The organism is Flavobacterium supellecticarium (assembly GCF_004801375.1).
Classification (GTDB): domain Bacteria; phylum Bacteroidota; class Bacteroidia; order Flavobacteriales; family Flavobacteriaceae; genus Flavobacterium; species Flavobacterium supellecticarium.
On record NZ_SSNZ01000003.1, the window covers coordinates 1 to 57,671 of the forward strand.

46 protein-coding genes and 2 tRNA genes (1 of these 48 running past the window's edge) are annotated in these 57,671 nt (G+C 40.0%); 27 read left to right on the forward strand and 21 right to left on the reverse strand.

Annotated features, from left to right (window positions below):
* Positions 1–513 precede the first annotated feature (513 nt).
* Positions 514–816, forward strand: coding sequence for a hypothetical protein (locus E6C50_RS09200; protein ID WP_136402944.1), 303 nt, complete (start codon positions 514–516; stop codon positions 814–816).
* Between the two features lie 141 nt (positions 817–957).
* Positions 958–2,334 (forward strand): sigma-54-dependent transcriptional regulator, encoded by a 1,377-nt coding sequence (locus E6C50_RS09205; RefSeq protein ID WP_136402945.1) that lies wholly within the window; start codon positions 958–960, stop codon positions 2,332–2,334.
* Here E6C50_RS09205 and E6C50_RS09210 read toward each other — a convergent pair.
* Both E6C50_RS09210 and E6C50_RS09215 read right to left on the reverse strand, forming a co-directional pair.
* Positions 2,331–4,742 (reverse strand): hybrid sensor histidine kinase/response regulator, encoded by a 2,412-nt coding sequence (locus E6C50_RS09210; protein WP_136402946.1) that lies wholly within the window; start codon positions 4,740–4,742, stop codon positions 2,331–2,333. The genes E6C50_RS09205 and E6C50_RS09210 overlap by 4 nt on opposite strands.
* Before the next feature lie 84 nt (positions 4,743–4,826).
* On the reverse strand, positions 4,827–5,966 hold the full coding sequence (locus E6C50_RS09215) for an acyl-CoA dehydrogenase (protein WP_136402947.1): 1,140 nt from the start codon (positions 5,964–5,966) through the stop codon (positions 4,827–4,829).
* 96 nt (positions 5,967–6,062) lie between these two features.
* Between E6C50_RS09215 and E6C50_RS09220 the strand changes: the two genes are divergently transcribed.
* The 17 genes from E6C50_RS09220 to E6C50_RS09300 all read left to right on the forward strand — a co-directional run bounded on the left by E6C50_RS09220 (position 6,063) and on the right by E6C50_RS09300 (position 28,817).
* Positions 6,063–7,133 (forward strand): anhydro-N-acetylmuramic acid kinase, encoded by a 1,071-nt coding sequence (locus E6C50_RS09220; protein ID WP_136402948.1) that lies wholly within the window; start codon positions 6,063–6,065, stop codon positions 7,131–7,133.
* A gap of 77 nt (positions 7,134–7,210) precedes the next feature.
* On the forward strand, positions 7,211–8,437 hold the full coding sequence (locus tag E6C50_RS09225; protein WP_136402949.1) for a Glu/Leu/Phe/Val dehydrogenase dimerization domain-containing protein: 1,227 nt from the start codon (positions 7,211–7,213) through the stop codon (positions 8,435–8,437).
* 127 nt (positions 8,438–8,564) lie between these two features.
* Positions 8,565–9,455, forward strand: a complete 891-nt coding sequence (locus E6C50_RS09230) for an energy transducer TonB family protein (RefSeq protein WP_136402950.1) — start codon at positions 8,565–8,567, stop codon at positions 9,453–9,455.
* A 32-nt stretch (positions 9,456–9,487) separates the two neighbouring features.
* Complete coding sequence (locus E6C50_RS09235) at positions 9,488–10,702, forward strand: bifunctional folylpolyglutamate synthase/dihydrofolate synthase (RefSeq protein WP_136402951.1); 1,215 nt, start codon at positions 9,488–9,490, stop codon at positions 10,700–10,702.
* Positions 10,703–10,792: 90 nt separating this feature from the next.
* Positions 10,793–10,867 (forward strand) — tRNA-Val (locus E6C50_RS09240).
* Between the two features lie 57 nt (positions 10,868–10,924).
* Complete coding sequence (locus E6C50_RS09245) at positions 10,925–11,176, forward strand: GIY-YIG nuclease family protein (RefSeq protein ID WP_136402952.1); 252 nt, start codon at positions 10,925–10,927, stop codon at positions 11,174–11,176.
* Positions 11,171–11,242 (forward strand) — tRNA-Glu (locus tag E6C50_RS09250). The genes E6C50_RS09245 and E6C50_RS09250 overlap by 6 nt, the downstream gene beginning before the upstream one ends.
* 669 nt (positions 11,243–11,911) lie before the next feature.
* Positions 11,912–13,375 carry an ATP-binding protein gene (locus tag E6C50_RS09255; RefSeq protein ID WP_211089532.1) on the forward strand — a complete coding sequence of 488 codons (1,464 nt, stop codon included), beginning with the start codon at positions 11,912–11,914 and terminating at the stop codon, positions 13,373–13,375.
* 52 nt (positions 13,376–13,427) lie between these two features.
* Complete coding sequence (locus E6C50_RS09260) at positions 13,428–17,096, forward strand: peptidoglycan-binding domain-containing protein (protein ID WP_136402954.1); 3,669 nt, start codon at positions 13,428–13,430, stop codon at positions 17,094–17,096.
* A 6-nt stretch (positions 17,097–17,102) separates the two neighbouring features.
* Positions 17,103–17,729: a hypothetical protein gene (locus E6C50_RS09265; protein WP_136402955.1), complete on the forward strand. Its 627-nt coding sequence runs from the start codon at positions 17,103–17,105 to the stop codon at positions 17,727–17,729.
* Positions 17,730–18,063: 334 nt separating this feature from the next.
* The gene (locus tag E6C50_RS09270) at positions 18,064–19,503 is read left to right on the forward strand and encodes a hypothetical protein (RefSeq protein ID WP_136402956.1); all 1,440 of its coding nucleotides are present in this window, start codon (positions 18,064–18,066) and stop codon (positions 19,501–19,503) included.
* 52 nt (positions 19,504–19,555) lie between these two features.
* Positions 19,556–21,142, forward strand: a complete 1,587-nt coding sequence (locus E6C50_RS09275; protein ID WP_136402957.1) for a hypothetical protein — start codon at positions 19,556–19,558, stop codon at positions 21,140–21,142.
* A 6-nt stretch (positions 21,143–21,148) separates the two neighbouring features.
* A complete protein-coding gene (locus E6C50_RS09280) occupies positions 21,149–22,744 on the forward strand; it encodes a hypothetical protein (protein WP_136402958.1) in 1,596 nt (531 codons plus the stop codon).
* Between the two features lie 6 nt (positions 22,745–22,750).
* The gene (locus tag E6C50_RS09285; RefSeq protein WP_136402959.1) at positions 22,751–24,334 is read left to right on the forward strand and encodes a hypothetical protein; all 1,584 of its coding nucleotides are present in this window, start codon (positions 22,751–22,753) and stop codon (positions 24,332–24,334) included.
* A 101-nt stretch (positions 24,335–24,435) separates the two neighbouring features.
* Positions 24,436–26,874, forward strand: a complete 2,439-nt coding sequence (locus tag E6C50_RS09290; protein WP_136402960.1) for an ankyrin repeat domain-containing protein — start codon at positions 24,436–24,438, stop codon at positions 26,872–26,874.
* Between the two features lie 17 nt (positions 26,875–26,891).
* Positions 26,892–28,424, forward strand: a complete 1,533-nt coding sequence (locus E6C50_RS09295) for a hypothetical protein (RefSeq protein ID WP_136402961.1) — start codon at positions 26,892–26,894, stop codon at positions 28,422–28,424.
* Positions 28,425–28,427: 3 nt separating this feature from the next.
* On the forward strand, positions 28,428–28,817 hold the full coding sequence (locus E6C50_RS09300) for a hypothetical protein (protein WP_136402962.1): 390 nt from the start codon (positions 28,428–28,430) through the stop codon (positions 28,815–28,817).
* Between the two features lie 68 nt (positions 28,818–28,885).
* On the opposite strand, the gene E6C50_RS09305 is transcribed toward E6C50_RS09300, so the two are convergent.
* The 5 genes from E6C50_RS09305 to E6C50_RS09325 form a co-directional block, all read right to left on the reverse strand.
* Positions 28,886–29,656 (reverse strand): T9SS type A sorting domain-containing protein, encoded by a 771-nt coding sequence (locus tag E6C50_RS09305; protein ID WP_136402963.1) that lies wholly within the window; start codon positions 29,654–29,656, stop codon positions 28,886–28,888.
* Between the two features lie 15 nt (positions 29,657–29,671).
* Positions 29,672–30,838 (reverse strand): hypothetical protein, encoded by a 1,167-nt coding sequence (locus E6C50_RS09310; RefSeq protein WP_136402964.1) that lies wholly within the window; start codon positions 30,836–30,838, stop codon positions 29,672–29,674.
* A gap of 118 nt (positions 30,839–30,956) precedes the next feature.
* Positions 30,957–32,102: a hypothetical protein gene (locus tag E6C50_RS09315; RefSeq protein WP_136402965.1), complete on the reverse strand. Its 1,146-nt coding sequence runs from the start codon at positions 32,100–32,102 to the stop codon at positions 30,957–30,959.
* A gap of 151 nt (positions 32,103–32,253) precedes the next feature.
* Entirely contained in the window at positions 32,254–33,009 is a 756-nt protein-coding gene (locus E6C50_RS09320; protein WP_136402966.1) for a LytR/AlgR family response regulator transcription factor, read from the reverse strand.
* 6 nt (positions 33,010–33,015) lie between these two features.
* Positions 33,016–35,163, reverse strand: a complete 2,148-nt coding sequence (locus E6C50_RS09325) for a tetratricopeptide repeat-containing sensor histidine kinase (protein ID WP_136402967.1) — start codon at positions 35,161–35,163, stop codon at positions 33,016–33,018.
* A 338-nt stretch (positions 35,164–35,501) separates the two neighbouring features.
* On the opposite strand from E6C50_RS09325, the gene E6C50_RS09330 reads away from it, so the two are divergent.
* Positions 35,502–36,935, forward strand: a complete 1,434-nt coding sequence (locus E6C50_RS09330) for a hypothetical protein (protein WP_136402968.1) — start codon at positions 35,502–35,504, stop codon at positions 36,933–36,935.
* 42 nt (positions 36,936–36,977) lie between these two features.
* Positions 36,978–37,214, forward strand: coding sequence for a hypothetical protein (locus E6C50_RS09335; protein WP_136402969.1), 237 nt, complete (start codon positions 36,978–36,980; stop codon positions 37,212–37,214).
* A 68-nt stretch (positions 37,215–37,282) separates the two neighbouring features.
* Here the strand turns inward: E6C50_RS09335 and E6C50_RS09340 are convergent, their stop codons facing one another.
* From E6C50_RS09340 to E6C50_RS09365, 6 genes are all read right to left on the reverse strand, one after another.
* A complete protein-coding gene (locus tag E6C50_RS09340) occupies positions 37,283–38,215 on the reverse strand; it encodes a hypothetical protein (RefSeq protein WP_136402970.1) in 933 nt (310 codons plus the stop codon).
* 522 nt (positions 38,216–38,737) lie between these two features.
* Positions 38,738–40,507 (reverse strand): tetratricopeptide repeat-containing sensor histidine kinase, encoded by a 1,770-nt coding sequence (locus tag E6C50_RS09345; protein WP_136402971.1) that lies wholly within the window; start codon positions 40,505–40,507, stop codon positions 38,738–38,740.
* Entirely contained in the window at positions 40,504–42,273 is a 1,770-nt protein-coding gene (locus E6C50_RS09350) for a tetratricopeptide repeat-containing sensor histidine kinase (protein WP_136402972.1), read from the reverse strand. Before E6C50_RS09350 ends, E6C50_RS09345 begins: the two co-directional genes overlap by 4 nt.
* 128 nt (positions 42,274–42,401) lie before the next feature.
* Positions 42,402–43,220, reverse strand: a complete 819-nt coding sequence (locus E6C50_RS09355) for a WGR domain-containing protein (protein WP_136402973.1) — start codon at positions 43,218–43,220, stop codon at positions 42,402–42,404.
* Between the two features lie 97 nt (positions 43,221–43,317).
* Entirely contained in the window at positions 43,318–43,971 is a 654-nt protein-coding gene (locus E6C50_RS09360) for a tetratricopeptide repeat protein (protein WP_136402974.1), read from the reverse strand.
* 18 nt (positions 43,972–43,989) lie between these two features.
* A complete protein-coding gene (locus E6C50_RS09365; protein WP_136402975.1) occupies positions 43,990–44,847 on the reverse strand; it encodes a tetratricopeptide repeat protein in 858 nt (285 codons plus the stop codon).
* A gap of 340 nt (positions 44,848–45,187) precedes the next feature.
* Between E6C50_RS09365 and E6C50_RS09370 the strand changes: the two genes are divergently transcribed.
* On the forward strand, positions 45,188–46,342 hold the full coding sequence (locus E6C50_RS09370) for a pepsin/retropepsin-like aspartic protease family protein (protein WP_136402976.1): 1,155 nt from the start codon (positions 45,188–45,190) through the stop codon (positions 46,340–46,342).
* A gap of 46 nt (positions 46,343–46,388) precedes the next feature.
* Here the strand turns inward: E6C50_RS09370 and E6C50_RS09375 are convergent, their stop codons facing one another.
* Entirely contained in the window at positions 46,389–47,867 is a 1,479-nt protein-coding gene (locus E6C50_RS09375) for an aminotransferase-like domain-containing protein (protein WP_136402977.1), read from the reverse strand.
* 70 nt (positions 47,868–47,937) lie between these two features.
* On the opposite strand from E6C50_RS09375, the gene E6C50_RS09380 reads away from it, so the two are divergent.
* From E6C50_RS09380 to E6C50_RS09390, 3 genes are all read left to right on the forward strand, one after another.
* The gene (locus E6C50_RS09380; RefSeq protein WP_136402978.1) at positions 47,938–48,387 is read left to right on the forward strand and encodes a GNAT family N-acetyltransferase; all 450 of its coding nucleotides are present in this window, start codon (positions 47,938–47,940) and stop codon (positions 48,385–48,387) included.
* Between the two features lie 18 nt (positions 48,388–48,405).
* Positions 48,406–48,927 carry a GNAT family N-acetyltransferase gene (locus tag E6C50_RS09385; protein WP_136402979.1) on the forward strand — a complete coding sequence of 174 codons (522 nt, stop codon included), beginning with the start codon at positions 48,406–48,408 and terminating at the stop codon, positions 48,925–48,927.
* A gap of 304 nt (positions 48,928–49,231) precedes the next feature.
* Positions 49,232–49,573: a zinc ribbon domain-containing protein YjdM gene (locus E6C50_RS09390; protein ID WP_136402980.1), complete on the forward strand. Its 342-nt coding sequence runs from the start codon at positions 49,232–49,234 to the stop codon at positions 49,571–49,573.
* Positions 49,574–49,630: 57 nt separating this feature from the next.
* On the opposite strand, the gene E6C50_RS09395 is transcribed toward E6C50_RS09390, so the two are convergent.
* The 4 genes from E6C50_RS09395 to E6C50_RS09410 all read right to left on the reverse strand — a co-directional run bounded on the left by E6C50_RS09395 (position 49,631) and on the right by E6C50_RS09410 (position 53,396).
* A complete protein-coding gene (locus tag E6C50_RS09395; protein WP_136402981.1) occupies positions 49,631–50,044 on the reverse strand; it encodes an SRPBCC family protein in 414 nt (137 codons plus the stop codon).
* Between the two features lies 1 nt (position 50,045).
* On the reverse strand, positions 50,046–50,549 hold the full coding sequence (locus tag E6C50_RS09400; protein ID WP_136402982.1) for an SRPBCC family protein: 504 nt from the start codon (positions 50,547–50,549) through the stop codon (positions 50,046–50,048).
* A complete protein-coding gene (locus tag E6C50_RS09405) occupies positions 50,546–50,866 on the reverse strand; it encodes an ArsR/SmtB family transcription factor (protein WP_136402983.1) in 321 nt (106 codons plus the stop codon). The genes E6C50_RS09400 and E6C50_RS09405 overlap by 4 nt, the downstream gene beginning before the upstream one ends.
* 157 nt (positions 50,867–51,023) lie before the next feature.
* Positions 51,024–53,396 (reverse strand): outer membrane beta-barrel family protein, encoded by a 2,373-nt coding sequence (locus E6C50_RS09410; RefSeq protein WP_136402984.1) that lies wholly within the window; start codon positions 53,394–53,396, stop codon positions 51,024–51,026.
* Positions 53,397–53,488: 92 nt separating this feature from the next.
* Between E6C50_RS09410 and E6C50_RS09415 the strand changes: the two genes are divergently transcribed.
* The gene (locus E6C50_RS09415; protein WP_136402985.1) at positions 53,489–54,625 is read left to right on the forward strand and encodes a sensor histidine kinase; all 1,137 of its coding nucleotides are present in this window, start codon (positions 53,489–53,491) and stop codon (positions 54,623–54,625) included.
* On the forward strand, positions 54,622–55,347 hold the full coding sequence (locus tag E6C50_RS09420; protein ID WP_230978989.1) for a LytR/AlgR family response regulator transcription factor: 726 nt from the start codon (positions 54,622–54,624) through the stop codon (positions 55,345–55,347). Before E6C50_RS09415 ends, E6C50_RS09420 begins: the two co-directional genes overlap by 4 nt.
* Before the next feature lie 20 nt (positions 55,348–55,367).
* Here the strand turns inward: E6C50_RS09420 and E6C50_RS09425 are convergent, their stop codons facing one another.
* The 3 genes from E6C50_RS09425 to E6C50_RS09435 form a co-directional block, all read right to left on the reverse strand.
* Positions 55,368–56,594: a serine hydrolase domain-containing protein gene (locus E6C50_RS09425; RefSeq protein WP_136402986.1), complete on the reverse strand. Its 1,227-nt coding sequence runs from the start codon at positions 56,592–56,594 to the stop codon at positions 55,368–55,370.
* Positions 56,595–56,689: 95 nt separating this feature from the next.
* Positions 56,690–57,283 (reverse strand): hypothetical protein, encoded by a 594-nt coding sequence (locus tag E6C50_RS09430; RefSeq protein ID WP_136402987.1) that lies wholly within the window; start codon positions 57,281–57,283, stop codon positions 56,690–56,692.
* On the reverse strand, positions 57,270–57,671 hold the 3' portion of the coding sequence (locus E6C50_RS09435) for an RNA polymerase sigma factor (RefSeq protein WP_230978990.1). Its footprint extends 105 nt past the window's final position; the window shows 402 of its 507 coding nt (coding positions 106–507); its start codon lies beyond the right edge, outside the window; it ends in the stop codon at positions 57,270–57,272. The genes E6C50_RS09430 and E6C50_RS09435 overlap by 14 nt, the downstream gene beginning before the upstream one ends.

Here is a 57,671-nt window from a genome sequence, read left to right on the forward strand (position 1 = left end):
GAGTATGTCGCCGCCTTTCTTTTGAATCCCCATCATTATTGATGGGGATTTTTTTTGTTATAGGTATGGCGTGTCGCTTTGCTCGATCCGCCGCCTTTCTTTTGAAAACCCTATCCAAACGGATAGGGTTTTTGTTTTGTTAAACCCCGGATTCCCGGGGTTTTGTTTTTTCCTGACCATAGATGTCACACCTGACAGGTTTACAAAACCTGTCAGGTGTAGCAGATGTTCCAAACAAAACATAAAAAAACCGGAACTTTTCCGGTTTTTATATTTTATAACATCAGGAAAACTTCTAATGCCACACTTTTTGTGTTTCGTAATTGTAGAATTATTCTACACTTTGAAATGGTTTCTACACTTATTTTAAACTGCTAAAAAAAAGTTTTTCTTATTTTAAGTGGTTGTTTTTTAGTGTTTTATATGGGTTTTGTGCTGCTTTTTCGCTTTTGGTATGTTTTTTTCATATAAGCTAAGTGTAACAAAAATTAATAACATATAAAATTTAGTCTTATGAAAAATTTACTTTTATCAACAGCTTTAGTTTTAGGATTAGGAACAACTGCATTCGCAACTAACGTTTCCATTACAGATGTTCAATCTATCGATATCTTTCAACAAAAAGAATACAAAGAAATCAAACCGTCTGAAGTAAATGCAGATGCCTTGAAAAAAATCGGTGAAAAATATGCAGGTTACACTTTAACCGGTGCTGCAGTTGCCGCTGACGGAGAATACAAATTAACATTGCAAAAAGACGGGTCAACTGTAGTTGCTTTGTTCACTTCTGCTGGTGAATTCATCAAAGAAGCTTAATATTTGAAATGTAGTAAGGTGAATAAGTAGATTTTTTCTACTCGGTAAGAGGAGGCATTGGCCTCCTTTTATTGTTTATAGACTTAACACTAATTAACAACCAAAAATGTTAAATTTGTATCGTATCAAATTTAATTGTAAATGAGTTCAAAAATTTTGGTTGTAGACGACGATATTTCTTTTTGCGTAATGGTAAAGACTTTCCTGGAAAAAAAAGGATTTACAGTACACAATGTTTTTTCGGCTAAAGAGGCCGAAGGTATATTAGAAAACGAAACGTTCGACGTTGTATTGACCGATATCCGATTACCGGATAAAGATGGTATTGAGCTATTGCAGTTAATAAAGGCAAAGTCATTTCCCACTCAGGTTATTTTGATGACCGGTTATACCGAAATCAAAACAGCGGTTAATGCCATTAAAATGGGGGCTTTCGATTATGTAGGAAAACCGATTAATCCGGATGAGATTTTGCATACAATTAACCAGTCTTTAAAGAAAAAGGCCAGTCCGATTATAGAAGAAACTATTGATGCAGAAGCCAAGACTTCAACTAAAACAAAGACTTCTTCACAAAATAACACCTTTCCGTTTGTAAAAGGAATTAGTGATCATTCAAATCAGCTACACGATTATATCGAATTGGTGGCACCTACTAATATGTCGGTATTGATCATTGGTGATAGCGGAACCGGTAAAGAATATATTGCCCATAGTATACACGTGCAAAGCAAGCGTAATGACAAACCGTTTATCGCGGTCGATTGTGGTGCGATTCCTAAAGAGTTGGCTTCAAGTGAGTTTTTTGGACATTTAAAAGGTTCTTTTACTGGAGCGTTTAACGACAAAACCGGACATTTTGAAGCAGCGAATGGCGGAACTTTATTCTTGGATGAAGTCGGAAATCTGTCGTATGAAGTACAGATACAGTTATTGCGTGCCTTACAGGAGCGTAAAATCAAGCCGGTTGGAAGTAATAATGAAATAGGGGTTGATATACGTGTGATTGCTGCAACTAATGAGGATTTACAAGAGGCGGTCAAAAAAGGCGATTTCCGGGAAGATTTATACCATCGTCTGAATGAATTCAGTATTAAAGCACCACGACTATCCGAAAGAAAAAATGATATCCTGATTTTTGCCAATCATTTTCTGGAAATGGCCAATCACGATCTTGAAAAAGAGGTACAAGGCTTTTCCCAGCCGGTAACCGATTTGTTTTTAACTTACGATTGGCCTGGGAATCTACGGGAAATGAAAAACATTATCAAACGTTCGGTGTTGCTGACTAAAGGGGATATGGTGCTGAAAGAAGTGCTGCCTCAGGAAATGTTCGACACTCCGTATCAGGAAAAAACAGAAAGCGAGTTCCAGTTGTATTCATCTAAAGATGAAGAAAAGGCGATTCTCGATGCGTTGGAACGGGCGCGTTTTAATAAAACCAAGGCGGCTCAGTTGTTAGGAATCGACCGGAAAACCTTATACAATAAAATCAAACTTTATAATATCGAGCTTTAACGGATTTCAAATTTTAGTTTCTCGATTAATACTTCCAGTTGATCAATGATCGATTGTACATATTCCTTTTGATTGACCTTTTGGAAGTCAAGCGTTTTGTCTTCCAAAGGGATTAAAAGGGCCACAATAGATTGCACTTCCATTTGTTTGAGCATCGGGATTAGTTTATGAGCCAATTGGGCAATTGCTTCCTGATCCTTATTTGCGACGGCTGTTTTTAATCCTTCGATGTTGTCGCTGCAACTGTTGATAAAGGCTGTTATGATGCCTTCTAACGCTTTACGGTCGTTTTGCGTAAACTGATTCAGACTGCTAAGATTGTACAGTTGGAGGTTGCGATGTTGGCTCTGATCGTATTTGATTTCACGAACCACGCGTCCTTCAAAAATAGCTTGTAATTGACTCAATAAGTCTTTTAATTGTATCGGTTTGGGGTGAAATGTCTCAAATCCTTTTTTGATAAAATCTTCAAATACCAAATCACGTTTTCCGGTTAACGCAATAATGGGTAACGAAGCCAGATTTGGGTTACTTTTAATCGCTTCAACCAGTTCAAAACCATCCATTTTAGGCATTTGAATATCGGTGATGATCAGATCAAACGGAGTTTTTAGTAGCATGGTGACTACTTTTGTAGCATCCGGTGTGGTGGTTACCTTAACCGAATAGGCAGCCAAAATTTCTTCCATTAATTTTAATTGCATAACATCATCGTCTACAATCAGGATCTTTTTGTCCTTTAGAAAATCGTATGCCGTGGTGTCATTTTCGGAAGAAGGATGTAAAACCGATTGTTCGGCAGGGATATTCGGAATCCGAACGGTAAATGTCGAGCCCTTGTTTTCTTCGCTTTCCAGTGTAATGGTTCCGCCTAAAAGTTCGATAATCCGTTTAGCAATCGTAAGGCCAAGTCCGGTTCCGCCATATTTTTTTTCAATTCCGGAATGCGCCTGCGTAAATTCTTTAAAAACGTCTTTTTGTTTGTTTTTCGGAATTCCAATACCGGTATCGCTCACTTTAATCGAGATCCAGTCTGAATCGAGTCCGGCGGCTACAACTACTTGTCCTTCGGGTGTAAATTTGATGGCATTCGTCACCAGGTTGGTCAACACTTGTTTGATACGGTACGGATCGGAAACAAAAAGGCCGTCTAGTTCCTTTTGAATGTTCCACTGCAATTGAATCCCTTTATTCGTAGCATTCGGAACCAAAGGCTGACAACTGTTTTCGATCAGGTCTTTAAAATTAAAGTTGATTTTCTCGATTTTAATTTTGTTGTTTTCCAGTTTCGAAAAATCGATCAGGTCGTTAACCAACTTGAGGATATAATGGGACGAATGTTTGATATTGTCCAGGTATTGTAGCTGTTTTGGGGAAACGGGCGTATTTTTTAGCAGGTCGGAAAAGCCGATAACACTTCCCAATGGCGTCTGGATATCGTGCGTAACGGTAGCCAAAAGCATGGTTTTGCTTCGGAGAAGATCTTCTTTTTCTGAATTAAGCCGTTCCAATTGCATCCTGTATTTTTGATTCTTCTGTAAATCACGAACAATAATTAAGCCAAAAAGAATCACGAGTAAAAGTGCAACTGCTCCAATCCACGCAATATTTTTGGTGGTTTTGCTAATGGCAAATTTTGATTCGTTGATGGTTTGATAGGATTTCTGTAGGATTTCTTTTTCAACGGATATTAGTACATTCCGAAGCTGATCGGAAATAACGCGGTTTTCGTCCAGTAATTTTTGTTCTCTTTTAAATAGCTGACTTTTAATTCGGTTTTCTTTGGTTACGACATCCGAAATAATTTTTTCGAAAGCCAGAACCAGTGAATCGTTCGACACCGGAAGTACACTTAACGAATCACGTTGGTGTGGATTGAGGACATTATCGAGGAATTTTCGAATCTGCGAATTGTTGCGCGCCCGACTAACCGGCTGGAAGTTTAAAACCAACGAGTCTTTAACATTATAAATCTTGGTTATGGCTTTGTCCAGGTTGTTTTCGTGACTGTATTTTTTTCGGAAGTCAAGAATCTCGCGAATACTTTTCCGCTTCTTTTTTAAAAGCATCTGTATGGAGTCGAATTTTACAAGCTGATTGTCGTCGGCACCTTCCTTGATCGTTTCAATTTCAGAATTGATACTGTCCAGTAAGCGGTAATATTCGTTGATGGTGGTTTTGTTTTCGGTGAGCATCGCCGATCGGCCGATGGCTTCCGATGTATAGAGATTGGTTACGACATTACTGATCCTCAGGATTTTTTTGTTTTCTTCCGATGTCGTCTCTTTTGGAGTAGCAAGTTTTAGAATTTCGGAATAGATATACCAAACCGAAATCACCGCGATAACAATCAGGAAAATATATCCCAGAACAACTTTAAATTGTAATGATTTGGCTCTTTTATCCATTTTATAAAGATACTCGATCTGCTTTTGTAATCAAAAAAAAAGTCCAACGCAATGTTGGACTCCTTTATTGTGAAGGGTTTGAAATTAAGAAACCAAACCTCTTGAAATTACAATTCTCTGGATTTCGGAAGTTCCTTCGTAAATCTGAGTGATCTTAGCATCACGCATCATACGCTCTACATGATACTCTCTTACATATCCGTTACCACCGTGAATCTGAACCGCCTCGATAGTCGTATCCATTGCTACCTGTGATGCATATAATTTTGCCATCGCTCCGGAGTGTGAAATATCCTGTCCGGCATCTTTTTCGCAAGCGGCTTTAAAACACAACATTCTGGCAGCAGTGATTTGTGTTGCCATATCGGCCAATTTAAAAGCAATTGCCTGGTGTTTGAAGATTTCTTTTCCGAAAGCTTTACGCTCCTGTGAGTATTTTAACGCCAATTCGTAAGCTCCGGAAGCAATTCCCAATGCCTGAGAAGCAATTCCGATACGACCACCGTTTAATACACCCATTGCAAAGTTAAATCCGAATCCGTCGGCACCAATTCTGTTTTCTTTTGGTACTTTAACGTCGGTAAACATTAACGAATGTGTGTCGGATCCGCGGATTCCCATTTTTTGTTCTTTTGGACCGATTTCAAAACCTGCCCATCCTCTTTCAACGATAAAAGCATTGATTCCTTTGTGTCCTTTTTCTACATCAGTCTGTGCAATTACAATATAAGTAGAAGCAGTATTACCGTTGGTAATCCAGTTTTTAGTTCCGTTTAACAAATAATGATCCCCCATATCGATGGCAGTCGTTTTTTGTGATGTAGCATCCGATCCGGCTTCTGGCTCTGATAAACAGAACGCGCCGATAACTTCACCTTTAGCTAGTGGTACTAAATATTTTTCTTTTTGTTCTTCGTTACAGTATTTTTCAAGACCGGCACATACTAACGAGTTGTTAACTGACATAACTACGGCAGCAGAAGCATCCACTTTAGCGATTTCTTCCATAGCCAATACGTAAGAAACACTGTCCAATCCAGCTCCACCATATTTAGGGTCAACCATCATTCCCAAAAATCCTAATTCGGCCATCTTTTTAACCTGTTCTTCAGGGAATTTCTGGTGTTCATCTCTTTCAATTACGCCTGGTAGTAATTCGGTTTGAGCAAAATCACGAGCAGCCTGCTGTATCATCAAATGCTCTTCAGTCAGTTTAAAATCCATTTCTTATAAGTTATTTTGTTTGAATGTTCTTTAAAAAAGTTCCCAAATATAGCGTATAAATGTCATACTTTCAACTGGATTGCCTAATTTTAACCCATGCAAAATAGTGTCTATAACGTTATCGGAGTCATGTCCGGAACTTCCCTGGACGGGATTGATCTGGCAGCTATAACTTTTACGCTGGAAAACCAACAGTGGCAATTTCAAATCCAACAATGTGAAACGGTTCCGTATTCGGAAGAATGGATCGGATGGCTTCGTGAAGCCGTCGGTTATACACCGTTACAACTGGAAATGTTAAACGAGAATTATACCGTTTTACTGGCTGACGTAATCCGTGATTTTATCCAAAAAAATGATATTCAGAAATTGGACGCAGTATGTTCGCATGGACATACCATCTTGCACCAACCGCAAAACGGACTGACACTGCAGATCGGAAACCTGCCGAAAATTGCTAAACTGATCGGACAAAAAGTAGTCTGTGATTTCCGGGTAGATGACGTGGCCCTTGGTGGACAAGGTGCGCCATTGGTTCCTATTGGCGATCGGTTATTGTTTGCCGATTATGCCTATTGCCTGAATCTGGGCGGCTTTTCCAATGTTTCGTTTGAAGAAAACAACAACCGGATTGCTTTTGATATTTCGCCGGTCAATACCGTGCTGAATTGTTATGCGGAAAAATTGGGCTATGCCTATGACGACCGTGGAAAACTGGCAGCAAAAGGTAAGGTGTCGGAAAAACTGTTGGAAGAACTGAATGCGTTGCCGTTTTATCAGGCCAGACATCCCAAATCGCTTGGATTTGAATTTGTAAAAGAAACCGTTTTTCCATTGATTGATCAGCATGAATTGCCGGAATCGGATGTGTTGGCTACGTTTACAAAACATATTGCGTTTCAGATAGGCCGGGCGTTACCGTTACCCAAAGGTAATTTATTGATTACCGGCGGTGGTGCCTATAATCATTTTCTTATTGAGTTGATCAAGGAGAATTTGCCCGAAATGAAAGTTGCTGTTCCCGATACCAAAACAATCGAATTTAAAGAAGCGCTGATCTTTGGTTTGCTAGGTGTTTTAAAGCTTCGCAACGAAATAAATGTACTGGCCAGCGTTACCGGAGCCCGTCATAATCACAGTTCCGGAAGAATTTATGATATAGCGTAAAAACTTTGAGATTTTAAGAGTTTCAGGCTATATTTGTGCGACTTAAAAAACAACAATACAATAAATAATTACATAAAATGAAAGATTTATTAAAGAAATTCGAAAATAAAGAACCGGAAGTAGTATTCCATTGGAAAGATGCGGAAACGGAAGCGGAAGGATGGACAGTGATCAACTCATTAAGAGGAGGTGCTGCCGGAGGTGGAACCCGTATGCGTAAGGGATTGGATATGAATGAGGTGTTGTCACTTGCCAAAACAATGGAAGTGAAGTTTTCGGTTTCGGGACCTGCAATTGGCGGTGCAAAATCTGGAATTAATTTTGATCCGAACGATCCACGAAAAAAAGGCGTTTTACAACGCTGGTATAAAGCAGTTTCCCCATTGTTGAAAAGCTATTACGGAACCGGTGGCGATTTAAACGTGGACGAAATCCACGAAGTAATCCCGATGACAGAAGAATGTGGGGTTTGGCATCCGCAGGAAGGGGTTTTTAACGGACATTTTAAACCGACTGAAGCTGACAAAATTAACCGTATCGGACAATTGCGTCAGGGTGTGGTTAAAGTAATCGAAAACACAACGTTCTCTCCGGATATCAACAGAAAATATACGGTTGCTGATATGATCACCGGATATGGTGTGGCACAGGCAGTTCGTCATTTCTACGCTATTTATGGTGGAAGCGTACAAGGTAAAAAAGCCATCGTACAAGGTTTTGGTAACGTAGGTTCGGCTGCGGCGTTCTACTTAGCTGAAATGGGTGCGAAGGTTGTTGGAATTATCGATAGAGACGGAGGGTTGATCAAAGAAGAAGGATTCTCGTTCGAAGAGATCAGAACTTTATTCTTAAACAAAGACGGAAACAAACTGGTTGCCGATAACATGATTCCTTTCGAAGAAATCAATGCTAAAATCTGGAATTTGGGCGCGGAAATCTTTACTCCGTGTGCGGCGTCAAGATTGGTAACCAAAGAACAGGTGGATAATATGATCGCATCCGGATTGGAAGTGATTTCATGTGGGGCGAATGTTCCGTTTGCGGATAAAGAGATTTTCTTCGGTCCGATTATGGAGGAAACCGATAGTAAAGTGAGTTTAATTCCGGACTTTATTTCCAACTGTGGAATGGCTCGTGTGTTTGCTTATTTTATGGAGAAAAAAGTTCAAATGACAGATGAGTCGATCTTTAACGATACATCGGATATCATTCGTACAGCGATCGAAAAAGTTCACGCATTGAATTCAGATAAGAAAAACATTAGTGCAACAGCTTTTGAAATAGCACTAAAACAACTTTTATAATAGCCAAAACGTCCAACAATTTGTTGGACGTTTTTTTTTAATAATAATTATTTACCTTTATTGCCGTTATAAAGAAAAAAGGAATGCTATTTGCTAGTCCTTTTGGTACAGTTTATTTAGCGAAATAATGAAAGGATTCGAAACAGAACAGGAAAAGAAATCATTTGTGATCACCACGGTATTATGCGGGGTGATTATCGCATTGCTGTTTCTTTTAAAATTTTCGTCCACATTGGATATTATGCAGCTTGAAGGTGGTGGAGGCGGAGGAATCGCTGTGAATTTTGGTGACAGTGATGTCGGTTCCGGAAAAAATTTACAGAGCGAAGTACTCAATGTATCCAATCATACGAAAGCGACTCCGGCTACTCCGGCGCCACAAGAGGAAATCATCGGTCAGGATTATGACGATGCTCCGGTAGTGGCGACGACCAAAAAAGTGGAGAAAACAAAAGTAACCCCAAAACCGGTGGATAAACCCGTGCCGACTCCGGAAAAACCAAAACCATCCAAATCGACAACCGATGCGCTGGCAAATTTGATGAACGGTTCAAAATCCGGTGGTGATGGCGACGATAATGCCAGTGGTAACAAAGGGAAACTAAACGGCGATAAAAATGCTTCCGGCTATTATGGCGGAGGTGGTTCCGGAAATGGAAAAGGATCGGGTAATGGTGATGGCGAAGGACCGGGTTCCGGTAACGGAAAAGGTGGCGGTTATGGAAACGGAAACGGTACCGGAGTTGGAAACTACCAATTGGCCGGGCGTAAAGCGATTTCAAAACCAAACCCAGATTATACTTGTAATGAAGAAGGTCGTGTAGTCGTTGAAATAGAAGTAGACAAAAACGGAAAAGTAATTGGTGCCGAAGCTGGCGCTAGAGGAACGACCAATATAGCCAAATGTCTGTTGGATCAGGCGCGAAAGGCAGCCATGCTAACCAAATTCGACCCGAATCCAAGCGCACCGGACAAACAGGTGGGAAAAATTATATATAACTTCAAGTTGACAGAGTAAAGATTTCTTTACTCTTTTTTCTTTTATAGCAGATGAATTATCAGGAAACGTTAGACTGGATGTTTGCACAATTGCCAATGTTTCAGCAGCAAGGCGCCTCAGCCTATAAAAAAGATTTGACCAATACGGTTTTACTGTGTAAAGAATTGGGAAATCCGGAAACTAAAATCAAAACGATACATATTGCCGGAACCAACGGAAAAGGATCGACGTCCTCGATGGTCGCTTCGGTTTTACAGGAAGCGGGTTATAGGGTAGGATTGTATACGTCGCCGCATTTAAAGGACTTTCGGGAGCGGATTAAAATTAACGGTGTCGAAATACCGGAAGTTTTTGTATGTGATTTTATCGCCCAACATAAGACGTTTTTCGAAAGCAATCAGTTGAGTTTTTTTGAAATGACCGTTGGTTTGGCCTTCGATTATTTTGAAAAGGAAAAAGTAGATGTTGCCGTTATTGAGGTCGGTATGGGCGGCCGATTGGATTCGACGAATGTGATCACGCCTTTGGTGTCGGTCATCACGAATATAGGTTTTGATCATACACAGTTTTTAGGAACGACCTATCGTAAGATTGCGTTCGAAAAAGCCGGAATCATCAAGCCGGGTATTCCTGTCGTGATAGGAGAATATAACGAAGAAACCCAGCCGGTTTTTATCGGGAAAGCAACGGAATGCGGTTCGGAACTTTATTTTGCATCCGATTTGATCACTCGGGATTATTCCGGGGCTTTATTGGGCGATTACCAATTCCATAATAAAAAGACGGTAGTACAGACGGTGGAAATCTTAAAGCGTTTCTTTACGATTACCGAACAAAACCTCGAAAACGGCCTGCTGAATGTGGTAAAAAATACCCAACTCCGCGGTCGGTGGGAGCAAATTCATTCCAATCCAAAGGTGATTTGCGACACGGCGCATAACAGTCACGGGTTAAAAATTGTCTTAAATCAGATACAAAAAGAAAAATTTGACCACTTATATTTTGTTTTAGGAGTGGTAAACGACAAAGATCTGGATTCAATTTTGCCGTTATTTCCAAAAAATGCGCGTTATTTTTTCTGTAAGCCCAATGTGCCAAGAGGATTAGCGGCTACGGTTTTACAACAAAAAGCAAACGAATTCGGACTTATGGGGTCGGCATTTGGTTCTGTGTCAGAAGCTTATGCAGAAGCCTTGCGGATAGCAGGCTCAGCCGATTTTATCTATGTTGGTGGCAGTACTTTTGTTGTAGCGGAAATTTTATAATTTTTTCCGGTTTTTGTTTGCAGATCTAAAAAACTGTCCTATATTTGCACTCGTAATCAGGAACACAATTGCTGACTACAAAAAACATAAGGGCGATTAGCTCAGCTGGTTCAGAGCACCTCGTTTACACCGAGGGGGTCGGGGGTTCGAACCCCTCATCGCCCACAAATTTTAAAAACTCCAAATTCGCAAGATTTTGGAGTTTTTTGTTTTTCTGTTGTTATGAATTTTGTTGTATACATTTTATTTAGTGAAAGTAAAAATAGATTCTATATTGGATTTACGTCTAATTTGGAAGAACGGCTTATTCGGCATAATCAAAAAAGCAAGGGGTTTACCGGAAATGTAAACGATTGGAAAGTTGTTTACACAGAAAATTATGAAACCAAAGAGCTTGCTCACAATAGGGAATTACAAATTAAATCATGGAAAAGCAGAATTAAAATTCAAGAATTAATTAAAAATAAAGATTAGTTCAGCTGGTTCAGAGCATTCCGATTTCATCGGAAGTGGTCGGGGGTTCGAACCCCTCATCGCCCACAGAATTTAAAACTCCAAAATCGTTTGACTTTGGAGTTTTTTGTTTTATACTTTTTGCGATTAGCGCAACTGGTTTGGAGCATTCCGATTTTATCGGAAGTGGTCGGGGGCGAACCTCTATTGTCCACAACTTTACAAAAAAGTCCTGATTTTTAAAATCCTGACTTTTTATCTCTCTCTTTTGGCTCTAAATTATAAAGCAATAGTTGTACATGTTTCATTGATGATTGGAGGAAACACTTTATGCTTTACAATAACTACAAAAATATTCTTCGAATAGCCAACTTATGTTGGTCAATGCCTTATAAATCTCATATGGTACATCTTTATTATTAAGGTAGCTTTCTATCCCGCGTTTAGTGTTTGTATAATTATTTATGTTTCCATTGTTACCCATCGCGGGGTCCGATTCTAAAATACATTCTACTGCAAAGACGGAATCCAATAGCCTTATAAATAGTCAAATAACATTACTTCTGATAATTTTGAACCTTGAAAATATAAATTTTAAAGTTCGTTTTAGAGCAATATAACGACGTTGAAAAAGACCGTGCCAAAGAGCTGTTTTCTTTTTCAAAAGTGTGTAAGTCGGAGGTGGTATCGATCCCTTTTATAGGTGTCGAATGCTATCCGATGACAGGTTGCTCTAAAAGTTACAATCAAAAAAGTATGAGCCATTTGACCCTTCCAGCTGAAAGTATTCAGAGAGAATATATAGAAAAAGAGGTACTCATTACTAAAAATAGTGAGCATACTAAAACAAAAAAAGAACATGTAAACCATCATTCTCTGAATAAAGAAATGGAATGGTTGGAAGCGCTCATAGCGATGCGTTGTAAGGAACTGTTTTTAAAAGGGAAAACAACGGATGAAACCTTTGAGAAAATTCCGGAATTACCAGTGGTTGATCATACCTCACCCTATGGTACGATCATCAATACGTATAACCTCCAGGAGATGGATCGGGTTTTACTGGTGCTAGGCGTTGCATCGGCACATTATCCATCGTTATTTAAGTCGTTTATACAAATAGAAGAAACGAATAATGCATTGGCAATCGATGTGGGAGGCGAATATAACCGAGCCAGTCGGACGTTTAAACCAACTTTCCAAACAGCTCTTTTTTTACTCGCCGGGAAGGATTTATCGTTATGGTCCCGTTATAATGCACAACTCCTTGACGGAAGTGTTGTATTGCAAAATGACATTATTTACAATCGTAGCACTACCGATTTTATTCATGGGCAAATTGAATTGGATACGGCTTATTCCGGATATTTTTTATCCGGTAAAAAACCACGACTGGATCATGGAAATTACTTCCCGGGAAGTCTATACGAGTCGGATCTGACATTAGATGATATTGTTTTAGAACCAATGGTACGCGAACAAATAAAACCGATCGGGCAGTATATCAAAGCCTTGGAAAGTGGTTTTTTTAAAAGTGACAACCACCATTTTAAATCCGGATTTATGGCCTTGTTTTATGGTCCGCCGGGAACCGGAAAAACAATGTTGGCCGGAATACTTGCAAATACGTATGGTATTGATATGTACCACGTTGACCTTTCTCAGGTGGTGAGTAAATACATTGGAGAGACGGAAAAAAATCTTGAAATGCTTTTTAACCGACTACAAGGTAAAAACTGCATGCTTTTCTTTGATGAAGCCGATTCGTTATTTGGTAAGCGTTCCGATGTAAAGGATGCCCACGATCGGTATGCGAATCAGGAAGTATCGTATTTGCTGCAACGAATCGAAAAATTTGACGGACTTACGATTTTGGCTTCCAACTTTGAAAATAACATGGACGATGCTTTTAAACGCCGTATCGATTTGTCTATAAATGTAATCCGGCCAACAGAAGCAACCCGGGAAGCACTTTGGAAGCAATATTTACCTAAAAATGTAACATTCGAAAGCGAACCGTTTTTAAAACACCTGTCTAAAGAATATTCCTATACGGGTGCCAATATTAAGAACATTATGAAAAATGTCGCCATAGCGTTACATAGCTCGGGCGGGACGATTATTACGCACGATTTGATCAGCCCGTTTTTAGCCATAGAAAGCGAAAAAGCTTTCGGGAAAAATCAGGCCCGGGTACACCCATTTATACGAAAAACCGAATAGAACCTACCTAAAATCTTTTATAACGATACTGTTATACACCAATTAGCAAGATATGACCAGAAAAAAAACATTTGCGCCCAGGACAAAAAAGAAGGAGGAGCAATCAAGCGCGTATTCACAAGCTGGCAACAAAACAAAAGTGAAAATCACGGATCAGGATGCCGCCATACGAATAAAAGAAAATGAAGTTACCGGACTGACCTACGACGGGTTTAAGAACCAGGCTTTTAATAAAATTGAAAAAGGCTTTTCCACTTTGGAGTTTTCTGAAAGTGGACTTGCGGTTTTGGAAATTAACAAAGCACTACATCAGTTAGGCTACACTACATCCGAAAAACAAACCGTTTTTTTAGAAAATACACAAAATGCGCTCATCGCTTTTCAGAAGGATCATGGAATTACGCCTTCGGGTATTTTTGATAAGAGCACTTTATTCATAATGAATCAGGTGCTAAGTGCCACACAGGAAAATGAAAGTGAGGATGAAGGCCTTTCTATTCCGGAACGGGCAAAAATGTTATACGAAGGATTTACCTATAGAACGCTATATATTTTTGGAGGTACGGACGAAGACAAAATATTTAGCGCTTTAGAGAAACTTTCGTCAGCTAATAGAATAGAGCTTATTGCCTATTACGATAAAGAGTACCGTTCCAAAAGGAAGAAAGGATTGGTGGAAGAACTATACGACGAATTAGGCAACAGTGATCTTTATAAAGCGATAAATTTATTGTATGCCAATTACGAAAAACCGCAGAAAGAAGAACCGCAGGAGGAGCAAAAGGAAAAAACAACGACCAATGAAATGGGCGATCTGGAGTTTGGGGTAACGAATCTGGAGACAGTTCATGTTATTTCGAAACATCCTTGGATTAATGCTAAAACAAAGTATACCATTGAAGGCTCTAAAATTGAGTTTGATTGTGTCTTCGATTACCCAACGGGATCATTTCGCTCGTTGGATGAAAAACTCGTATTGCCACGAGTAGTCCGCAAAGTACTGGTTCAAAAAAATAATAGGGTTTACGATCTTTTTGCGACGCCCTATTTTCGTGCCGCTAATAATACTTATCAGGATGGAAGGGTGATTAATAGCTTTTCGATAGGTGCCTACGATCCGGGTGTCTATACCTTTATGTTCATTATAGAAGATACAAAGAAAAAAGAATACAGCGCCTATACAACTACACATGAGGTTAAAACCCTTGCCGATGCGGCTACAGATGAGTTGTCTTCAAATGAAACGCAAAGTTATAATGACTTCAGACAACAAGTAGCCTTTGTTGAGCAGAATCTGTCGAAAAGTGCCGATAAAGACCAGAAAACCGATCCGAATTTTTATATACAAGCGAAAAGTTTTACCGAGAATCCGGCAAGAATGGCAAGTGAAAGTGGAAGTTATGTTCCGCAATTATATTATTCTTTACAAGGAAAAGTGAACACCAAAGACAACCATTATTTTTGGTTTGCAGAAATTACAACGCCAAAAGAAATGGCTAGTGGTGCGAGTGCATTGTTAGGAGTGGATTATGCTAGGGATGCCGTTGTACATGGTTATCAAAGAGGGGAATACTACGGTAAAGATGGCTGGAAAATGAATTCGTCACAACCAGCTGCTACGTTTTTAGGAACGATGACCGGGGTTTTTGTGATTCATTGTGTGGAATTGGATAAAGACAACAAACCAACCGAGCGTTATGCGTCCTACCGACAAGTTGTGTTGCCAAGTGAGGATTATGAAACCCTTCAAAAATTTAAAAAATATAAAGCAGCTATTGATACCAGTTTTAATGCAATTAAACCGGGAACAGCGGTAGAAGTAAATGCGATTGCCATAGAAACCAAAACCACTAAAACGATAGCACTTAATTTATTTTTAGGAAAAAGCAAAAACAATCCGGGGAATTATGTTTTATCCGACCTTACACCGGGAGTCGAACATAAACGTACATACGAAGGAAAAAGTATAAAAGAATTATTTGAAAGTTTTGATAGCAAAAATACCTATCCGGATGGTATGCTGGCCTACGAAATCCCGGCAAACGATTTTGGCTACCCTACTTTAAAAGGGAATTTCACTACAAATGGGGCCTCGTTCTTTGAAACGGTTTCTTCGGGAGCTGGTTGGGCGTCGTTAGGATTGGCAGTAGCCGGAATAGTAGCTTCGTTTACCCCGGCAGCACCAATTGCACCGTTCTTGTTTGTGGCCTCCGGAGCAACTGGAGCTACTTCCGGAGCGGCTAGTATTATGGATAAAATGGAAAAAGGAACCCTTACATCCGAAACCTTAGCCCTAGATACCATCATGATTGCTTCTAGCTTTTTGGCCATTGGAGGTGCCATGTCCCGAATCGCTTATAAAGGAGTGCCAATTGTTAAAATATCGGCAACGGGATTGCGCTATATTGTGATAACCGACTTTGCCTTAAATGGTACGGCGGGTATTATGATTACTGTCGACGGTCTGGAGAGCATAAAAGCGATCAATGCTAATGATCAACTAACGACATCCGAAAAAATAGATGCCACGGTTAGGATCGTAGCGCAATTAACCTTAACTACGGGCTTGTTGGTGTTGAGTAGTAAAAACTTAAAAGGAGCAGAAATAGAACAGCTTCCGGTTGAAAAAAAGAAAACAGTAACAACAAAACAAAAATTCAACCCGGAACAACACGCTGAATTTATTGATACTCCGGAAAATTTACCAAGAGGAAAAGCTCCAAAACCGACGGAAAATAAAATAACCGAAACGGAAGCACCGAAAAAGAAACCGGCTACAACCAAACCACAAATCGAAACGGTTCCGACTAAAAAATATTTGGCAGAAACGGAGTTGCAAAATTTTGAAAAAGCCTTAGAGTCGGCAGATCCTAATGTTCGCGCCGAGATCAATAAAATGAATACGGAAGAGTTTGATAACCTTAAAAGAGGTTATAAAGATAATCCGAAAGCCTTTACCGAAGCTTTAAAAAGTTATGACAGCTTCTTTGGCGATACTGGATGGCATAAATTTTGGAAAAATACACCCGACATCATAAATTCGCTAGATGATATTGATAAATTAAAACGTGGAAATAAACTATTACCAACCGGTGATGCGACCGATATTGAACTGGCTTCGGTTCACGCTTTTACGGTCGATGGAGGATTTATAAACACACCATCTCGTTTTATGCCTTCCTGGTGGGGCGAATACAACAGTCAGGTATATAAAAATTTAAAAAGTGCTCTGGACAAACTGAGAAAAGTTAAAGAACGAAATATGAGCGGGAAAATAGTATTTAGTGGACGTACGGAAAAGTTAGAGTATTTTGAGTCAACGCTAAAAAATGGAAAAGGGACAGAAGTTGCTTTTACAGGGATGGTATCCGGTTCATTAGATAGAAAAGTGGCCGAAGGATTTATCGAGCTTTCTGCTAAAAATGCAGGAAGAGCAAAAGGACAAACAGCAGGAACAGCAGAAGTAGTAGAAAAAGTAGCCATTATTAGAAAAATTGAAACCGTAGAAGGTGTTTATATTGATGACTTGTCCGATTGGGGGAAAAATTTTGGTAAAATAAGACACGCCGATGCGAATCCGCCGTCTACAATGATACAGGAGGAAGTACTTATGAACGAAGGGTATTTCCGTCAAATGACGGAACCCAAGTATACCGAGACCATTAATGGTATAAAACATTATGAGATCGAATACAAAGAATTAGTAAAACCATTAAAATAAAGAAATATGATTTTTGCCATAGACGATTTTACACCTTTTAAAAACGAATTGCCCGAGTTTAATTTAAGATTATTATTAAATATCGAAGATTTAAATAATGCTATTTTTGAGGAAGTGTTTGCGGTACTTACACCACCACAGCAAGAACAGTATCGTATTTATAAAACGTCTGAAGAAGCTCAAAAATACAGAGAAGAGCGAAACGCGGAACTACCTTATATCGATTTTAGTAGTTTGCCCGAGACTTTTGACGAGGATTTATTACAAAAAATTAGTGTATATCAAAATGAAGGAGAAGTAAGAAGAGCAATATTTGATTCGCTATCCGAAGATCACATAGGTCAGATGGCGCGATTTAACGCAAAAATACGGGAAGAAGAAAAAGCCCGAAGTCGCGCCTTAATGTCGGACGAGGAAAAAAGAAAAGAAAAGGAATGGTGGGATAATTATAATGCCGATCCAACACCACGCTTTTTCGGGAATATGGGGGAACCGGATACCGTAACCGGCTATATTTTAAAATATGGTTTTAATCCCATAACACGCGAACCGGAAACTATTGAAAGTTTTAATCAAAAGTATACCATCGATCCCAAAACAGGCGATCCTATTCCAAAAGAAAACCAGGAATAGTACCTGTACCTATTGCTTATAGTTGAACACCAGTAATAAATTGTAAAAACCACAACACAAAAAGTTGTGGTTTTTGTTTTTTTATAACTTTTGTTAGGTTTAAAACATGAAAGTCCATAAATGATAATATTACGGCTGTAATTTTAAGATACAAAATAGATTGTATTTAAAAACTTTGAGTATTTTTATGACATTCAAAATAGCGGTAAATACTTACAAACCGCAAGCGATGATTAAAGAGTCTAAATGAGCTTTAAGGAATAACTCTTTAAAATGTAATGGAATTAATTCCGGAGCAATTTTACAATAATTACAGTCAACCAAATATCTAAATATGGATTTTCAACAAGAACTCAATGCAATTTTTGAGCTTATAAAAGACACGCTTCCCGCCGGTGTCACGTTCACCCGCTATAGCATTCCTTCCTATTCTGGTCGCGGAACAACCGGTAAGTCCTATTTTGCGCTTATCGATGGAAAGGTAAATCGCGAAGCAATTCCCGATGCGTTAAATCACGACCGTGAACATCGCAATAATGAGATCAACCAACGGATCAGAAAAGTCGAATTCGATATTGCCGTTGCCCAGGAACCGGGACGTTTTGTGCTCTTTTCCATTTCAAAAGAAAATGGCTATACCTATAAAATCGCTACACCGGAAGAATTGCTTTTCCATACCAAATTAGACCTGATGCAAAATGTTGATCACGGAACGAAAAAGGAAAGTTTTGCCGAAGTGGCTCCGGATAAAAAAAACGGAGAACCGGATGTGGTCGGCCGACAAAAAATCTACTACGAAAATGGAGAGGTCAAGGAATATAGTGGCACACCAGTCTCCGATTTCGCAAGAGCGGCTTTCCACGCGCTCGATGGAAAACTGAAGTTCGTGTATGCCATGGCTTCCAAAACGGAGGTCATCATCAAAACGACACCTGCAATTCCGGGTATTACGGAATTATATGAATTCAACGAAGACCTGACATTGGATGCCTCCAAGATTGAGAATATTTATGAATTCCTGGAGTCGTTTAGCGAAGCCAAAATCGAAAAAGGGATCGAAGCACTTCAGGCAAATCCAGAGTTCAAAGCAAAAGCCGAAAAACGCTATGGTCAGTTGATCAAAACCAGAGTGGGGCAAGACGCGGGTATCGAAAGTTTCGAAAAAGCCGCCTTGTCGCGTAAGGAAATCGAACTGTTTAGCGACTGGCATTTTGCCGAAAATGTGATTTCGCTCGGGCGTATGGATGAAGACGAATGCCGTACTGTTGTCGATTTTATCGGAAGTCTGGTGATGAGTCATCTGGATATTCACGAGTTTAAAGCACAAATGGAAGCGACTGAAAACGAAATGGAGCTGCGGGAGGTATATTATTCCGCTTCCCAAAAAGTCAAAGCGGGAATGTTGGCCGAAGCGCTTGTGTATGGTGGTAGTTGGTTCGGACAAATAAGTACACTGCTGGCGAATCATAAGGTCGAAAAATTAATGTTCGAAAAAACACATTTCAAAATCGAAAGCAGCGATGCACTTAAGGCATTTATGTTCTATCTGGATCTTAATAACCGTGTCAGTATGTATTTCGACATCTACCAATCGTATCTCTATGACCTTACGGAATTCTTCTGGTTTTTACCGGCTTTACCGAGAACGGCCTGGGGCGAAACCGACTTTGTGTTACCGGAATTCACCCTAAAATTTAGACGAAAAGCCTATTACAGAATCAACGATGACGGCGAATGGCTTCGAAAAAGCCCGAAACCGGCAGGCGTTGCATAAGCTATAAAACCTATTTCCGAATTTTTCGGAGCCCTTAACCAACCAAACGACAATGGCTACACAAATGTATGAGGTACAGTGGAACGACGCTGTATTAGAAAAACCAATAGTAACCAAACAAGAAATAATCGACTATTGCCGTCATTTCGGGCAGGCGACACCCGAACTTCACGAATTCCTGACGCGTTTCGATTTCGACGAATGGAAATGCATGCTGATTGCTTTCGATTATGTTTACGGAAAACATTCCGACAAAAACGGAGGCGTGGGGAGTGATGCCGTGGCCTATCTCGGGCTTATTGCCACGACCTTTCTGTCGCGCGAAGGCGAAGCACAACTACAGGAATATGTTGGTAAGGAGCGCTTTACATATCCCGAAAACAATCGTACATCGTTCCAGGTTTTCGACGATTGTCCGCTTTGGATTATCCAGGTCGTAAAAAAGGAACAACACTATGCCGACTGTCTGTTTTTTATGCCTGCCGTTTTCTGGAAAGACGCACAAATGCGCGACGATTCCTATGGTTATGAGAAATACACCGTTAGTGATCATAACAAATGGTACGGTGACTTTACCAAAAACGAGCGCCCAATTCAGTACTGGCGCAGACGAATCGGTTCGTATGCACCGAATTTTATCGATCGCGAAGGAACCAAAATTGAATTTGGATTGGGACTTCCCATTTTCGACAAATGGCAAAACCGCATCGTGTATTACGATATCAGAGCGTCCGAAAACATGTATTTCCACGATCTTGCCAATCCGGAAATCCGACACGAAGCAAAAGGTTTCCTGGTGGATTCGCATAATGGCTATTTTTTGAGCACATCGGAAGGATACCATTTTGGACAAAAAGGAAGTTTACTGATCACCGACAAGCAATTCAAAAAAATTTCCAAGACCAAAACCAACGTCTATAATTCGTTTGAAAACGATTTCTGGAATGTTTTTCTCGATACAAAAGGGATCGTGATGACGAATAAAGAGACGAACGAAGAAAGACAGTTTAAATACAAAGAAGTCAATTTAACCAACAATATTGGTGGGAATAATAGCACGGAACTTTCGATTTGGGCAACAGACGATAACACCGTTTGTTTTTTCGAAGGGCGTAATTTTATTACGATCGATAAAGACTTTAACGTCAATGTCGTTTCACCGCGTAAGGAATTCAAAAAAGAAATCCCGGCCTATTTTTATGATTGTTTTATTCGAAACAAATCGCTCGAGCTTGCCAAAAACCGCCGACTGTTCTTTACGAGCGAAGGAGTCTGGATGGTAAATGCCAACGGAAAACTCGACTATTTTAATCCGAAGCTTACTGAAATCACCGGGGAAGCGGTTTTTTACAACGGCATCCAAGACGAAACCTTAGGCGGAATCTGGTTTGTCACAACCAATGACCGACTGGTTTTTACGGATGAAAATTTCGAAAAAGGCTACGTGTTTAACTTTACCGAACAATTCTCCGATCCGCTTCGAAGCGATAATTATTACGCACAACTCTATTTCGATAACGAACAAAATTTATGGACTTCGTTCTATCGCAATACACTTTATAAAATCAACCGAAAAGAATTGGAAAACAAGCTGAAAACGGCGGTCGCCTATGCTCCAAAACAACTTCAAACGCTCTAAAAAATAATGGCAACACAAATTTACGAACTGGATTGGGACGATACGCCCGCGGGAAAATTCAGATTATCCAAACCGGAAATTGTCGCGTATGTTCGGCATTTCGGACAAGACACCAACGAACTGCACGAATTCCTGACGCGCTTCGACTTTGAAGAATGGGTTTGCATGGAACTTTTTGTCGACTACATATACGGAAAATCGACTAAAAGCGGTGAAGTGGGAAGTGATGCCGTGCAGTATCTAAATATCGTTTCGGGTACTTTTTTTACCGAAGAAGCCGAACTCGCGCTTCATAATTATATCGGATACAACAACAATAGATTTGAATACAATTACGATGGATCACCACCATTCGCGACCTTTCCGGATTGTCCGCTTTGGGTGATCCAGATTACGAATCAGGAAAAACAGGCGTCGAGTGCGATTTTTTTCATGCCGGCAATTTGGTGGAAAGATGCGAATATGACCAGCGAATCGTATGTCGACAGTCATTTTACCGTGAATTCGAAATGGAACCAATGGTATAATGACCCTTTCGGGAAAAACCAGCATCAGAATAGGTATTGGAGAAACCGAATCGGAAGTTATTCTCCGAATTTTATCGCGCGCGAAAGCGGCTCGACAATTTTATTTAATAATTATAAAATCCATTTCGACGCTTTTAGAAATCGATTGCTGATACAGGAATCGCAATTGGAAGCCATGTCTTATTACAATTTGTCGGATTTTAAAACCGAACATAAAACGCAGAATTTCCTTAAAGATAGCGCAAACGGATTTATCGAAAGTTCGGCTGATGGCTATCGTTTTTATACCGAAACAAAACTATTGGTCACTGATGCCGATTTTAACGTGATTTCAGAATCGGCTTCCAAAGTGGTCAATGTTTACGAAGATGATTTCTGGAAAGTCGTGCTTGATAACAAAGGTGTTTTGATGACGAAAAAGGAATCGGGAGACGAAAAACGTTTTAAATATAGCGAACTTAAACTGACGACTTCGGCTTTTTCGAACAACCCGGATAGCTTGACGATTTATGTGAATGCGAACCGTTCGGTGATTTTCTTCGGAAGTCAGCTTTCGATTGTTGATACGTCGTTTACGGTTACGAACCTGAATTTGGACAGTTTGTTTAAAAAAGAAATTGCTCCGTATTATTACGATAACGGCCAAAAAAGACAGCTTGTTGCACTTTCTGCCGAAAGACAATTACTACTAACTAATAACGGTGTTTTCGAATTGGGAAGCGACGAAAAACCAAAATTGATCAACCAAAAGCTAAAGGAAATCACGGGCGAAGTTTTGTTTTATAGTGCGGTAAAAGACGACGCTTTAAACGGAATCTGGTTTGTGGCTGGTATCGATCGTTTGGTTTTTACCGATGTGAATTTCGAAAAAGGCTATGTGTTTAATTTCACCGAACAAGACCTTACGGATAAGTACTTCAATGATTACCGTTGGAGTGAGCTCTTTTTAGATCGGGATGGGAATTTATGGTACTCGCTTTTTGGACCGGAACTTAAAAAAATCGCCAGAAAGGAACTCGAATCGAAAGTAAAAACAGCAGTTGCCTACGCTCCAAAACAACATAAAACGCACTAAAAAAGAATGGCTACACAAATTTACGAACTCGGGTGGAACGATACGCCCGCGGGAAAATTTAGGTTATCCACACCGGAAATTGTCGACTATGTTCGGCATTTCGGACAAGATACCAAAGAACTGCACGAATTCCTGACGCGCTTTGACTTTGAAGAATGGGTTTGCATGGAACTTTTTGTAGATTATGTTTACGGACGAGTAGACAAAAGCGGTGAAGTTGGAAGTGATGCCGTGCAATATCTAAGTATCGTTTCGGGGACTTTTTTTACCGAAGAAGCCGAACTCGCGCTACATAATTATGTGGGATTCAACAAAAATAAATTTGAATACAACTACACCGGATCGCCACCATTCGCGCCGTTTCCGGATTGTCCGCTTTGGATTATCCAGATTACGAGTCAGAAGAAACAGGCGTCGAGTGCGATTTTTTTCATGCCGGCAATTTGGTGGAAAGATGCGAATATGACCAGCGAATCGTATGCCGACAGTCATTTTACAGTAGATTGGAGAGGAAACAAGTGGTATAATGGCTCGTTCGATAAAAACCAGGATCGGTGTACCTATTGGCGAAATCGAATCGGGAGTTATGCGCCGAATTTTATCGCGCGCGAAAGTGGTGCGATAATTCCGTTCGTTTACCGTGATATTCATTTAGATACCTTTAGAAATCGGGTTTTTATACCGGACTCACGATCGGAAGAGATGCGTTATTACGATTTGTCGGATTTTAAAACCGAGCATAAAACGCAGAATTTCCTTAAAAATAGTGAGCTCGGATTTATCGAAAGTTCGGCCGAAGGGTATCGCTTTTATACCGATACAAAACTATTGATCACCGATGCGGACTTTAACATGATTTCAGAATCGGCTTCCAAAATTGTTAATAGTTACGAAGACGATTTCTGGAAAGTAGTGCTCGATAACAAAGGCGTTTGGATGACGAAAAAGGAATCGGCAGAGGAAAAACGTTTTAAATATAGTGAGCTTAAACTAACAACTTCGATCTATTCGAATAATCCGAATAGTTTGACAATTTATGTGAATGCGAACCGTTCGGTGATTTTCTTTGGAACCCAAAATCTGCTTTCCATTGTCGACACTACATTTACGGTTACGAACATGAGTCTGGATCGTCTGTTTAAAAAAGAAATCGCCCCGTATTATTATAATAACCGCCAGGTAAGAAAGTTTTTTGCGCTTTCTGCCGAAAGACAATTACTACTAACCGATACCGGCGTTTTCGAATTGGGAAGCGACGAAAAACCAAAATTGATCAGCCAAAAGCTAAAGGAAATCACAGGCGAAGTTTTGTTTTACAGTGCGGTAAAAGACGACGCTTTAAACGGAATCTGGTTTGTGGCCGGTATGGATCGTTTGGTTTTTACCGACGTGAATTTCGAAAAAGGCTATGTGTTTAATTTCACCGAACAAGACCTTTCGGACGAACACGTCAATTCGTACCGTTGGAGCCAGCTCTTTTGGGATCAGGATGGGGATTTATGGTATTCGCTTTTTGGACAGACACTTAAAAAAATCGCAAGAAAGGAATTGGAATCGAAATTAAAAACGGCTATCGCTTTCGGAAAATAAAATATATGGAGACACAGGAATTACCACAGGCTTTTCAAAAAGGACTTTGCTGATACTATTACCAGATTTTATACAATCCGACCAACCAAAGACAAAATATTATGGGAAAAATGACGCTTAAAGAAGCCCAATCCATTCTTAAAAAACACAATCTCGAAGCCGACGGAAAACACCTTTTTGATGCTTTTAACAATTTTGAATTATTGGAAGCGTTACTGGTGGCGGGAGCAGACGCAAACTACGTTGAGACCCAGTTCAACGTTCCGGTACTTTCACTGGCCTATAGCCGACAAGAATATACAAATTTCGGATTGCTTCTGGAATATGGTGCGAATCCCGATGTGCCTTCAAGCGTGTTTACGAATCGCGAACCAATTATTTTCGAAATTGCGAGTCCACAAACAGGGGTTGACGGCTTTCTTTATCTTATGATCAAAGCTGGAATCGACTTGAATCAAATGCATCCGGAATCGGGATATACCTTGTTACAACACGCTGCAAGCCGCTATTATGTGTCGCTTGAAAACCTTGAACATCTGATCGAAAAAGGTGCTGATCCAAATCTGCCAAACCGGGATGGACAAACGCTTTACGACTTGATCGACAGCGAAAAGATCAAACTTGATAAACCGGTTTTGCTTGCCTTAAAGAAACACCAAAAAGGTTATGTCGAACGTCCGATAGCATTTCAGATAGTTGCACCACCCCAAAAACCGGAATGGGACACTTATTTTTCGTGTCCCCGTGGTTCGTTCCGGGGTGTAAAAGTGCTCGATAAAACGGAAGATACCCTTACTGTTAGGATGTTTCGTACCGAGCGACACGACATCGATTTCCCGAGAACACATACTGATTCGTTGAGCATCATTTTTGGACTTCTGGAACATTCGAAAACGCCATCGGAATGGAAAGATGTGGTTTCGGTGTTCCATTTCGCGGGTAATCATGCTGCTTTGGCACGCCATTATATCCAATCGCATATCGTATCGGATTTCAATCTGACGATCCACGCCGACCTTTGGGAAGAGAAAAATTATAAACCTTTCGACGATATGTCTGAAGAAACGCGTGAAAAATTACAGCAAGCTACAATGACGATTACCGTAACCGAACCGGAAATGCTCAAAACGATCGAAGTAGGAAGCTGGGCTAAAATCCCGGGATTCAACGTTGCACCGCTTTGGTATCTCGAAAACAAGACGACTGCACAGTATTACTTTTTTTATATCAGTGGTGGTGGCAGATGGATCGCAAAAGAAGGCGAAATCGGTACGGAAGCGAAAGGAAAAGTCATCGGTGGCATTGCCAGCGGCGGGTATTATAAAGAAGAATATATTCGGGCAGAAGCGTTCGTTTCAAAGAAATTTGAGGAAGGATTTGAACTCGTCTATAAAAATTTTGATACGGCTTACAACCTTGAAGAAGAGATTGAGAAGGCAGCAAGGGAAGCGAAAATAAACGAAAATAAAAATCAGGATTACAGTGAAGCAGCATTTGAAGCGTTAAATCAAAAAGATGTTGAAAAACTGGCCGAAATACTCAAAACCGGGGTTCATCCGGATACACTAAAAGACAATTATGGAAACAGCATGCTTGAAGCTACCGGAGGGGCCTACTATCCGGAAGCGTTTCATCTCGAAATGCTCAAGCTTTTGCTGGCTTCCGGAGCGAATCCTAATATGGCCAATTATAATATACCGCTTATCCATAAAATAGCCATACGTTCCAAGAACGAAATTACCGATGAAATGGTGCGACGTCTTGTGGAAGCCGGTGCCGATGTAAACGTTATTTCATCGAGAGAAGCGCAATCGACATTACAGTGCGCCTGTCGCGGAGGAATGCTTTGGTTTGTACAATACTTGCTCGAAAACGGAGCCGATCCGAATTATAAAGATAATGACGAAGAAAGATCCGCGTTGCATTATGCTTTGGAGGCACAAAGAAATGCTACTGCAATAATCGATTTGTTGCTTCAGTACGGAGCCGACAAGAATTCGCTTTATACATTTTATCGTTACGACAACGCATTTGAAAGAGCTGGAACCCTGGAAGCCGTTGAAAAACTGATCGAAATGGGATTCGATATCAATATGCTGAATGGTCACAAATACCCGGCACTATTTAAAATCGCCGAATACGGTTCGGTGAAAATGTTTGAGGCTTTCCTAAAACGGGGTGCAACTTTCGAACTGCATCAGATTTTGTATAATATCACAGTACGATTCAGGATGAATGATAAAGCGGTCATCGAAAACCAGATTCAAAAACTGCGTATTCTGTATGACCTGGGATACGCGTTGATTTCGATTACGGACAACAATCCGCTCCAAACACTGGTTGAAGATAATCTTATCCGACGCAAAAAAATTGCTAAATGGGAAGAACAAGCTTTGCTTGATCTTTGGGAAATGGATTGCGCACCAAGACGTTTGCACAAACTCAACGAACTGAACGAATATCTAACGAAAGTGAATAGCAAGCCAATGATGGAGAAATGCCAACAGTACATCGCCGAGATTCAAGCGGCCTTAAACTAATACGAGAAACGATTCAAATGGAAAACTATTACGCTAAAGTCGTCGACATATTCGAGAGGCAATTTGATATCCCAGTTACCGAAGACGGTACGGTTCAGATATCGAGTGCGCTTAAAATAAAAGCACTGGAAACAAATGCGCTTAAGGTTTTTTGTCGCAATAACGAACTACAGACGCTTATTGCGCCCAATGCGATTTCGGTTGGATGTAATAAAAATAAACTGACATCGCTACATCTCGAAAATGCCGAAAGTGTGCATTGCGGTGAAAACAAAATCACGGAATTGTATGCGCCAAAAGCTACGGTCGTGAAATGTTATATCAACCAATTGACGGAATTACGGCTTGACAGTGCAGTCGAAATCGAATGTTACGGAAACAATGATTTGACCGTTATTTACGCTCCGAATTTACGCAAGATTGATAAATTTGAAAATCTGGTGCAAACGGAGAATTTTGCTTCGCGGAAAGAAATCGACATCACGCTTAAAAATCATTTCGATCGCAGAAATCCGGAAGGCTATACAACGGAAACCTTTGATCTTGAGGTTGCACTCGATCTAAACAAACCCAGAACAATCGATACGGTTAAATTCGTCATATCAATTTACGATCCGGCGGTGCAATTTGAGGTTTTCCTGATGGAATTAAAGGATCAATTCGGTCAGCAGGATAGTATTGCAAAACAAATCGAACTTCCTTTTGAAGTAATTCAACCGATGCATTTTACCTTTTCCGTTCCTATTCGTTCCTGCGATACGGGTACGAAAAACCTGCTGGACATTATTCGGGAAACACCTGAAAGTGAGTGTTTGTATGAAAGGGAATTCCATATTGATGTGACGTGTTATCTCGAATCCCAAAACACACAGGATAAAATTTTTACCAAGACGTTTGTAATTGATAATCCGTTTTATGGTCGTTACCAATGGGAATCGGATACATTTTCCGAACCGGCAAAAATTTTGCAAGACGAGAAATACCTACCGGAAGCACTGATAAACGTTTCGGACGATCTCGAAGAAGGGTTACTGGAACTTTTCGAATTACACAAAGGCGCTATTGCGGAAATCGCCGGATCGGTGGATGGGATTTCATACGATATCCTGCCACACGAACGCTATGCGGCTGTCTCCTTCAGGACTACTGAAGACGAGGAAAAATACAGTCCGGCCGATTGGGAAAATTATAGTTTGTTGGAGTATAGAAACTGTAGGTCGGAGAAATTCAAGGTATTTTCGAAAAGCTTATTTCAATTGTTTTTTGAAATCCAGTCGAGTTCGGATGATTTTGAAGACATAGAAGCGCGCATTAACGATTTGTTACTAACAGCAATTGCCAAAGCGGTTTTGCGTCCGTCGGTTGCTGAAAAATTACGCGATTGCGGGATTTCCAACGCACCAATACTTACGGACACTTTTGATACAACCGTGGAATACATTGTTTCCGTTTCCGAATATGGAGACGATCCGTTTAATTACTGTGAATCGGTAATTTCGAATACCGATACAAAACCTGCGGACAAACGTATCCGCCTTGATAAATTTTAAGATATGAAACAACTCAGAACCCGCGAACTGCTTTACGATGGAATGGAAGGCGAATCGCTTTACAACGAAGGCCACGATTTTTTCGGTCGTAGTTTTACGATAACGGAAATCATACGAAATCCATTCGCCAGACTCAGAAGAAAAATCGAAAATGAGGCCTATGAACAAATTATTTCGGATGCCGGATTTACAAGTGTACGCTCGTTTTTTAAGCATTTGGAAGAAACGGGAGAAGTACAGTATCGTTCCCAAAACGGATTGTCGTTGTATTATGTGACGCACCTGCATATGCTATTTGTTTTTTCGTTTGGCGAAATCCAGCCGGCACGCTATCAGCTGTATTGCGAAGGCGTTTGGGAAATGTATATGAATCGTTACGAAGATACACCCTAAGTTGTGATACAGAAAAAGCCTGTAAGTACTACTTTACAGGCTTTTATTTGACGTAATGTTTCGAGTTGTTATCGCTTAATCATTTTTTTGGTAAAGGAAATACCATCAGGAGTCGTTATTTTTAAAATGTAAGTTCCAGCAGCGAGATCAGCAATGTTTAGCAAATTGCTTTGGCTGGAGGTTCCAACAAATCGCCCATTTAGGTCAAATATATCTACTTGTTTTATTTCTTTATCGAAATGTACCGTTGAGGTAGCCGGGTTCGGGTAGAAGTTAAAATTGGAAGCCGTTGCCGGATTGTTAAGGCTTAAAACGTTTTCTACACTCACTACATTTTTAAAAGTCGAGCCCCAAAGTCCCTGACTGTCTTTTAAACGGATATTAAAAACATACAGCCCAACGGTACTTGGAACCGGTACACCATTGGAAAGGAATTTTTCATAGGCACTGTTGAAATTTCCGTCAACGGCTACAATAGGTGTTCCGTTGCCATAACCGGGATCGGTTCCCCAGAAATATTCCCCTTGTACAATTTCAACAAGTCCTTCGGTTACCGAAGCTTCAACATTAACAACACTAGAAAAAGTGGATCCCCATAAATTTTGGTTGTCTTTAAAACGGATGTTAAATTTGTGTAGACCAACACCCGGCAGGTTGATGCCCGAAGCGGCAATTTTTTCGAATGCACTGTTAAAGTTGCCATCGGCGGCTGCAATTGCAATACCGTTGCCTTGTCCCGGATCGGTATCCCAAAAATATTCGGCTTGCGATATAGCTACTTGTCCCTGAACAAAGTTGGCTACAAAAAAAGCGATTACTATATAAAGTCGTTTTTTCATTTTTTTACCTGTACATTATTTAGAAAAACCAGAACCTGAAACATTTAATGGCGTACCGGTTGTGATTTTTCTCGGTACGTTTAAATAATTTATTTGCGCTCTGTTACCTGCGTCTGCTGGCCAGTAATTACTCCAACTGTTGGAACCGCCTCCGTTTCCGGCATCATTTCGGGTCAAATCCAAATCGGTGTATTCTACTGCCGGTGAACCTGCATTTACATTGGCACCGCTAACACTTTGATTGTTGGCATTGATGGTGAAATTTCCCGAAGTATTTGATCCCTGATTGGTAACATTGTTTAAAGCAAAAGATCTTTGCGACATGTTGTAATAGGCCGATACCGTTGCATTGGTGTTGTAATTATAGATCAGAAAATCACCGCCAAGTGCCAATACATTATTGTATATCGAAATAGTTCCGGTATTTCCAGTGGACAGATTGATTGTAATACATTCCCCATATTGACCTCCGCCGTTGGTTTGTGTATCGGCAACATTATTGGCGATTTCATTGGTACTTCCGTTTTTTACACCCCAAATACTGATGGAACTTTGCGGAAGGAAGTTGTTTAGAATTTTAAATGTATAGTTTCTTTGGTAATTGGTAATGCCATAACTCACAAGATTAGCGATAATGTCTACACCATCTGTAGCCAAACTGGTGTCGTCCGTATGGGTTACAAACAGCGAACCCAAAGTATTACCAGTGCATCTCCCATGCGATATAATTGTTTCACTATCTACCGTACATCCGGAAATATTGGCCGTCGCATTGACCTGACCGGCATCTAAGAAACTTAAAGTAGAATTGAAAATATTTAAAGTGGTTCGGCCTCCGGTTGTGGCGCCGGAAATCGTAATACTATTGGCAATGGCATTGTGAAGGGTAACGACTCTTCCTGCCAGTGGCGTTATGACAACAGTTCCCTGTAATTTGTATTTCTGATAATTGGTTTCCGAAACAAAAGTCAACGACTTATTGATCGTTATGTTTTCAACATAAGCGGCATTTGCAGTTTTGGGTTTGATAATGATTCGGTCTCCGTTTGTTGCGGCTGTAATAGCGGCACTCACGGTTGCATAAGCACCATTCGCTCCGTTTTCCCGAACATATAAATCGGCAGCAGAGGTTATTGTCGTAAACAGACTGGCGATGGCACTAAAAAGTACTATTTTTTTCATTGCGCTTTTTTAGGAATTGAATTTTAGTTGAAGGATAATCGGTTTGTAAAAAGAGTACCATTATTTTTTCACGGGATTCAAATGAAGGGTAAAAAAATAATGGTAAAGAGTACTGTTTTTATTTTTCCAGTTTCATCCAGAAATAATCGTTCCAACCTTCAATCAGTCTTGTTGGATCGGTATTTTTAGTTCTGTCCTGCTCCGGACTTTGTACGATTCTTTTGTCTTTTACAGCAAAGCTATATTTTCTCGGTTTTGCTTCCCCTTCAATGGATAGTTCCACTTTATAAGCACCGTCCGTAAGGTTGGCAAATTTGAATTCTCCCGGTTTGTCTACCAGTTTTAAAGCACATCGGTATTCATTCCATTTGGCCTGTTCTACCTGAGCTACATTTGGTGCTCCCGTTCCGTATTGTTGTGCAAATGGCTTGTTGTCTTTTAGAACTTTTACGCTCCATTTTACACTTTTATTGGTTTTTCGGCTATTGGCCGGATCGGGTTTGAATTCTTCATGGTTAAGATAATATCCGAAAACCAGATTACCGGATTCATCATAATTCATATAGGCATAATCATTCCACGGACCACGGGTTACGTACATTTCGTTCATCGTAGCGTAAGGGTCAGAGTTGGTCAGTTTTTGAATTTCGAAATTAAACGAATAGAACATTTTATCACCCGCGATAAAATCAAGTCGGTAGTCACCCGTACCCCATTTTTGTACATCAATTTCAGTTCCACCAACCCATTCGCCATCGCGCTTGTATCGGCTGTCAGGAGTATTGTATTTTATTTTTTTACCATCGTCAAATTGTTGGAATCCGTCATATTCGAAGTAGGTGATATATTGATCCCCTTTATACACTTTAATTTTTAGAAATTCGGCCTGGTCATGAACGGTGTTTACGGTAGCGCCACTAGTTGTTTTGTTGGGTACAAAAGTAGCCGTATATCCTGAAAATCGGGTTAGACCACCTGTTCCTATTGATGTTCCGTACAATAAGGAATTAAAAGTAACGGCCGGTGTCTGTTTGTACATATTCCAGTCCAGTTTTAAGGAAGAAGTTCCGCTGGAAGCACCGCCTTTATTTTTTACCTTTTTGGCAACTTTTTCACCTGTATTAACAACTTCTTCGGCTTTTTTTGCAGTTTCTACGGCATTATTCGCCTGATTTGCAGTATTTCGGATTTTGCCTAAAAGCTGCGCATTGGAGCTGGTAATCGAACCAAGCAATAGTCCAATGATTACTAATTTTTGTTTCATTTTTTTCTGATTATTGGTTGAATGCAAGACCTTAATTCGGAATTACGATGCAATAATAAATCAAAGAAAAATGAGAATTTTGACGAATGAATATCTGTTTGCTTTTGGAAGATATTCGTAGAAATTGGACGAAAATTCGTTTTAGTACTATTTATACATGAAGGTTTTCTAGCAAAACCAGAAACTCCTCTTTTTTTCGTACGGAAAGGGGAATGGAAGTCTTGTTTTTCATAACAACCGTATTACCGCCATCCGATTTAATATAATGGTCGAAATAGGCCATATTGATCAGATGCGATTGGTGGGTTCTGAAGAAATTATGGGGTGCCAGCATCGTTTCGTATTCTTTCAGATTGGTCGAAACAATAAGCTTTGGTGCATTAATAAAATTAAAAGTAGTGTAATTTTTATCCGATTCGCAATGCACGATATCCTGAATATTGACCGAATAAATACGATCGGCTGTTTTAAGAACCAATTTTTGTAGATTTTTGGGTCTTTCCAGATTGCTAAATAAGTTGTTGAGCTTTATGTCAAAAACTTCCTTGCTAATCGATTCTTCCGCTTTTTTAACGGCTTCCACCAAATCGGCCGAATCCAAAGGTTTTAGCAGGTAATCAATAGCTGAAAAACGAAAAGCCCGGATGGCAAAGTCTTCGTAACCTGTAATGAATATTACTTTAAAATTAATAGGTTGTAGCTTTTGAAGCAAATCAAAACCGGTTCCGTCGGGCATTTCCACATCGAGAAAAACAATATCCGGCGCCAATTGTTTGATAAGGCTTACTCCTGATGTTACCGAATCGGCCTGGCCAATAATAGCAATATTGGGACAGTTTGATTTTATGGTGGCGATATTTTTCTTTCGGATGGTTTCAATATCGTCAATGACAATAGCTTTTAACATAGGTAATTAATTTTCGTAAATGTAAGGGATTTCAAAGAAAACTTTAGCACCCACTATATTGGTATGCTGATCCAGGATATTATCGGTTTGCACCAGAAAATCCTGATTTTTGGTATAGCCAATCAAACGTTCTTTGGTAATGGTCATCGCCAATGATTTGTGATTAGTTGTTTTTTTGTCGGTTTCAAATCCTTTTCCGTTATCGGTGACTTCAAAGAATAATTTGGATTCCTTCAGATAAAAATGAATGGTGATCATACCCTCTTCCGATTTGTTGCTTAAACCGTGCTTGATCGCATTTTCGATAAACGGTTGCGTTAGCATTGGCGGTAAAAAGATGGTTTCCGAATCAATTGCGTCTTCGATAGAAATGGTATAGCTGAATTTATTGTTGTATAAAAGTTGCTGAATGGCCAGGTAATTTTGTGTCATTTCGACTTCTTCCGCCAATGAAATATAGTTTTCGTTGGAGTTTTCCAGAATCTGACGTGTCAGTTTTGAAAATTTACTCAGATAATCGACAGCTTCTTTGTCTTGTTTATCCTGAATTAATCCCTGAATGTTATCGATAGAATTAAAAATAAAATGCGGATTCATTTGTGTAACCAATAGTTTCTGTTTGATCTGGTCTTTTTCGAGTATCGTAATCGCTTGTTTTTGTTTGGTATTTCGATAGTAAAAATAACCACCCAAAAGGAACAATAAAAGCGCTCCCGAAAGTCCAATGAGCCAGTTGTTTTTAATAGCCGTTTTCTTTTCGCCTTCGAGTTTAATAGCGGCTACTTTTTTGCCCTGAACTAACTTCTGGTTCAATGTTTTTTTCTCAAAATCGTATTTCAGCTTTTGTTGTGCCAATTTATTTCGGGAGGTTTCCTGTGCCGATTTCTTTTCGTTTTCCAGCTTGATGGCCGCTAATTTATTTTGTTGTTCTAATTTAACAGCGGTTAATTTCTGTTGTTGCAGGATTTTTTGCTGCAGTTCTTTTCTTTCAAAATCATATTTTAGCTGTTGTTGTGCCAACTGATTTTTTGAGGCTTCCGTATTGCTGGAATCTTTTAGAACGATCCAGGCTTCGTACATTTTAAGAGCCTTATCATATTGTCCGCTTTGTTTGTAGGCCCGATACAATAAGTTACTCATAGCGGTTCTGACGTCAATATTTTTTAATTTTACAGCCAAAGCATAAGACATTTCAGCGTATTCAGCTGCTTTGGTATATTTTTTTGATTTGTTATAGATTCTGGCGGCACTCGCATATACGCCTTGTCTGGAAAGGTCATCTTTGCATAAAGCAAATGCCTGATCCAGATAGATTTGTGCCTGAGCACTATCTCCCATGTCATTACTGGAATTGGCCAGCTGTACCAATATCAGTGATTCTGATTGTGGATCATTGTTCGATTTTATGACCTCATAGGCTTTAAGATAGCTATTATGAGCTTCCGATAATTTTTTTAGTTGCGTGTAGGCAACACCTAAATTGTTGTTGAGAACAGCAATGTCATGTCGGTCACCGATACTCAATTGTGAGGCCGGGACATCATAATAAGTCAGGGATTTTTTTAAGTAAACAATTGCTTTTTCCCAATCTCTTTGTGCCAGACAGGTTGTTCCGATTTCCATTTCAACTTGAGATATTTCCATTTTACTTTTGAGACTTTCATAGTACTTAAGCGCACTAAAAAAGTTTTCAAATGTTTTGGGCCAATCGGCTATTTTACGATAGTAGACACCTTTACCAACTATGGCCATGGCCATGGTTTTATAATCTTTTGTTTCTTTCCAATATTTTATAGCCAGATCAAAATGCTCCGGCGCTTTAGTATCACCATCTAAGATTCCTTTTTTGGCGACGTTGTAGTAATATACTCCGGCGGCATCCAGATATTTTAACTTTACCTTCGGATTGAGATTGGTCAATTTTAATCCTTTTGAAAAAATAGGGGGTAATTGATTGTAATAAGCAATGTGCTGTTTGCTCCACGTAACCGAGTTATCCATTCCATCAAGAATCGTATTTATTCGTACCGTATCACTGATTTTGGGATTGGCGAGAATTTTATTTATGGACTCAATTGTCTTATCCTGAGCATAACCAGCCGAAGAAATGAAGAAAAATACAATTACAATGCCAAGCCAGGTAGTTTTAAACATAGTGGAATTTTGGAGGTTATAAATTCGACGTTAAATGTAAGTAATAAAAAAATAACTTTTTTAGAAATAAAGTACCAAATTCACTGCTTTACTGTTACGTGTTTGTACGTAAAATTTTAAATAATTATACTGTTTTCGAGATGTTAATTTCAATAAAAACAGATTCATTTTTTTGTTGTTAACTCTTGTGAAAAAAAGAATGTAACACTACGAATTTTCATTGTGATGCAACTAAATTGTTATAAATGGCTACAAATTTTCATTTGCCCTTTTTATTGTAAGATTAAACTTTATCTTTAACGTATATACTTATAACCTTAATCTTATATCCCTTTATAATGGATGCCAAAAAACACGAACTGATGCGCACCATAGGCGAAGCCTATAGTCCCTATCTTGAAACCGGTAAATCGTATCATAAAGATGTTACCAAAAGTACCTACGGCGCTCAAAGCAGTGCTATATATTATACCAAAGACGGTATAAAATACAATCATAGCACAAAGCTTTCTGAAAAAGAAAGAAAGAAGTTAAATAAAGAATTACGCGAATTAGGCGATAAAATAGATGCGTTGCGTGGCAGTGCCGACCTTTGGGATCTTTATAGCGACCTGCCCGGAAATACGAAGGTGCGGTTTACTTTTGTTAAAGATCAGCCGGTAGCGATGCAGATATATGGCGTGGCCGAGCTTATTTCGGATATCAAAGAAGAACTTCTTGAAGAGACGATGAGAGTTACCGATCAGGGCGCTTTTAAAAAAGCTACGGGTATGGGGGATTTTGTAGAACAGGCTGACGAGATTAATATTACAGGGAACTATAGCGTTGTGTTTGAAAACAAGACGTTTTCTAGTGATTCTTTTTATGGACTAGGCCTTGATTTGTTGAATACGGCTCTTGATGAACAACTACAGCGTATCTGGTTTCATTTGGAGGACGACAAACTTACAGTACAAACCGAGCCGGCATTCCCCGAACATGGTCTTCATCCTATAGAAGATGCTTCTGTGGATTTAGACCCGGCCTTTGCCAGAAGAAAAGAAGCAACTGCTGAGGCGATACGCCTGCGTCATGCTTTTTTTAATTCGTTAGGTACCTTGCATGATGAAATATTGTATCTGAATATTGGTGGTTTCCGGGATCACAACTGGCCAGGCTATACTTCGGGAACGATAGCCGCAAAATTTCGTGTGATTTATACCAATAATACAACGATTGTAATCACCGACGGTCTTTCGGATATTTATGCTGACGAGCGCGAGGATAAGGAATTGCTTTACAATGGGACAGGAGCGGAGTACTATCTGGAATTTGACAGTATTGTACCGTTCTATAAAGTAAGGGATCATTATGCGCTGGCTTTACTCAACAGTGTAACACAAGTGGCTTTGGGGCATGGCAAGTTTAAGGAGTTGATTGAAAAATTTGAATCGCTTACACTACAATTCGGTGATGCCGATGTGGAGACCTGGGTGATCCGGGATAATGATTCCAATGATAAGGCGGATACCTTCTTTAATAAAACGCAGTATGATGGCAAGAAACCTTTTGGTACGTTGTTGACCCTTGGATCGAAAAACCTTCCGAAACACATCCGTTTGAATATTGAAGATGTTGCATTGATCAGCGTAAAGCCGTTCGGAAAAGAATGGTTTACTAAAGATAAACTTTTGAATTCGGATGAAGCAGTAAAAACGGCTACCCGTATGAACATGATCCAAGCATTTGAAGCAGACGGGTCGTTGAATACCATACCGGTTTCGTACGTATAACAATCTTTAACAAACAAAATTGAGCTATAATACAATGCACATATGCAACAGGAACCTTTATTTATAACAGATGTCACCATTGGAGGCGAAATCCATAAGGCGAAAATTTTCGGAAATGTCGATAAAACAACCAATTTTATTTATTATACCTTTCAATTGAGTGATGGAAGGCGTATTATGATTTCTAAATTTGACGGTGATAAATGGCTGATCACAAATACTAATGACGGTACTGATGACCTGGCAGAGCAGCTGGGAAAATTAATTGATACCGAATAGCCTCCTTTGTTAATTCTGATTTTATAAAAAAAACGCCCGTATATAACGGGCGTTTTTCGGTAATTGTATTACTGTTTTAGTAAGGCAATATTCTTGATATGAAAAAGGCTTTCGTATTTAGTAGTCGAAGATCCCCATTCGTTTGGATAGGAGAAGCTAATGGAAAGCGAATCCACGGTAACGGCTCTCCAATGATCCGGATTACTGAAATCAAGATCCCGGTGTCCGTTAATATGGTTAATCATAAATACGCCACGTCGGGGTTCGTCAAAAATAATGTCTTTTATACGCACCACTTTTCCATGCATTTGGCCCAGGCTGTATAAGGCAAGTACTTCCATACCATCCAACGAAAATTCCACTTCGTAGTCATCCGAAAGAATCAGTTTTCGTCGCTCCGGCGTAAACTCAATTTCTTCATCTTCGCCTTCTAATGCGATGACGTTATTATAAATACTATCGCCAGGGGTGTCTTCTTCCTCGTATTCCAATTGCTGTTTGGGTTCGTTATGATAGACCTCTATTTCCTGGGTAAGGGTAGGGTCGAATAAATCCAATGTTTCCTTCACATCCACTTCTCCTTCAATAAAAAAGGTGATACCATTGGCTTTGGCACTGGCTGGCGTTTGGCCACCCCATTCGGCCAATGCGGCAGGAACGTCCATATCTTTGATAAAAAATCCGAAAGAAACATCGCCCTCGGCTTCTAAAGCACATGGGAATACAGGGACGAATTCACCGTTGCGTTCTGTACGACCGCAATTTTCAGGGTTGCTGATGTCGGTCCCCAATACGAGTTTTTCTTCCGTACCGTTTACAGTACGTTTGGCATAAAAAGTACCTTTTGTACCGATAATGGTCACGGCATCTTTACCGGCTTTTACATTTATAGTAGCTTTGATCATCGGATCGAAGTACGGCCATGGGGTCTCTACCCATTTATATTCCAGTTTTACGCCGGTAACACCCACCATGCTTTTAATTTTGTCAAAAAATCCCATAATTATTTATCAAGTTTAATTTCTTTTCCGTTATCTGAATCTTTAAATTTTCTGAATAATCAGCGGTCTGTTTACGCTTTATACCGACCTTTATTTAAGAAGCTGGATTGCTTTATTTTTAATTGGTATAAGTACTGTGCCTTTATGGAACATAACAAGCTAAAATAACAATAAAAATTATTTCTACAATACCGTGATAAAAAAGTTATCGCTAATTTCTTAATTTAATAAAGAATTCGTAATTTAAAAATGTGAGGTATAGCGGGATATTATAGCAATCCATAGTGTATGATAAATTTTTCGGTTTCGAATCGTTCCGACAACTGTTACTTTTTGTATCGGATTCTATTCCCTGAAATCGTAAACTTTTAGACTCTAAACTCTTTTATAAGGGTGGCGTCTATGGTTTCGATATCCCGTTATAGTGTGCAAATTACGACTTAATAAGATGTCTGTATTTGTAAATGATTATTCGTAGTTGTTTGTTGAAAGTTCGTAGGCGATTGTACTAAAAGCGTCCTGTTAGTCATCGGTAACGTACTGTATTTCCAACTGTGTCATTACACTGACCGTGCCATCTTCGAGGGTTATATTTTTTACGGTTACCGGAGCCCCAAGCCTTTCTGCGGTTATGCTTATATCCCGCGATTCCAAAATACGTTGTTGCTCACCGGGTTGTAACGGTCCGCCGGAGTCGCTTACGCAAATCAATAGCTTGTTGTCTTTTAACAGTAATTGTACGGCAATCGAATGTTGGTTGGAACCTGTTATTCTTTTTATGGCATTGCTAAGCAACGGCTGCGTGAGCATTGGTGGAAGGTAAATGGCCTCGGTATCCATACCGTCGTCATCAACCGTAAAATTAAAGCCGCCGGGATAAAGCAACTGCTGAACCGTGAGATAGTTGGTTATCATGGCGATCTCTTCATCCAGCGAAATAGAATCGCCCGTACTGCTTTCCAGTATCTGTCGGGTCAGACGGGTGAATTTGGAAAGATAGGAGGCAGCTATATCCGGCTTGTCTTCCCGGATGAGGTTTTGTATGCTCGCGATCGATGACGTTATAAAATGGGGACTCATTTGTGTGAGTAGTAATTGCTGGCGTAACGTAGCACTCTTTTGGGATAGCAGTAGATTTTTCCTTTTGTTAAACCGGTACAATACCAATGTAACGGTAACCAGAAAAAGCGTTACAGCTACCGAAATGCCTATTTTTACGTTATTGCGGAAGCTTACTTGTTCCTGTTTTACCCGTTGTAGTTCGCGCTGCTGTTTAAGCAGCTTGTTTAGCGTTTCGACTCTTCCGGTTTTAAAGTTAAAGGCCATCTTATCGGTCGTAATTTTTTTCTGCGCGGCATCGTACTGTTCTTCAAGCAATTCGTGTTCCTTCAGATAACGGGAAGCGGTTTGAAAACGGTTCATCGCAAAATACAGCTCACCAAGGCAAAAGGCAGCTACCGAAAGCTGGTCGTTGTTATTGGCGGCTAAGGCATCGCGGTACACGAGCTTTAATTGATGTTCTGCTTCTTTGTACTTTTTGTTAACGGTACATATGTTTCCGTATTGGATACGGTTATCGTTCACATCCACTTTGTCATACTGTAACGCAGCCTGCAAAGCCATCCGGAAATAGTGTTCGGCAATTTTGGTGTCATATACTGTAGTATAGGGTTCGATATAGCATTGCCCCAACGAATTGTAAATGTTATCCAGGTTGTACAATTCCGGTATTCTTTGTGCCAAAACCAACGCTTCTTTTAGCATGGGTATAGCCCGCGCGGTATTTATTTTTCGGTATACTTCTCCTTGTCGCCAAAGCGCCAGTTCCAGTAGGGTATCTTTTTTTAATGCTCTTAAAGCTTTTACAGCACTGTCGGCATAGATCATCACGTTGATTAACATTCCACGCTTTCGCCAACATGTTTCAAGGTTCATCAGACTTTTGGCAACGGTCTCCTTATCGTCTTGTTTTTGGAGGACTTCCACACATTCTTCACCAAGTTTTATCGCGGTTTCGTAATTAGCGGTTTCGGTATACAGTGATGAAAGGTTATACAGACTCTGGCCTAGTTTTTTGGCGAACTTGTGCATTCGGCTAAGGGCTATGGCTTTCTGAAACAGCGATTCGGCTTTTTCAAAATTTCCTTTTTCATTGTAGGTCGTTCCCAAACGATTCAGAATGTCGACCTGCATTTCGGGCGAAGTTTTCCCGTTATTATGTTGTCCAATCACTGGCTGCGGTAAAAACAACAGGAAACAGGAAACGAAGTATACAATACAGAATTGCTTCATGCAGGGTTGTTCTTTATTTTGTATGGAATCGCAAAACGGCTAACGGTGCCTTTTACAATGCCGTTATCAATGATGTTGGCGATTTCAATCGTCTCCTGTGTGGCATTGAGCCTTTCGGATGTAATTTTTGTAGCCATAGACCGGTGACCTTCTCTTGTTTTTCCGCTAAGGCCTTTTCCGTTATCTGTTACTTCAAAATAAAGCTTGTTGCGCTTTTTATAGAATCGGATTTGTATGCTGCCGTCTGATTTTTTTCCGGCGATTCCGTGTTTTACAGCATTTTCGATAAATGGCTGCGTGAGCATCGGAGGAATGAAGGTTGTTTCGGTATCAATCCCGTCTTCTGCGATGATGTTATAATCGAAATTATTATAAAGCAGTTGTTGTATCGCCAGGTAGTTCACCGTCATGTTGATTTCTTCTTTGAGACTGATGTATTGTAGCGAAGAGTTTTCCAGTATCTGAAGGGTAAGTTGTGAAAATTTCGAGAGATAAGCAACAGCTTCGTCATTTTTATCTTCGTAAATAAGGTTTTGTATGGTATCGACTGAGTTGAAGATAAAATGCGGATTCATTTGGGTAAGCAGTAATTGCTGTTTCAGTTCGTTGTTTCTGTTGGCCGCGATGGCTCTTTTCTGTCTGAAGTAAAAATATAAAAATATCAGAAGAGTGATCAACACGAGAATGGTAAATATAAAACCGAACAGGAATACGTTCTTTTTGGCATTCGCCTGTTGTGCTTCAATTTTTTGTGTTTCGGAGGTAGCCTGAAGAAGGCTGTTTTGCAGTGCCAGCTGTTCGGTATCGAATTTTACCGAACGGGCTTCGGTATTGGTAAGCATTGCCTCACTCATCAATCCCGTTTTGGCTTGTACCGCTTCTATTCGGTAACGATACGCCTGTTCGTAGTTGCTTTGTTTTTCATATAATTCTGCCAATAGCCGGTTGGCCAGAACATAATCTTCGCTTTCCTCGTCTAAGGGTTTTAACGCAATGCATTGCTCCAAAAAAGACTTCGCTTTTGGAATGTCGTTACCGGAAAGATAGCATTCTCCCAAATGCTTTAAAATGCGCATCCGGATATCGACATATCGATTTGTTTTTTCATGGGCCAATGCCGCGCGGTAATACTGTTTTGCCTTTTGGGAATTGCCGAGCATGGCATGGCAAAAGCCCAGTTGGTCCATTATGTAGGCTTTAGCATTATAAAAACCGGTGCCGGTCGTTACGGCAAGCGCTTCAGATAGTGCTTGTAATGCTTCGGCATATTTCTTCTGGTGGATAAAAAAATCGGCATAAAGTACCTTGGCCGTAGCCGTGTTTTCTTTTTGATGCGTGTTTCTTTTGAGAATATTTAGTGCTTTATGGTGATAACCGGCTGCTTTGGTGTAATCTTTTTTTAATCCGAAGATCTGACCCATTACGCTGTAGCAATAGGCAATACCTATGGAGTCGTTAGACAGGCACATTCCTTCAAATGCTCTGGTAACCTGATAAAAGGCTTCGTCATATTGCCGGGATCTGACATAGGCTTGTGCGGTGCGATAGGCCGACCTGTCCCGAAGTGGCCTGTCGGCTACCATAAAGGCGACATCTACATCCATTTGCGCAACGGCAGCTTTGTAGTTCTGTCCGGCTCTGTTGTAGGTATCGGCCACATATTGTAGTGAGTCGATGTGTTTATAATTCTGGGCATAAAGGAGACCGGCCGCATCGAAAAGAATGCAGTAAAATATATATACCCATTTGATTTTAAGGTTTTTCATTATTTCCGGCGCTTCGGGTTTTTACAGCTCTTGCAATTAAAACTATAGCCGGGTAATACTGTTATTAGGTAGCATTACCCGGCTATAACAATGCTGTCGTTTTACGGTTCCAAAATTAACACGTTGCATTAGTTTGTTCTTGTATATCCTTTACCCAGCTTTTCGTTGATCAGCTTGTCGCGATCCTTTTCGGCTTTTTGCACGGAATCCAGTTCTTTTACATTTTTTTGACCGGCGGTTCCTGTTTTTCCATAGGTAATATTTAATGTGGCGCCATTCTGTATAATCTGCCAGAACTTATCGCTTTTGGCATCTTTATAATGAAGTAGTACTGCTTCGCCTTCTGCCACTTTTATTTCCGATTTATAATAGGAGGAAAGGTTCCATGCCGCGGTCTCATAACGCATTTTTTCTCTGAGGTGATACAGGTATTCCGCATCGGCAACTTCAAACTCCAGGGTGTACAGATCCTTTTCAAGCTTCCGCTTTACAGGTTTCGATAGTATTACCTTGTTGGCAACATCAATTACCTTTAATGGTTCGCTATCAAATTGTACATAATATTGACCGTTAGACATTCCGCTGGCTGAAACTTTTCTGCCATATTGCAACGCCAGTTCTTCGTTGTGTTTTTGCGAATATTCACGATCATTTCTTTTTTGTCCTTCCTCCGGTGTGATGTCGAGCTTCATACCGTCGTTATACTGATGCATAACATCGTATTCGTCTTTTCGCGGATGTTCGGTTACCAGTTTTTTCCATTCTTCCATTGGAATCGGAAGTTTATTGAAATAAGGTCTTTCAATGTGTCCCGTTTCAAGTAGTATTTGCAAAGCAAAGTCTTTAGAACCGATATCGCTTCCCGCATCGGGATGGTCTACGCGAACTTCTGCTGTTACTTTGGTTGCTTCAATATTTTTTACCGTAATTGTATATAGTGTTGCCATTTTAAATTATTTGTAGCGCTAAGGTATAGAAATATCCTGCGCTACAATTTGTTAATGAAGATTCGTCGGGAACAAATGTATATTTGTTTCTGAAAAATTACATTCCGTCCATTTGACGTAAAAATGCCTCGCGTTGTTCGTCTTCCAGTTTTTCGTAGGCTTCGGCTTTTGCCTCGTCCTGCGGTACGCCTTCACCATAGCGATACATCAGACCCAGGGTTTCTGTTGCCCGTACATTTCCAAGCTGCGAAGCTTTGTCATACCAGGCTATCGCTTTTTCCATATCCTGCGGCATGTTGTTTCCAGTGGCATAAAAAGTACCCATATTATAGCACGCTCTGTCACTGCCCGCATTGGCCGCTTTCAGGTTCCAGTTTGTTGCCGTTTCTGCATCGATTTCGGTTCCGATGCCGGTGGCGTAATAGACGTACAGTTCAAACATGGCATCGGCATTGCCTAACGCAGCCGATTTTTGATGGTAGTCGAACGATACGGTATAATCCGGAGACAACCAGGATTCGCCGTTGTAATACAGCAGTCCCAGTTCGTACAACGCAGGACTGTAGTCTTTTTCGCCTAGCTCTTTGTAGATGTCAATATATATACCGAGCGTTTCTTCCCCAAAGTAGGGCATTGATTTCATCGATTCGAAATAATATTTTGTATCTCTGAATATTTGTTCGTAAGTGTATTTGCTAAAAGCAGCATTGCTGATTATCGCTTTTAATTCGTCGTGAGCAATACGTTCCATATTTTTTTGATTGGATTATTATTTTAACGCTTCGAAATTTTTTAGCAATTTGTTGTATTCTTTTTTGTCAGACGGAGACGCTATCAGTGCTTCAATTTTTGGAAGCTGTATTTCGGCATCGGCTTTACGTTTGTGGTAAACCAGGAAATCGCCGTAATTCCAGTTGTTAAGAAAATACGATTTAATAGCAATACTTTCTTTGTAATGCGTTTCGGCATTCGCCAGGTCTTTATCCATAAGGTAGCAGGAAGCCAACTGATCATTTAGAAACGCTTTGTCAGTATCGTCCCATTCTTCGTTGAGTGCGTTCCGATACACATCAATTGCGTCCTGATATTTGCGACTCATGATCAGCTTCCCGGCCGTATTGATAAAAGGTATTGTTCTGCTGCTGGTTTCCGGAAATGACGAACTGTCTGAAGTAGTAGCATCCGATATGGAAATCTCACCGTTAAAAACAGAATTTTTCAGATAGTTAACCAGTTTTTCATCAGTATTGGTTTGATCAAAGAAATTTTGTAGTGGTTTGTAGTTACCTTCGTTGAGAACCACATTGGCATTAACAGAATTGCTAAGCTTGTCATAAAGCGGATCGATAAGTTTGCTACCCGAAATATTCATCTCGGCAAATACCTTTCTCAACAGATCCAATACCGCGATAAGGTGGACTTTCTGCTCGGGTTTTATGTGGTTGTCATAGGGGATTACAAAGGCTTCTCCCAAAGCTCTTAAGGACGCATTGATTTCGCCGTCGTCAAATTTTTTCTTTGCATCGATCAGTTTTTCAGGTGCTTTTTTCAGATTCTTTTTTGAGGTGAACAACGAATAAATAATCAGGAGTGCAATCGCTCCTCCTCCAATGTAAAAATAATTCATAGTTAATTTAATTTATAGTGGTTAATGAGATGGTTTTTAACGCCATCAGGTTGGAATGATGAGTCTTGCAAAAATAGACGGATTATTTATATAGCCAAATATTTACAAAAAAAATCATAAAAATTTTATATAAAGAAAAGATTCCGCTATTTCTTAGGTTGGATGAGTCGTTTGTGGAGATCTGCATTTCGGTGTTGGATCATCCAACACATCTTGGGTATATCCGGGTTGTTTTGTTCTAAAACCGAATGTGTTAAAAGAGATTAAAATATCTCTCTCATTTGTGACTTACTCTATATTTGTGCGAAATCATTCAATCATTAAACGCAGTTAAAATCAAATGAAGCATTACTATCTTACGTTTCTTCTGTTGCTTTCGGCTTATGGCTTTTCACAAAACCGATTACCGGTGATCAAAGCGAATGCCAAAACAGCAACAATTCAGGAAGTGGGGCAACCTCTAAAGAAATGGAATTTAAGTCCGGAAATTAAAATCGATGTTTTTACAACCAATAAGTTGGTAAAACCGGTTATGGTAAAATTTAAAACGGATATCGATTCCATTAGTTTTAAATTAAAACCCGGGCAACAAAAAGATTTTATTGTTTTGCTCAATGGAAAGGATTCCTGTTATACCCGAATTCAAAGTCCTGAGGTGAAAAATTTTAGACGTGTACAACCGGAAGTTCACGATACGATTCCGTTTGTGATCAACAAGTACAATACCAATTCGATCAAAGTGATGTTAAACCAAACCGATACGTTAAATCTGAATTTCGATTCGGGCGCTACCGAAGTGGTGCTGATTGAAGAGGCTTTAAAAAACAAGGTGAAAAGTAAACTGGACCTGTATAATACACTGCATGACATTAAAGTTGGACGCAGAACGTACCAATCGAAGGTTTACGATATTCAATTGGCAGGCCATGGTGTCGACGGTCTTTTAGGCTGGGATAATTTCGACGGTTATATTGTAGAGCTCAATTATGATAAAAATATCATGGTGGTGCATTCAAAATTGCCAAAAGCCGTAAAACAAAACAAAGCGGTTGACAAGTTTAAAATGAAATATTTTAATCAGGTATTTTATATCGAAGGCCAGATAACACAAGGCAAGACGACCGTAAAAGACTGGTTTATGTTTGATACCGGATATCAGAAAACGGCTGTCCTGGACAATGATCTTTTAAACAAGTCGAAATTCCCGGTTGCTGAAATGGCAGTAATCCGAACCGATACACTTCTTGGTATAATGAAAAATAAGATTCCGGTGGTAACTTCCAAACTGGAAAGCCTGAAGCTGGGAAAAAACGAATTGAAAAATGTTCCCGCTCAGATTTTAACAACCAACAAACCGGTACGCGGTGCCAATGTTCATATTTTAGGGAGTGATGTTTTAAAGCGATTTAACACCTTTTTTGACTTTCAGGAAAATGTAGTTTATTTACTGCCGAATCAGTTGTATGAGGCTGACTATATTGAGAAAGCACCCTGAGAATTGGATTATAAAAAACGACCCGTATAGGTGTCGTTTTTTGTTTTTACAGTGTTTTTTTTAGGATAGCAACACTTCGGGTCAATTCGTCTTTCGATGCCGAAGCAAAACCCAATCGGATCGAATTGCTGCTGTAATCCGGATATTGATGTGTTTTTCCATCGGAGATTAGTAAACCTTTTCGAAGTGCTTTTTGAGCCAAAGATTCCAGATTGATGGAATCGGCAAAAGTTGTCCAAACCGTCATGCCGCCTTCCGGAACAGTAAATGTTACAGCATCGGATAATTGATCCGTAAGTAAACCACAAAATAAATCCCGTCGTTCTTCATAAATAGCAATCGCTTTTCGCGTATACCGCTGTAGTGTTCCGTCCTGTAAAATAGTAGCCATCGCATTGTCGAGCATATGATCGCCTTGCCGGTCCAGTAAAATACGCACCTGTGCCAAATGTTCGATCACGTTTTCCGCACCTACCAGATAACCCATTCGAAAGGCTGGCGAAAAACTTTTGCTAAAAGAACCACAATAAATAACCATTCCGTTTTCATCGGCACTGGCTAAAGGTAATAGTGGGCGGTGTTTGTAATGAAAGTCAAAATCGTAATCGTCTTCAAAAATGATAAAACCGTATTCATTGGCCAGTCGTAATAACTCCAAACGCCGGTCAATACGTAGAGAAACGGTTGTTGGATAATGATGGTGTGGTGTTACATAAACCATTCGCACTTTTTGTGTCCGACATATTTCTTTTAATGTCTCTACAACGATACCGTGTTCGTCAACCGGAATGCCGATATGCCGCGCGCCGGCATGAAGAAAATTATGATCGGCTCTTTTCCAACCGGGAATTCCGGAAACCACCACATCGCCGGGGCGAATCAGAGCAGTACAAACCAGATTGATGCCCATTAAAGTGCCCCGAACAGAAAGAATATTCTGAGCGGTTGTTTTTAAACCACGTGTTGTGTTGAGGTAATCCGATAAGGTTTCCCGGTAATATTGCGGGCCGGCTGGGTCGTTATAACTGCCAAACCGATGGTAAAGTCCGCCTCGCGTAAGTTGGTTACGATAGGCGCGGTATAGTTCTTTTAAAGGCGCCAGACTCGGATCGGGATAACCATCGTCGAGATGAAGTTCCGGAATAAAAATATCGGTAGCTTTATCCGGATAGTTTTGAAAGGGAATACGAAACCCCGCTTTTTTTATAGCCGGATTATGCCGACTGCTGGTTAGTGTTTCCGGTTCATGATCTACAAGATGTGCCGAAATAAACGTTCCCCGACCAACAAAGCTTTCCAGCCATCCTTGCATTTGCAGTTCTTCATACGCCTTACCCACGGTGATCCGGTTAATCTGCAATAGTCCGGCAAGATCTCTTGTAGAAGGTAGTTTCTGACCCGAACGGAGTTTATCGGTTTTGATACAATCGAGTAGGATATCAGCCAGTTGTAAATATACCGGACGTGCTATTGAATGATCAAGAGTTGTGTTTTCGAATAAAGAATGCAGTATTGGACTATCCATAATAATAGTATTGGATGATAAAGATAATCCAGTAACGGTTTAGTTTTGTCATCACAAAAGAATAATTGCGATGGATTATACAATACGGGAATGCAAAGCTGCCGATCTCGATACCTTGGTTGTCTTATGCGCGAAACATGCCGATTACGAACGGGCGACGTATGAGGCTCGTGGTAAAAAGGAAAAACTAAACGACGCTCTTTTTTCGGATAACCAAAAGTTATACGGTATTGTAGCGGAAGTGGCTGGTGAAGTGATCGGTTATGCGACCTATACATTTGATTTTTCCACCTGGGAGGCGCAAAAGTTTATTTATCTGGATTGTTTGTATCTGGAAGCCGCGTATCGTAATTTTGGAATCGGTCAAGCTTTGATGGAAAAAGTAATCGAAATCGGACAAACCCAAAATTGTATCAACATGCAATGGCAAACGCCTGATTTTAATGAAAAAGCCATCCGTTTTTACAAACGTATCGGCGGAATCGGGAAAGAAAAAGTACGGTTTACATTACCGATATAAACACTAAAAGCAAATACTATGGAAAAGATAATCATTCGGGAAATTACGCTTCAGGATATGGAAGTATGGCAAGCCTTGGCAAAAGAGACGTTTTTTGAAACGTTTTCGGAAAATAATTCCACAGAAAACATGGAGCAGTATCTCGAAAATAGTTTTAATATTCCGAGGTTAACGGCCGAATTAAACAATCCGGATTCACAGTTTTTTATGGCTTGGGATGGGACAATGGCTGTCGGTTATCTAAAGTTAAATTCCGGAAAAGCACAAACCGAATTACAGGACGATACGGCTCTTGAGATCGAACGTATTTATGTAAAAAACAGTTACCACGGACAAAAAGTCGGACAGTTGCTGTATGAAAAAGCATTGGAAATGGCTCAGAAAGAACACAAAAAATATGTTTGGCTAGCCGTATGGGAAGAAAACCACCGGGCAATCCGGTTTTATACCAAAAACGGATTCGTGGCTTTTGATACCCATATTTTCAGATTGGGTAATGAGGAACAAACCGATATCATGATGAAAAAGGTTTTGGAGTAAGAGCTGTTCTTATCCATTATAAGGACTGTTTTATAACCCTGACTCGTGCGGGGGTCATTTTTTAACCCGTTTTTCTTCGTCATTCATTACATTCAAATTTGTAAAATCTGTTTTTGTTTATCAATTCCGGAAGATATCGGGAAAATTACTATGTAGTTTGTGGTAAAATGCTAATTTTGCGGAATACACACTAAAGTTGTTAAACCGGAAAGTGTTTTTTAGAAGATAAACAATAAATACATAGTGTAATTGCTATTATTGCAAATAATGGCAATACAGATTTTTAATAAGTAACGAAACGATTATGTCTGACGAAATGAAAACATGTCCGCAATGCGGATCACCTTATGGGTATTATTTAAACGATTTGGCCTATGCCTGCCCGGAATGTACACACGAATGGAATCCAGCGGAAGTTGGGGCACAGGATGTGCTGGTAATAAAAGATTCAAATGGGAATATTTTACAGGATGGTGATGCGGTTATTGTAATTAAAGACCTTCCGGTTAAAGGAGCCAAAGGACCAATCAAGGCGGGAACTAAAGTGAAAAATATCCGTCTTACCGATGGTGATCATAATATCGATTGCAAAATCGATGGATTTGGCGCAATGGCATTAAAGTCGGAATTTGTTCGAAAAGCATAATCATCAAATTCATAATATAAAGGGACTGACTCACTTTTGAGACAGTCCCTTTTTTATTTAATGACTTTCGGCATATTTTTTAAAGTTGTTTAAAATGGCCTGCCATCCGTTTTGTTGCATTTCAATTGGATTTTGATTTTCCGGATCGAAAGCGATCACAAGATCGGTAGCGATATCATTTTCATGGAATGTAACGGTTACTTGTCGGCCGTCTGGCATGGTATAGCTAAAGTGTTCGCCATCGCTGATTTCGTCATAAGTCGCTTCAAATTCAAACCCGAAGCTTCCATCTTTGGCTTCCATTCGGGCACTATAGGTACCGCCAATCTGCATGTCGTTTGATGCTTTCGGACAATGCCAGGATGGATCGGCAAAGTTCCATTGTGTAATATGTTCCGGTTGGGTATAGTAGTTCCACACTTTGTTTTTATCGGCTAAAATAGTAGCGTTAATAGTGATTTTTGAGGCCATTTTATCGGTTTAAAGTGAGTAGTAATTCGTCTAGTTTTTCAAGCGTCGCGATCATACCCGGTTCCATACCCATTTGGATTACGGTTTCCAGATCGGATAGGGATTTATAGGTTACAATGGTTTCCACCAGCGTATTGTTGCCTTTGTCGGTAAAGTTAACCAGCCAGTCGGAACTGGGAAGGTCTTTATTAAGGTCGCCGGCTTCGTTCGCAAAAGCATCCCAGGCAGTATAATAATCGATTGGTTTGATTTTCTGGTAGGCCATCCAGTTCCAGTATTCGGTACCGTTGGGCTCGATCATGGCATAGTGCCAGTGGCCTCCTTCGCTAAAATCCATGGCTTTGGTTTTGGTGGTTAGTGGTTTTGGGGCAAACCATTGGTCCAATAGTTCACTTTTGGTATAACAGTCCCAAACCAATTGACGATTAGCTAAAAATTCCCGTCTGATTGTCAAGGTGTTTTTTTCCTTATCAGCAAGGAAATCGAATTGCAGGTTGTGTTTCATTTTTGTTGGTTTTTAAGGTGGTCTAATAGGTTGTCGAGTTGTTCGAAACGGCTTTCCCATATCGTGCGGAATTGTTCCAGCCATTGATCAATTTCTTTCATCTTGTCGATTTCAAGCTGGTAATAAATTTCCCGTCCCTGATGTTCCTGTTTTAACAATTGACATTCGGTTAGTATTTTCAGGTGTTTGGAAACAGCCTGCCGCGTCGTGTTAAAATGTTCGGCTATCGCATTGGGGGTCATTGCCTGTACGGCAATCAATGTGAGTATGGCTCTTCGGGTTGGGTCGGCAATGGCTTGAAATATATCGCGTCGCATAGTCTTTTCTATTTTATGTAAAACCAATCAGTTGCAAATATATGTGAAACTATTCGGTTGCGCAAATATTTTTTGATAAAATTTTGAAAGTCATAAAAAAACCAGCCGGATTTTTGGGCTGGTTATTAGGGATTTACTCTGAAAACAGAAGGCTCTCCTACATCCGGTTGGTTTCTTCATTGAGGGAAGCAGCTTTGACCGATTTGGATTTTCCACCGCCAAAATAATACGTTGCCTGCACATAAAAGCGTCGGGTTTCCCATCGGTTTGTCCAATCAGTGGACACATTTTGAATTTGCGTGACATGATGATAGAAACTTTTTTTCAGAATATTAGTGCAACCGCCGGATAACTGTAGCGTTTTGTTGAACAGGTTCTTTTTAGCTGATATGCTAAAGTCGCCAATGGCTTTCGAATATCCGTTTGGTGAGGTCGAACGCCCAGCATAAAATCCATTTATGTTGAGTGTCCAATCTTTAAAAGTGAAGTTTTCATATAAATTGATCTCGTGACGAAAACCGTTACCCTGATATAAAAATCCGGGAATTTCCGAGGATTCACTACTGTAAGTGCCTTCAAAATTGAATTGCATCGTCCACCACGGTGCTACCTGATACGGATAGGTGGCCGAAAATCCGATTTTCTTCCCGGTTGCCGCATTGGCTTTGTAGTTGATGTTGTAGTTCTCTTCCGGTTGATAGGCGATCACATCGGTAAAACCATTGTTGTATAAATAACCATAGAGGCTTAGATTTAAAGCACTTTTATAAATATAACTCAACTGAAGACTATGGTAATACTCCGGTTTTAAGGCTGGATTTCCTTTTTGAAGTGTATAGGCATCCAGATATAAATAATACGGATTTAACGATAAATAGCCCGGTCGACCAATACGGCGGCTATAGCTCAATTGGTATTGGTTGTTCTCTTTTTTATAATTGATGGAAAAGGAAGGGAAGAGGTTGGTGTAACGGTTCGAATAGGATTGATGATTGATGGGTGAGCTGGCTTCATATTGGAAATATTCGGTGCGAAGTCCGGCCATAAGATTCCATTTGCCCAAACTAAGGTCTACTTGCGCATAGGCGGACGTTAGGTGTTCTTTATAAATGAAATTATTGATCAAAAGACTGTCAGGTATGATGGATAAACCGCTGTTGTAGGCATCGTAACCATTATAGTAATCCATATGGATATACGAATATTTAAGTCCGCTTTCCAGATATAGTTTTTGCGTCAGACGCTGACGAAGATCGGTCTGAGTGGTAACAATTGTATACTTGGTTGTGTTGGTACCGTTGAGTTGCATATAGGAATTGTCGGTATAATCATTCCGCTGAAAACCGGATGAAGATGTGGTATAGCGCGCCAAATTCGCCTGCACGTCTAGTTTGGTCGTCGTACTGTCGGTTGCAAAACTGTAAAAGATATTTCCGGTTAACCGTTCGGAGGGTTTTTGTTCGTGCTTGCTTAGATTTACGGTAGTCACAGGAGAACCATTCAGAAATTCGTAGGTAGTACCATAAGTATTTTCATCGGCATCGGATCGGAAATAGTACCAATCTGTACTGATTAGTTGCTTTTCACTAAGTTTACGTTCCACAGCGAGGTTAAGGCTTTTGGAAACCGTTTCCGGTCGCCATTTGTTGTATTGATCAATAACACGGTTGCCTTCAGGAACGGTGATGTCCTGTCGGATATGGCGGTGGTTTACGGAGTTACCTTTGTAATAGGACATATTTCCATTGATGTTCCATAGCGAATCGCTGTAATACATACGGCTACCATATTGGTGTTTGAAATATTCACCGTAAGAGGCCCAGGCGTAAGCATTTCCACTTAGATGCTTTTCTTTTTTCTGTTTTAAAATAATATTGATGATGCCTGCGGTTCCCGATGCATCATAACGCGCCGACGGTTGTGCAATAATTTCTATCGAAGCAATGTCATCACCTTTTAACGATCGGATATATTCGCGGAGCGCTTCGCCCTGTAAGGAACTTTTCTTTCCATTGATCATAATCTGAATGTCACCATTACCGCGGAAAAGCAGATTTTCGTCTTTATCCAGTTGAATACCGGGAACCTGACGTAAGGTTTCAAGACCGTTATTGCCCAGTCCGACGCCTGCCATATCGATGTTGAAAATCATTTTGTCTCCTTTCATGGTAATGGCATTTTGTTTTGCCTTAACGATCACTTCGTTTAAGGTTGTATTGGTCGCCGGTTGCAGGATTGCTTTTAAGTGAAGCGGGAAATCGCGGGCCGCTATTTTTTGACTATAGTCGGCGTAACCCATATAACGGATAGTGAGTGTGCCGCTGTGAAATGTTTCGGAGATAGCAAGGCTAAAGTTTCCCTGCTCGTCGGTATGTGCCGATACTATGTTTTTTTGTAAGGTATCCGTTACGAATATAGAAGCATAGGGAAGGGATTCGCCCTTGGAATCGGAGGCATTTCCGGTGACTTTTTGTGCTGTTAGTACAAAGGGAATAAGTAAAAAGACTGCTAAATAGTGAAATGATTTCATAGGCTGATTTTATAATACAAGAGTACACCGCTTTAAACAGTCATTTTTCTAAAAAGGATAAAGCATCACGATTGTCTTATAAACGGACGATTATGGCATATGAAAAATTTGGTTGTGTAAAACGGGGAGTTCGTATCGGATTTTCCGGGTTTTGTCGGATACCGTTTTCGGGCTATCCGGAAAAAACATACTTTAGCGGTATGTCTAAAAAAAGAGAAATACAGTATCATATTGTCTTTTGGGTCGTGGTGATGCTTCTGGATCATTTGCTGGAAGATATCATGAAGGATCGCAATAACGCTTTTTTTTGGAAAGCACTTCAGGGAACCGGATTTACGTTGCTGCAAATGGTGATTTTTTATCTGAATTATCTTTGGGTGTGTCCGAAAACAATTCCCTATAAGAAATGGAAGCTTTTTGCCCTATGTCAGTTGGGGTTATTTTTTTTGTTTCCGACGCTACGTTTTATAATCGAAGAAGTGATCATTTACCGGATTACCGGGAATCATAATTATGTGATGGAAGCACTTACGGTGGCTTATTATGTATATGATAATTCATATTATGTGATACGTACCTTGTTGCTTAGTATTGTTGGTTATTTCCTGAAATACCTATGGACAACCAATGAGAAGATGAACCGCCTGCAGTTGGAAAAAAAGCAGGCCGAGTTGCAAGTGCTTAAAAATCAGTTGAGCCCACATTTTTTATTTAATACGCTCAACAGCTTTTATTCGGATTTGTATGATACGCAGCCTAAAGTGGCCGAGGATATTATGAAATTGTCTGAGATGTTGCGTTATGTGACGTATGAAAATGAAAACGACAGGGTATTGCTTCGCGATGAGGTGACGTTTTTGCAGCATTATATTGCGCTTTTCCAACGGCGTTTTGACGGAACAATTCCAGTGGAATATCACTATCCACATGAGCTGAAAGAATATCGAATTCCGTCGTTGCTACTGATTCATTTTGTGGAAAATGCCTTTAAACACGGAATTTTGGATGATCCAAACCATCCGATTGTGTTTGATTTTACAATACAAACCGACCGACTGGTTTTGCGTGCGTCGAATAGCTATCGCAAGAGTCAGCATTATGATATTAGCGGTGTCGGACAGAAAAATATCGTACAACGACTTGCAATTTTGTTTCCGGATAATCATAGTTTACTCGTGGATCAAACGGAAAATACCTATACCGTCGTTTTAAATATCCCATTGTTATGATGCAACAACCTATAACCTGTATAATTGTAGATGACGAACCACCGGCAATACGACTGCTGCAAAAATATGTGGAACAATTACCCGGATTGGAATGCATCGGAACCGCAACCCGTGCCGTCGAAGCCTTACATCTAATCGAACAACAGTTGCCCGATATTGTTTTTCTGGATATTCAGATGCCGGATCTTACGGGTTTACAACTCTCAGCCCTTATAAAAGGAAAGGTTAAGGTGGTGTTTACAACCGCTTATCCGCAATTTGCCGTGGAAGGTTTCGAGCAGGATGCTGTCGATTATCTGCTAAAACCGGTGGCATTTAACCGGTTTATTAGTGCTGTCGAAAAAGTGCGGAAAATTTCAGATTCATCAAAGCCAAAACCCGTTGCCGAAACGGTACAGGAGGATTACTTTTTTATCAAAACGGATGGCAAAAACCGGTATAAAAGGGTTCTTATAAATGCGATTTATTATATCGAGAGTATTAAGAATTATGTGGTAATTCATACCGGTGAGGAGCAGGTGATTACCTATAATACCTTAAAACATTTTGAAGAGCATTTGCCGGAAGACCGGTTTGTGAAAATACATAAATCCTATGTCGTGGCACTGGGAAAAATAGAAAAAACCGATACGAACGAAGTCTGGGTTCTGAATAAAAGCTTGCCACTGGGCGATACTTATAAATCGGATTTTTTTAAAAGAGTGCAACAGTTCCTACTTTGATTTGTTGCTGGTGTAGTAGATTAGTGTCCCAAAGCATCCCATATCTGATAAAACACCTGATTACCTTCCGGAGTTGAAAAGTTGGTATTAAACATCATAATACGTCCGGTACTGGTTTTCGGATCAAAAAAAAGCATGGCCATAACGCCGGGATCACCTCCGGTATGACCAATATAACCGCTATAACCAAAACCTATAAAAATCCCGGTATTATACGATTCGCTATACGGATTCTGAGTGTTTCGCTCGGTAAAGTGTTCGGCCGATAACTGTGGTTTAAAAAACTCACGATAACTTTCTTTGGATAGGATTGTGCCTTTACCGTTATAACCGCGGATCAGTTCCTGTAAATACTTACTCAAATCGTTGATTGTGGTCATAAAACCACCATCCGGATACGAACTCATGCTGTAATAAGGAAGTAGAGTTTTCGGGTCCTGATAATAACGCGACAGGCGTGATAAATCTGTAGCATCAAATTTCCAACCGGAGTCTTTGAGTTGCAAGGGAGTAAGAATGTGTTTTTGGGTAAAAACATCAAAAGGCTCCCCGCTGGCGCGTTCGATAATATACGCGGCCAATGTTGTTCCGGTATTGGAGTATTCATATTGCGTGCCCGGTGCTTTGTTTAAAAATGTATCTGCCATATACCATTTTCCATGAAAAGCCAGCCTATCTCTTGTGAAAATATCCAATCCTACGGCCGATTCTGCCGGATTTAATATTTGGGTGTCATCAAATACTAAAGGCAAACCGTTTAGATTCTGATCGGGTTTTAGATAATAATTCTTACTTAGATAATTTTTGTTGTCCAGTATTGTAGAGGTATGGGTAGCCAATTGCCGGATAGTAATAGGAGTATCTAAATAATAGGGGTTAAGTACTTCAAAAGGAAGGTACCGGTTAACCTGATCGTCCAATCGGAGTTTACCAAGTTCCTGCGCTTTTAGCAGTGCTATTCCCACGAGTGTTTTGGATACGGAAGCAACGCTTTGAATGGTTTGTACAGTATAGGCTTTGCTCGTTTCCCGTTCGGCATAGCCAAACCCGTTTTTATAGCGTACTCCCTGTTCATCTACAATGGCAACACCAAATCCGTTAAAATACCCTTTGTCGTAAAGTTGCTGTAGCCGATTGGTAAGGGAATCGGTTGCGGATTTATGCATAACGGTCACCGTGTTTTTTTTTGGTGCCGAACAGCAAACTGCAAACAGGATAATTGTCGCCAGAAGGATTGTTTTTTTCAAAAGGTCGAATGTCAGGTTTTTACGAAGTTACAAAATAATATACACCTGACAGGTTTTTAAAACCTGTCAGGTGTGAAATATGAAGAGTGAGATAATTATTTTTCGTAATTTGCTTCGATTTCCTTTAATGCGGTAATAATGCTTTCGGTTTTGGCATGTTCTTTCCGGATTTGTCTTTTGCCAATTATAAAATAGGCGATAAGCATCCAGGCAACATATAAAGTCAGGAAAATGATTTTGGAGGCTATGGATAGGGGATCTGCGACTTCGATTGCATAAAGCCCAAAGGCAATATTCATGACAATATAATAGATAAGGGTGTACATCGTATTTACTTTTTGTTGAAAATTATAGAATTCTCTGATCTGTTGTAAAGCGATTTGAGGTGATGCTGTGAGATCGGTCTTTTGAAGTTTCCGAACCATGAGTAATCGCAAAGCAGAATATCCGAATATCGAAGCAAACATTAGTCCGATACCCATAAAGGTTGTCGCCATTTTAAAAGGGAATGAACTTACCAGCCAGGCCAGAAATATAACGGTAAGCATTAAAATAATAACCTGAATGCCTATTTTTCGGGTCATGGATTGTTGCTCTTTTTTCGCTTTATTGATGATAACAGTAACATCAGGTAGCGCACCGGTACTTTGTTGTTGCCAGATTTCTTTTAGATTGTCAAACGCTTTCATATTTACTGTAAATGGTGTTTAATTGTTGTTTTATCCGGTGTATTTTTACGCGTAAATTACCTTCCGTAATTCCGGTTGCCGCGGCAATTTCGCTATAGGGAACATCTTCCAGTAACATTGTAATGATCAAACGGTCGGATTCGTTAAGCTCGCTGATGCATTTGTAGAGCAACTGGATTTGCTGTTCTTTTTCATTGTTGTCGTCGTGGTCGATTGTTGCCAGTTCGGGTTGGAGCTCGTCGGTTTGTTTGTTTTTTTGCGAACGGATATGGTAGAGGCAGGTGTTTACTGCAATCCGATAGATCCAGGTGCTGATTTGCGATTCACCCCGGAATTTGTTCTGATTTTGCCAGATCCGGATAAACACTTCCTGAAGCAAATCGTCGGC

Coding starts and splice junctions, on each gene's coding strand:
- E6C50_RS09200 (WP_136402944.1), top strand. CDS start 514: ATGAAAAATTTACTTTTATCAACAGCTTTAGTTTTAGGATTAGGAACA.
- E6C50_RS09205 (WP_136402945.1), top strand. CDS start 958: ATGAGTTCAAAAATTTTGGTTGTAGACGACGATATTTCTTTTTGCGTA.
- E6C50_RS09210 (WP_136402946.1), bottom strand. CDS start 4,742: ATGGATAAAAGAGCCAAATCATTACAATTTAAAGTTGTTCTGGGATAT.
- E6C50_RS09215 (WP_136402947.1), bottom strand. CDS start 5,966: ATGGATTTTAAACTGACTGAAGAGCATTTGATGATACAGCAGGCTGCT.
- E6C50_RS09220 (WP_136402948.1), top strand. CDS start 6,063: ATGCAAAATAGTGTCTATAACGTTATCGGAGTCATGTCCGGAACTTCC.
- E6C50_RS09225 (WP_136402949.1), top strand. CDS start 7,211: ATGAAAGATTTATTAAAGAAATTCGAAAATAAAGAACCGGAAGTAGTA.
- E6C50_RS09230 (WP_136402950.1), top strand. CDS start 8,565: ATGAAAGGATTCGAAACAGAACAGGAAAAGAAATCATTTGTGATCACC.
- E6C50_RS09235 (WP_136402951.1), top strand. CDS start 9,488: ATGAATTATCAGGAAACGTTAGACTGGATGTTTGCACAATTGCCAATG.
- E6C50_RS09245 (WP_136402952.1), top strand. CDS start 10,925: ATGAATTTTGTTGTATACATTTTATTTAGTGAAAGTAAAAATAGATTC.
- E6C50_RS09255 (WP_211089532.1), top strand. CDS start 11,912: ATGAGCCATTTGACCCTTCCAGCTGAAAGTATTCAGAGAGAATATATA.
- E6C50_RS09260 (WP_136402954.1), top strand. CDS start 13,428: ATGACCAGAAAAAAAACATTTGCGCCCAGGACAAAAAAGAAGGAGGAG.
- E6C50_RS09265 (WP_136402955.1), top strand. CDS start 17,103: ATGATTTTTGCCATAGACGATTTTACACCTTTTAAAAACGAATTGCCC.
- E6C50_RS09270 (WP_136402956.1), top strand. CDS start 18,064: ATGGATTTTCAACAAGAACTCAATGCAATTTTTGAGCTTATAAAAGAC.
- E6C50_RS09275 (WP_136402957.1), top strand. CDS start 19,556: ATGGCTACACAAATGTATGAGGTACAGTGGAACGACGCTGTATTAGAA.
- E6C50_RS09280 (WP_136402958.1), top strand. CDS start 21,149: ATGGCAACACAAATTTACGAACTGGATTGGGACGATACGCCCGCGGGA.
- E6C50_RS09285 (WP_136402959.1), top strand. CDS start 22,751: ATGGCTACACAAATTTACGAACTCGGGTGGAACGATACGCCCGCGGGA.
- E6C50_RS09290 (WP_136402960.1), top strand. CDS start 24,436: ATGGGAAAAATGACGCTTAAAGAAGCCCAATCCATTCTTAAAAAACAC.
- E6C50_RS09295 (WP_136402961.1), top strand. CDS start 26,892: ATGGAAAACTATTACGCTAAAGTCGTCGACATATTCGAGAGGCAATTT.
- E6C50_RS09300 (WP_136402962.1), top strand. CDS start 28,428: ATGAAACAACTCAGAACCCGCGAACTGCTTTACGATGGAATGGAAGGC.
- E6C50_RS09305 (WP_136402963.1), bottom strand. CDS start 29,656: ATGAAAAAACGACTTTATATAGTAATCGCTTTTTTTGTAGCCAACTTT.
- E6C50_RS09310 (WP_136402964.1), bottom strand. CDS start 30,838: ATGAAAAAAATAGTACTTTTTAGTGCCATCGCCAGTCTGTTTACGACA.
- E6C50_RS09315 (WP_136402965.1), bottom strand. CDS start 32,102: ATGAAACAAAAATTAGTAATCATTGGACTATTGCTTGGTTCGATTACC.
- E6C50_RS09320 (WP_136402966.1), bottom strand. CDS start 33,009: ATGTTAAAAGCTATTGTCATTGACGATATTGAAACCATCCGAAAGAAA.
- E6C50_RS09325 (WP_136402967.1), bottom strand. CDS start 35,163: ATGTTTAAAACTACCTGGCTTGGCATTGTAATTGTATTTTTCTTCATT.
- E6C50_RS09330 (WP_136402968.1), top strand. CDS start 35,502: ATGGATGCCAAAAAACACGAACTGATGCGCACCATAGGCGAAGCCTAT.
- E6C50_RS09335 (WP_136402969.1), top strand. CDS start 36,978: ATGCAACAGGAACCTTTATTTATAACAGATGTCACCATTGGAGGCGAA.
- E6C50_RS09340 (WP_136402970.1), bottom strand. CDS start 38,215: ATGGGATTTTTTGACAAAATTAAAAGCATGGTGGGTGTTACCGGCGTA.
- E6C50_RS09345 (WP_136402971.1), bottom strand. CDS start 40,507: ATGAAGCAATTCTGTATTGTATACTTCGTTTCCTGTTTCCTGTTGTTT.
- E6C50_RS09350 (WP_136402972.1), bottom strand. CDS start 42,273: ATGAAAAACCTTAAAATCAAATGGGTATATATATTTTACTGCATTCTT.
- E6C50_RS09355 (WP_136402973.1), bottom strand. CDS start 43,220: ATGGCAACACTATATACAATTACGGTAAAAAATATTGAAGCAACCAAA.
- E6C50_RS09360 (WP_136402974.1), bottom strand. CDS start 43,971: ATGGAACGTATTGCTCACGACGAATTAAAAGCGATAATCAGCAATGCT.
- E6C50_RS09365 (WP_136402975.1), bottom strand. CDS start 44,847: ATGAATTATTTTTACATTGGAGGAGGAGCGATTGCACTCCTGATTATT.
- E6C50_RS09370 (WP_136402976.1), top strand. CDS start 45,188: ATGAAGCATTACTATCTTACGTTTCTTCTGTTGCTTTCGGCTTATGGC.
- E6C50_RS09375 (WP_136402977.1), bottom strand. CDS start 47,867: ATGGATAGTCCAATACTGCATTCTTTATTCGAAAACACAACTCTTGAT.
- E6C50_RS09380 (WP_136402978.1), top strand. CDS start 47,938: ATGGATTATACAATACGGGAATGCAAAGCTGCCGATCTCGATACCTTG.
- E6C50_RS09385 (WP_136402979.1), top strand. CDS start 48,406: ATGGAAAAGATAATCATTCGGGAAATTACGCTTCAGGATATGGAAGTA.
- E6C50_RS09390 (WP_136402980.1), top strand. CDS start 49,232: ATGTCTGACGAAATGAAAACATGTCCGCAATGCGGATCACCTTATGGG.
- E6C50_RS09395 (WP_136402981.1), bottom strand. CDS start 50,044: ATGGCCTCAAAAATCACTATTAACGCTACTATTTTAGCCGATAAAAAC.
- E6C50_RS09400 (WP_136402982.1), bottom strand. CDS start 50,549: ATGAAACACAACCTGCAATTCGATTTCCTTGCTGATAAGGAAAAAAAC.
- E6C50_RS09405 (WP_136402983.1), bottom strand. CDS start 50,866: ATGCGACGCGATATATTTCAAGCCATTGCCGACCCAACCCGAAGAGCC.
- E6C50_RS09410 (WP_136402984.1), bottom strand. CDS start 53,396: ATGAAATCATTTCACTATTTAGCAGTCTTTTTACTTATTCCCTTTGTA.
- E6C50_RS09415 (WP_136402985.1), top strand. CDS start 53,489: ATGGCATATGAAAAATTTGGTTGTGTAAAACGGGGAGTTCGTATCGGA.
- E6C50_RS09420 (WP_230978989.1), top strand. CDS start 54,622: ATGATGCAACAACCTATAACCTGTATAATTGTAGATGACGAACCACCG.
- E6C50_RS09430 (WP_136402987.1), bottom strand. CDS start 57,283: ATGAAAGCGTTTGACAATCTAAAAGAAATCTGGCAACAACAAAGTACC.